82 protein-coding genes (1 of these 82 cut by a window edge) are annotated in these 51,361 nt (G+C 56.0%); 26 read left to right on the forward strand and 56 right to left on the reverse strand.

Features of this window, described 5'->3' with window-relative positions; translation table 11 throughout:
- The first annotated feature begins 466 nt into the window (after positions 1-466).
- From R2A130_RS18825 to R2A130_RS13025, 4 genes are all read left to right on the forward strand, one after another.
- Entirely contained in the window at positions 467-757 is a 291-nt protein-coding gene (locus R2A130_RS18825) for a hypothetical protein (protein ID WP_009464966.1), read from the forward strand.
- A 2-nt stretch (positions 758-759) separates the two neighbouring features.
- A complete protein-coding gene (locus R2A130_RS13010; RefSeq protein WP_009464967.1) occupies positions 760-1,149 on the forward strand; it encodes a hypothetical protein in 390 nt (129 codons plus the stop codon).
- 323 nt (positions 1,150-1,472) lie between these two features.
- Positions 1,473-1,808 (forward strand): hypothetical protein, encoded by a 336-nt coding sequence (locus R2A130_RS13015; RefSeq protein WP_156798528.1) that lies wholly within the window; start codon positions 1,473-1,475, stop codon positions 1,806-1,808.
- Positions 1,809-2,145: 337 nt separating this feature from the next.
- The gene (locus tag R2A130_RS13025; RefSeq protein ID WP_009464971.1) at positions 2,146-2,415 is read left to right on the forward strand and encodes a hypothetical protein; all 270 of its coding nucleotides are present in this window, start codon (positions 2,146-2,148) and stop codon (positions 2,413-2,415) included.
- A gap of 465 nt (positions 2,416-2,880) precedes the next feature.
- On the opposite strand, the gene R2A130_RS13030 is transcribed toward R2A130_RS13025, so the two are convergent.
- The 17 genes from R2A130_RS13030 to R2A130_RS13115 form a co-directional block, all read right to left on the reverse strand.
- The gene (locus R2A130_RS13030; RefSeq protein WP_009464972.1) at positions 2,881-3,513 is read right to left on the reverse strand and encodes a hypothetical protein; all 633 of its coding nucleotides are present in this window, start codon (positions 3,511-3,513) and stop codon (positions 2,881-2,883) included.
- Between the two features lie 138 nt (positions 3,514-3,651).
- Positions 3,652-3,906 carry a hypothetical protein gene (locus R2A130_RS13035; protein ID WP_009464974.1) on the reverse strand — a complete coding sequence of 85 codons (255 nt, stop codon included), beginning with the start codon at positions 3,904-3,906 and terminating at the stop codon, positions 3,652-3,654.
- Positions 3,903-4,826 carry a peptidoglycan-binding domain-containing protein gene (locus R2A130_RS18135; RefSeq protein WP_009464975.1) on the reverse strand — a complete coding sequence of 308 codons (924 nt, stop codon included), beginning with the start codon at positions 4,824-4,826 and terminating at the stop codon, positions 3,903-3,905. Before R2A130_RS18135 ends, R2A130_RS13035 begins: the two co-directional genes overlap by 4 nt.
- 348 nt (positions 4,827-5,174) lie before the next feature.
- Complete coding sequence (locus R2A130_RS13050) at positions 5,175-5,756, reverse strand: hypothetical protein (protein ID WP_009464977.1); 582 nt, start codon at positions 5,754-5,756, stop codon at positions 5,175-5,177.
- A gap of 2 nt (positions 5,757-5,758) precedes the next feature.
- On the reverse strand, positions 5,759-6,733 hold the full coding sequence (locus R2A130_RS13055; protein ID WP_009464978.1) for a pyocin knob domain-containing protein: 975 nt from the start codon (positions 6,731-6,733) through the stop codon (positions 5,759-5,761).
- Positions 6,734-6,745: 12 nt separating this feature from the next.
- Positions 6,746-7,507 carry a putative phage tail protein gene (locus R2A130_RS17705; protein WP_009464979.1) on the reverse strand — a complete coding sequence of 254 codons (762 nt, stop codon included), beginning with the start codon at positions 7,505-7,507 and terminating at the stop codon, positions 6,746-6,748.
- A complete protein-coding gene (locus R2A130_RS13065; RefSeq protein ID WP_009464980.1) occupies positions 7,504-8,577 on the reverse strand; it encodes a baseplate J/gp47 family protein in 1,074 nt (357 codons plus the stop codon). The genes R2A130_RS17705 and R2A130_RS13065 overlap by 4 nt, the downstream gene beginning before the upstream one ends.
- A gap of 4 nt (positions 8,578-8,581) precedes the next feature.
- Positions 8,582-9,148, reverse strand: a complete 567-nt coding sequence (locus R2A130_RS13070; RefSeq protein ID WP_009464981.1) for a phage GP46 family protein — start codon at positions 9,146-9,148, stop codon at positions 8,582-8,584.
- Between the two features lie 7 nt (positions 9,149-9,155).
- Complete coding sequence (locus tag R2A130_RS13075) at positions 9,156-9,413, reverse strand: PAAR domain-containing protein (protein ID WP_009464982.1); 258 nt, start codon at positions 9,411-9,413, stop codon at positions 9,156-9,158.
- A complete protein-coding gene (locus R2A130_RS13080) occupies positions 9,413-9,787 on the reverse strand; it encodes a phage baseplate assembly protein (RefSeq protein ID WP_009464983.1) in 375 nt (124 codons plus the stop codon). The genes R2A130_RS13075 and R2A130_RS13080 overlap by 1 nt, the downstream gene beginning before the upstream one ends.
- The gene (locus R2A130_RS13085; protein ID WP_009464984.1) at positions 9,787-10,884 is read right to left on the reverse strand and encodes a phage tail protein; all 1,098 of its coding nucleotides are present in this window, start codon (positions 10,882-10,884) and stop codon (positions 9,787-9,789) included. The genes R2A130_RS13080 and R2A130_RS13085 overlap by 1 nt, the downstream gene beginning before the upstream one ends.
- Entirely contained in the window at positions 10,881-11,546 is a 666-nt protein-coding gene (locus tag R2A130_RS13090) for a hypothetical protein (RefSeq protein WP_009464985.1), read from the reverse strand. Before R2A130_RS13090 ends, R2A130_RS13085 begins: the two co-directional genes overlap by 4 nt.
- On the reverse strand, positions 11,543-12,016 hold the full coding sequence (locus tag R2A130_RS13095) for a DNA circularization N-terminal domain-containing protein (RefSeq protein WP_009464986.1): 474 nt from the start codon (positions 12,014-12,016) through the stop codon (positions 11,543-11,545). Before R2A130_RS13095 ends, R2A130_RS13090 begins: the two co-directional genes overlap by 4 nt.
- A gap of 102 nt (positions 12,017-12,118) precedes the next feature.
- Positions 12,119-12,358: a hypothetical protein gene (locus R2A130_RS13100; RefSeq protein ID WP_156798530.1), complete on the reverse strand. Its 240-nt coding sequence runs from the start codon at positions 12,356-12,358 to the stop codon at positions 12,119-12,121.
- The gene (locus R2A130_RS17710; RefSeq protein WP_009464988.1) at positions 12,355-13,221 is read right to left on the reverse strand and encodes a phage antirepressor N-terminal domain-containing protein; all 867 of its coding nucleotides are present in this window, start codon (positions 13,219-13,221) and stop codon (positions 12,355-12,357) included. The genes R2A130_RS13100 and R2A130_RS17710 overlap by 4 nt, the downstream gene beginning before the upstream one ends.
- A 234-nt stretch (positions 13,222-13,455) precedes the next feature.
- Positions 13,456-13,839: a hypothetical protein gene (locus tag R2A130_RS13110; RefSeq protein WP_009464990.1), complete on the reverse strand. Its 384-nt coding sequence runs from the start codon at positions 13,837-13,839 to the stop codon at positions 13,456-13,458.
- Entirely contained in the window at positions 13,839-14,243 is a 405-nt protein-coding gene (locus R2A130_RS13115) for a hypothetical protein (RefSeq protein ID WP_009464991.1), read from the reverse strand. Before R2A130_RS13115 ends, R2A130_RS13110 begins: the two co-directional genes overlap by 1 nt.
- 123 nt (positions 14,244-14,366) lie before the next feature.
- Between R2A130_RS13115 and R2A130_RS18140 the strand changes: the two genes are divergently transcribed.
- The 3 genes from R2A130_RS18140 to R2A130_RS13130 all read left to right on the forward strand — a co-directional run bounded on the left by R2A130_RS18140 (position 14,367) and on the right by R2A130_RS13130 (position 15,519).
- Complete coding sequence (locus R2A130_RS18140; RefSeq protein ID WP_156798531.1) at positions 14,367-14,606, forward strand: helix-turn-helix transcriptional regulator; 240 nt, start codon at positions 14,367-14,369, stop codon at positions 14,604-14,606.
- A 41-nt stretch (positions 14,607-14,647) separates the two neighbouring features.
- A complete protein-coding gene (locus R2A130_RS13125; protein WP_009464993.1) occupies positions 14,648-14,989 on the forward strand; it encodes a hypothetical protein in 342 nt (113 codons plus the stop codon).
- 62 nt (positions 14,990-15,051) lie between these two features.
- A complete protein-coding gene (locus R2A130_RS13130; protein WP_156798532.1) occupies positions 15,052-15,519 on the forward strand; it encodes a hypothetical protein in 468 nt (155 codons plus the stop codon).
- On the opposite strand, the gene R2A130_RS13135 is transcribed toward R2A130_RS13130, so the two are convergent.
- From R2A130_RS13135 to R2A130_RS13285, 32 genes are all read right to left on the reverse strand, one after another.
- On the reverse strand, positions 15,516-17,318 hold the full coding sequence (locus R2A130_RS13135; RefSeq protein ID WP_040306024.1) for a phage tail tape measure protein: 1,803 nt from the start codon (positions 17,316-17,318) through the stop codon (positions 15,516-15,518). The two genes, R2A130_RS13130 and R2A130_RS13135, sit on opposite strands and share 4 nt — an antisense overlap.
- Positions 17,319-17,666: 348 nt before the next feature.
- Positions 17,667-18,035: a hypothetical protein gene (locus R2A130_RS13140; protein WP_009464996.1), complete on the reverse strand. Its 369-nt coding sequence runs from the start codon at positions 18,033-18,035 to the stop codon at positions 17,667-17,669.
- A 2-nt stretch (positions 18,036-18,037) separates the two neighbouring features.
- On the reverse strand, positions 18,038-18,412 hold the full coding sequence (locus tag R2A130_RS13145) for a phage tail tube protein (protein WP_009464997.1): 375 nt from the start codon (positions 18,410-18,412) through the stop codon (positions 18,038-18,040).
- A gap of 18 nt (positions 18,413-18,430) precedes the next feature.
- Complete coding sequence (locus R2A130_RS13150) at positions 18,431-19,954, reverse strand: phage tail sheath subtilisin-like domain-containing protein (RefSeq protein ID WP_009464998.1); 1,524 nt, start codon at positions 19,952-19,954, stop codon at positions 18,431-18,433.
- Entirely contained in the window at positions 19,951-20,208 is a 258-nt protein-coding gene (locus tag R2A130_RS13155; RefSeq protein WP_009464999.1) for a hypothetical protein, read from the reverse strand. Before R2A130_RS13155 ends, R2A130_RS13150 begins: the two co-directional genes overlap by 4 nt.
- 13 nt (positions 20,209-20,221) lie before the next feature.
- Complete coding sequence (locus R2A130_RS13160; protein ID WP_009465000.1) at positions 20,222-20,767, reverse strand: hypothetical protein; 546 nt, start codon at positions 20,765-20,767, stop codon at positions 20,222-20,224.
- Positions 20,764-21,180, reverse strand: a complete 417-nt coding sequence (locus R2A130_RS17715; protein ID WP_009465001.1) for a phage virion morphogenesis protein — start codon at positions 21,178-21,180, stop codon at positions 20,764-20,766. The genes R2A130_RS13160 and R2A130_RS17715 overlap by 4 nt, the downstream gene beginning before the upstream one ends.
- Positions 21,177-21,608 carry a gp436 family protein gene (locus R2A130_RS13170; protein WP_009465002.1) on the reverse strand — a complete coding sequence of 144 codons (432 nt, stop codon included), beginning with the start codon at positions 21,606-21,608 and terminating at the stop codon, positions 21,177-21,179. Before R2A130_RS13170 ends, R2A130_RS17715 begins: the two co-directional genes overlap by 4 nt.
- Before the next feature lie 39 nt (positions 21,609-21,647).
- Complete coding sequence (locus tag R2A130_RS13175; protein WP_009465003.1) at positions 21,648-22,028, reverse strand: hypothetical protein; 381 nt, start codon at positions 22,026-22,028, stop codon at positions 21,648-21,650.
- 64 nt (positions 22,029-22,092) lie between these two features.
- Positions 22,093-23,094 carry a hypothetical protein gene (locus R2A130_RS13180; protein ID WP_009465004.1) on the reverse strand — a complete coding sequence of 334 codons (1,002 nt, stop codon included), beginning with the start codon at positions 23,092-23,094 and terminating at the stop codon, positions 22,093-22,095.
- Between the two features lie 51 nt (positions 23,095-23,145).
- Positions 23,146-23,970 carry a hypothetical protein gene (locus R2A130_RS17720; RefSeq protein ID WP_009465005.1) on the reverse strand — a complete coding sequence of 275 codons (825 nt, stop codon included), beginning with the start codon at positions 23,968-23,970 and terminating at the stop codon, positions 23,146-23,148.
- A 131-nt stretch (positions 23,971-24,101) separates the two neighbouring features.
- Positions 24,102-24,299 carry a hypothetical protein gene (locus R2A130_RS18520; RefSeq protein WP_156798533.1) on the reverse strand — a complete coding sequence of 66 codons (198 nt, stop codon included), beginning with the start codon at positions 24,297-24,299 and terminating at the stop codon, positions 24,102-24,104.
- Positions 24,300-24,358: 59 nt separating this feature from the next.
- Positions 24,359-25,345, reverse strand: coding sequence for a minor capsid protein (locus R2A130_RS13190; RefSeq protein ID WP_009465007.1), 987 nt, complete (start codon positions 25,343-25,345; stop codon positions 24,359-24,361).
- A 3-nt stretch (positions 25,346-25,348) separates the two neighbouring features.
- The gene (locus R2A130_RS13195) at positions 25,349-25,564 is read right to left on the reverse strand and encodes a hypothetical protein (protein ID WP_040306027.1); all 216 of its coding nucleotides are present in this window, start codon (positions 25,562-25,564) and stop codon (positions 25,349-25,351) included.
- Positions 25,561-27,030: a DUF4055 domain-containing protein gene (locus R2A130_RS13200; RefSeq protein WP_009465009.1), complete on the reverse strand. Its 1,470-nt coding sequence runs from the start codon at positions 27,028-27,030 to the stop codon at positions 25,561-25,563. Before R2A130_RS13200 ends, R2A130_RS13195 begins: the two co-directional genes overlap by 4 nt.
- 15 nt (positions 27,031-27,045) lie before the next feature.
- A complete protein-coding gene (terL, locus tag R2A130_RS13205; RefSeq protein WP_050786159.1) occupies positions 27,046-28,356 on the reverse strand; it encodes a phage terminase large subunit in 1,311 nt (436 codons plus the stop codon).
- Between the two features lie 103 nt (positions 28,357-28,459).
- Positions 28,460-28,927: a hypothetical protein gene (locus R2A130_RS13210; RefSeq protein WP_156798534.1), complete on the reverse strand. Its 468-nt coding sequence runs from the start codon at positions 28,925-28,927 to the stop codon at positions 28,460-28,462.
- A 47-nt stretch (positions 28,928-28,974) separates the two neighbouring features.
- Complete coding sequence (locus tag R2A130_RS13215; protein ID WP_040306059.1) at positions 28,975-29,199, reverse strand: hypothetical protein; 225 nt, start codon at positions 29,197-29,199, stop codon at positions 28,975-28,977.
- A gap of 98 nt (positions 29,200-29,297) precedes the next feature.
- Entirely contained in the window at positions 29,298-29,957 is a 660-nt protein-coding gene (locus R2A130_RS13220) for a hypothetical protein (protein WP_009465013.1), read from the reverse strand.
- Positions 29,954-30,175 carry a hypothetical protein gene (locus R2A130_RS13225; RefSeq protein ID WP_156798535.1) on the reverse strand — a complete coding sequence of 74 codons (222 nt, stop codon included), beginning with the start codon at positions 30,173-30,175 and terminating at the stop codon, positions 29,954-29,956. Before R2A130_RS13225 ends, R2A130_RS13220 begins: the two co-directional genes overlap by 4 nt.
- On the reverse strand, positions 30,160-30,570 hold the full coding sequence (locus tag R2A130_RS13230; RefSeq protein ID WP_009465015.1) for a hypothetical protein: 411 nt from the start codon (positions 30,568-30,570) through the stop codon (positions 30,160-30,162). The genes R2A130_RS13225 and R2A130_RS13230 overlap by 16 nt, the downstream gene beginning before the upstream one ends.
- Positions 30,570-31,436, reverse strand: a complete 867-nt coding sequence (locus tag R2A130_RS13235) for a helix-turn-helix domain-containing protein (protein WP_009465016.1) — start codon at positions 31,434-31,436, stop codon at positions 30,570-30,572. The genes R2A130_RS13230 and R2A130_RS13235 overlap by 1 nt, the downstream gene beginning before the upstream one ends.
- Positions 31,433-31,804, reverse strand: coding sequence for a hypothetical protein (locus tag R2A130_RS13240; protein ID WP_040306034.1), 372 nt, complete (start codon positions 31,802-31,804; stop codon positions 31,433-31,435). The genes R2A130_RS13235 and R2A130_RS13240 overlap by 4 nt, the downstream gene beginning before the upstream one ends.
- Entirely contained in the window at positions 31,801-32,199 is a 399-nt protein-coding gene (locus R2A130_RS13245) for a hypothetical protein (protein WP_040306035.1), read from the reverse strand. The genes R2A130_RS13240 and R2A130_RS13245 overlap by 4 nt, the downstream gene beginning before the upstream one ends.
- Before the next feature lie 34 nt (positions 32,200-32,233).
- A complete protein-coding gene (locus R2A130_RS13250; protein ID WP_009465018.1) occupies positions 32,234-33,640 on the reverse strand; it encodes a DnaB-like helicase C-terminal domain-containing protein in 1,407 nt (468 codons plus the stop codon).
- Positions 33,640-34,716: a CHC2 zinc finger domain-containing protein gene (locus R2A130_RS17725; protein WP_009465019.1), complete on the reverse strand. Its 1,077-nt coding sequence runs from the start codon at positions 34,714-34,716 to the stop codon at positions 33,640-33,642. Before R2A130_RS17725 ends, R2A130_RS13250 begins: the two co-directional genes overlap by 1 nt.
- The gene (locus tag R2A130_RS13260) at positions 34,713-34,895 is read right to left on the reverse strand and encodes a hypothetical protein (protein ID WP_009465020.1); all 183 of its coding nucleotides are present in this window, start codon (positions 34,893-34,895) and stop codon (positions 34,713-34,715) included. The genes R2A130_RS17725 and R2A130_RS13260 overlap by 4 nt, the downstream gene beginning before the upstream one ends.
- Positions 34,892-36,058 (reverse strand): hypothetical protein, encoded by a 1,167-nt coding sequence (locus R2A130_RS13265; RefSeq protein WP_040306036.1) that lies wholly within the window; start codon positions 36,056-36,058, stop codon positions 34,892-34,894. The genes R2A130_RS13260 and R2A130_RS13265 overlap by 4 nt, the downstream gene beginning before the upstream one ends.
- Complete coding sequence (locus tag R2A130_RS13270; RefSeq protein WP_009465022.1) at positions 36,055-36,636, reverse strand: MT-A70 family methyltransferase; 582 nt, start codon at positions 36,634-36,636, stop codon at positions 36,055-36,057. Before R2A130_RS13270 ends, R2A130_RS13265 begins: the two co-directional genes overlap by 4 nt.
- A complete protein-coding gene (locus R2A130_RS13275; protein WP_009465023.1) occupies positions 36,633-37,331 on the reverse strand; it encodes a hypothetical protein in 699 nt (232 codons plus the stop codon). The genes R2A130_RS13270 and R2A130_RS13275 overlap by 4 nt, the downstream gene beginning before the upstream one ends.
- A gap of 10 nt (positions 37,332-37,341) precedes the next feature.
- A complete protein-coding gene (locus R2A130_RS13280; protein WP_009465024.1) occupies positions 37,342-37,878 on the reverse strand; it encodes a hypothetical protein in 537 nt (178 codons plus the stop codon).
- A 78-nt stretch (positions 37,879-37,956) separates the two neighbouring features.
- Positions 37,957-38,268 (reverse strand): hypothetical protein, encoded by a 312-nt coding sequence (locus R2A130_RS13285; RefSeq protein ID WP_009465025.1) that lies wholly within the window; start codon positions 38,266-38,268, stop codon positions 37,957-37,959.
- A 374-nt stretch (positions 38,269-38,642) separates the two neighbouring features.
- Between R2A130_RS13285 and R2A130_RS18525 the strand changes: the two genes are divergently transcribed.
- On the forward strand, positions 38,643-38,849 hold the full coding sequence (locus tag R2A130_RS18525; protein WP_009465026.1) for a hypothetical protein: 207 nt from the start codon (positions 38,643-38,645) through the stop codon (positions 38,847-38,849).
- Between the two features lie 89 nt (positions 38,850-38,938).
- Here R2A130_RS18525 and R2A130_RS13295 read toward each other — a convergent pair whose 3' ends face one another.
- From R2A130_RS13295 to R2A130_RS13315, 5 genes are read right to left on the reverse strand one after another with little or no spacing between them, the layout of a single operon-like run.
- Positions 38,939-39,160 carry a hypothetical protein gene (locus R2A130_RS13295; protein WP_009465028.1) on the reverse strand — a complete coding sequence of 74 codons (222 nt, stop codon included), beginning with the start codon at positions 39,158-39,160 and terminating at the stop codon, positions 38,939-38,941.
- The gene (locus R2A130_RS13300; RefSeq protein WP_040306040.1) at positions 39,160-39,354 is read right to left on the reverse strand and encodes a hypothetical protein; all 195 of its coding nucleotides are present in this window, start codon (positions 39,352-39,354) and stop codon (positions 39,160-39,162) included. The genes R2A130_RS13295 and R2A130_RS13300 overlap by 1 nt, the downstream gene beginning before the upstream one ends.
- Positions 39,351-39,755, reverse strand: a complete 405-nt coding sequence (locus tag R2A130_RS13305; protein WP_009465030.1) for a hypothetical protein — start codon at positions 39,753-39,755, stop codon at positions 39,351-39,353. Before R2A130_RS13305 ends, R2A130_RS13300 begins: the two co-directional genes overlap by 4 nt.
- A gap of 1 nt (position 39,756) precedes the next feature.
- Positions 39,757-39,996, reverse strand: a complete 240-nt coding sequence (locus tag R2A130_RS13310; protein ID WP_009465031.1) for a hypothetical protein — start codon at positions 39,994-39,996, stop codon at positions 39,757-39,759.
- Positions 39,993-40,226: a hypothetical protein gene (locus R2A130_RS13315; protein WP_009465032.1), complete on the reverse strand. Its 234-nt coding sequence runs from the start codon at positions 40,224-40,226 to the stop codon at positions 39,993-39,995. Before R2A130_RS13315 ends, R2A130_RS13310 begins: the two co-directional genes overlap by 4 nt.
- On the opposite strand from R2A130_RS13315, the gene R2A130_RS13320 reads away from it, so the two are divergent.
- Positions 40,188-40,910, forward strand: coding sequence for a S24 family peptidase (locus R2A130_RS13320; protein ID WP_211098053.1), 723 nt, complete (start codon positions 40,188-40,190; stop codon positions 40,908-40,910). The genes R2A130_RS13315 and R2A130_RS13320 overlap by 39 nt on opposite strands.
- Before the next feature lie 2 nt (positions 40,911-40,912).
- Here R2A130_RS13320 and R2A130_RS13325 read toward each other — a convergent pair whose 3' ends face one another.
- Positions 40,913-41,740 (reverse strand): helix-turn-helix domain-containing protein, encoded by an 828-nt coding sequence (locus tag R2A130_RS13325; protein WP_009465034.1) that lies wholly within the window; start codon positions 41,738-41,740, stop codon positions 40,913-40,915.
- 312 nt (positions 41,741-42,052) lie between these two features.
- Between R2A130_RS13325 and R2A130_RS13330 the strand changes: the two genes are divergently transcribed.
- The 5 genes from R2A130_RS13330 to R2A130_RS13350 all read left to right on the forward strand — a co-directional run bounded on the left by R2A130_RS13330 (position 42,053) and on the right by R2A130_RS13350 (position 43,815).
- Positions 42,053-42,340, forward strand: a complete 288-nt coding sequence (locus R2A130_RS13330; RefSeq protein ID WP_009465035.1) for a hypothetical protein — start codon at positions 42,053-42,055, stop codon at positions 42,338-42,340.
- Positions 42,340-42,561 carry a hypothetical protein gene (locus R2A130_RS18715; protein ID WP_050786161.1) on the forward strand — a complete coding sequence of 74 codons (222 nt, stop codon included), beginning with the start codon at positions 42,340-42,342 and terminating at the stop codon, positions 42,559-42,561. Before R2A130_RS13330 ends, R2A130_RS18715 begins: the two co-directional genes overlap by 1 nt.
- A 48-nt stretch (positions 42,562-42,609) precedes the next feature.
- The gene (locus R2A130_RS18535; RefSeq protein WP_009465037.1) at positions 42,610-42,828 is read left to right on the forward strand and encodes a hypothetical protein; all 219 of its coding nucleotides are present in this window, start codon (positions 42,610-42,612) and stop codon (positions 42,826-42,828) included.
- 109 nt (positions 42,829-42,937) lie between these two features.
- Positions 42,938-43,249, forward strand: coding sequence for a hypothetical protein (locus R2A130_RS13345; RefSeq protein WP_009465038.1), 312 nt, complete (start codon positions 42,938-42,940; stop codon positions 43,247-43,249).
- Entirely contained in the window at positions 43,249-43,815 is a 567-nt protein-coding gene (locus R2A130_RS13350) for a hypothetical protein (protein WP_009465039.1), read from the forward strand. The genes R2A130_RS13345 and R2A130_RS13350 overlap by 1 nt, the downstream gene beginning before the upstream one ends.
- 14 nt (positions 43,816-43,829) lie before the next feature.
- Here the strand turns inward: R2A130_RS13350 and R2A130_RS13355 are convergent, their stop codons facing one another.
- Positions 43,830-44,039 (reverse strand): hypothetical protein, encoded by a 210-nt coding sequence (locus R2A130_RS13355; RefSeq protein WP_040306041.1) that lies wholly within the window; start codon positions 44,037-44,039, stop codon positions 43,830-43,832.
- Between the two features lie 29 nt (positions 44,040-44,068).
- On the opposite strand from R2A130_RS13355, the gene R2A130_RS13360 reads away from it, so the two are divergent.
- From R2A130_RS13360 to R2A130_RS13420, 12 genes are all read left to right on the forward strand, one after another.
- Complete coding sequence (locus R2A130_RS13360) at positions 44,069-44,449, forward strand: hypothetical protein (RefSeq protein ID WP_040306042.1); 381 nt, start codon at positions 44,069-44,071, stop codon at positions 44,447-44,449.
- A gap of 100 nt (positions 44,450-44,549) precedes the next feature.
- Positions 44,550-44,888 (forward strand): hypothetical protein, encoded by a 339-nt coding sequence (locus tag R2A130_RS13365; RefSeq protein WP_009465042.1) that lies wholly within the window; start codon positions 44,550-44,552, stop codon positions 44,886-44,888.
- Positions 44,885-45,076: a hypothetical protein gene (locus tag R2A130_RS13370; RefSeq protein WP_009465043.1), complete on the forward strand. Its 192-nt coding sequence runs from the start codon at positions 44,885-44,887 to the stop codon at positions 45,074-45,076. The genes R2A130_RS13365 and R2A130_RS13370 overlap by 4 nt, the downstream gene beginning before the upstream one ends.
- 1 nt (position 45,077) lies before the next feature.
- A complete protein-coding gene (locus tag R2A130_RS13375; protein WP_009465044.1) occupies positions 45,078-46,025 on the forward strand; it encodes a PD-(D/E)XK nuclease-like domain-containing protein in 948 nt (315 codons plus the stop codon).
- 598 nt (positions 46,026-46,623) lie between these two features.
- On the forward strand, positions 46,624-47,673 hold the full coding sequence (locus tag R2A130_RS17730; protein ID WP_009465045.1) for a recombinase RecT: 1,050 nt from the start codon (positions 46,624-46,626) through the stop codon (positions 47,671-47,673).
- On the forward strand, positions 47,673-48,365 hold the full coding sequence (locus R2A130_RS13390; RefSeq protein WP_009465046.1) for an exonuclease domain-containing protein: 693 nt from the start codon (positions 47,673-47,675) through the stop codon (positions 48,363-48,365). Before R2A130_RS17730 ends, R2A130_RS13390 begins: the two co-directional genes overlap by 1 nt.
- Complete coding sequence (locus R2A130_RS13395; protein WP_009465047.1) at positions 48,365-48,577, forward strand: hypothetical protein; 213 nt, start codon at positions 48,365-48,367, stop codon at positions 48,575-48,577. Before R2A130_RS13390 ends, R2A130_RS13395 begins: the two co-directional genes overlap by 1 nt.
- The gene (locus R2A130_RS13400; protein ID WP_009465048.1) at positions 48,578-48,883 is read left to right on the forward strand and encodes a hypothetical protein; all 306 of its coding nucleotides are present in this window, start codon (positions 48,578-48,580) and stop codon (positions 48,881-48,883) included. It abuts the gene before it with no gap.
- Positions 48,884-48,888: 5 nt separating this feature from the next.
- The gene (locus R2A130_RS13405; protein ID WP_198008738.1) at positions 48,889-49,311 is read left to right on the forward strand and encodes a nuclease domain-containing protein; all 423 of its coding nucleotides are present in this window, start codon (positions 48,889-48,891) and stop codon (positions 49,309-49,311) included.
- A complete protein-coding gene (locus tag R2A130_RS13410) occupies positions 49,308-49,865 on the forward strand; it encodes a DUF1643 domain-containing protein (protein ID WP_009465050.1) in 558 nt (185 codons plus the stop codon). Before R2A130_RS13405 ends, R2A130_RS13410 begins: the two co-directional genes overlap by 4 nt.
- Positions 49,862-50,596 carry a hypothetical protein gene (locus tag R2A130_RS13415; protein ID WP_040306046.1) on the forward strand — a complete coding sequence of 245 codons (735 nt, stop codon included), beginning with the start codon at positions 49,862-49,864 and terminating at the stop codon, positions 50,594-50,596. Before R2A130_RS13410 ends, R2A130_RS13415 begins: the two co-directional genes overlap by 4 nt.
- Positions 50,597-51,361, forward strand: the 5' portion of a protein-coding gene (locus R2A130_RS13420) for a phosphoadenosine phosphosulfate reductase family protein (protein ID WP_009465051.1). Its footprint extends 33 nt past the window's final position; 765 of the gene's 798 nt are visible here — the first part of the coding sequence; its start codon is at positions 50,597-50,599; the stop codon falls past the right edge of the window.

Raw genomic sequence — 51,361 nt, forward strand, 5'->3', positions numbered from 1 at the left:
ATTGGCTAGTTTTAGCCGTTGGTCCGATCAGGTTGCAAAACCCTTAGTTTATGGGGTTTCCATGGTCAACAGACGAAACAGGCTGAATTCGAATAACGGAACAAACGGCGTCCATGTGCAGCGTTCGGAACGCAAAGTTGCACGAAAACTGCACGGGCGTTCCCCGCCTGTTCCCGCTATCTGCGAGGCGGCGTGATGGAGGGTTCTGGCTACACTGGCCCAAACAGCGATGAGAGCATCGGCGTTTGGTGCAAAGTGGGGCAAGCGTATTGCCCTGAAGAGTGTGAGCATTGCACCGGATGGCTTTCAGTTTGTGACAACTGCGAAACACACGGTCACAGCATCTCGGAAAATTGGGTCGGCGATTTCAACGGTCACAATCCACCATTGGTTTATTGCCATGACTGCGCAATTGAACTTGGGCTGACCCCTGTTCCCTCGCCTTCTACCAGAGGAGAGGCTTGAGATGGCGAAGATGAGAGCGACCATTCTTGATGAGCGGTACAGTGGCCTAGCCTTTCACGACCACTATCCTGTCGTTGTTCCAATTCGCCTGACTTTCAAATGGATACCATGGAGGGACGCAGTCTTTGCATGGGCCGTAGTCCAGCCGAAACGGGAAGTCTTTGGATCAAACGTTGATTGGGTATGGCGGCACATCGCTGTTTTTACCGAAGAGGATGACGCCCGCGATTTCCTTGAACGATTGAACTGCGGACCAGAAACGGATGCTGCAACAACTAACGAAGGAGAATGAAGATGGCCTACGCTGACACAACCAAAGTTCCGGTCGCGCAGACAAAAACCGATATTGAGAAGATCGTCAACAAGTATGGCGCGACCTCGTTTGGCGTATTGACCTCTGCCAATTCCGCACAGGTCGCGTTTGAGATGGGTGGCAGAAACATTCTGTTCCGCGTCGATGTACCTGAAAAAGTTCAGGCCGAGCGTTCCCGATGGCGAGCGCTTCTCTTAGTTATCAAAGCCAAACTGGAGAGCGTCGAAGCTGGTATTGAGACGTTTGAAAACGCCTTCCTTGCCAACGTGATGATGCCTGATGGCCGAACGGTTGGCGAGCATACGGGACCAATGATTGAGCAACACTACAGCGGGGATGCGTCAGTGCCACTGCTGCCGCATATTCACTGATGGCGGCGTTTATGTTTGTCCTCAACGCGCTTGGCACCACTTATTTGTGGTTCCTTACGATTGAGTACGCTGATCGTGGCATGAACCGAAAGGCGAAAGTTGGAACATACATGACCGCTGCGCTGGGCGGGTGTTCCTCGCTTTGTTTGGTTCTTGCACTACGTCAGCTTTCCACATGACCTCTCCCATACACCAGACAGAACGCAGAGCATGGGAGGAAGGGCTTTGTGGATATGGCACCACTGGCAATTCTGGCTGGCCCTTATAGCCTTTGTCGTGGTGTTCGGGGTGGTGGAGCGGTATGATTTGGAATGGAGAATAAGATGAAAGATAATGGCGCGATATACATGAACGGACGCGGCGTGATGGCTAAAACAGAGAAGCTGAACAGCGCCGCGTGGGGCCATGTGGGCTACGCAATCATAGGATCGTGTGGAGCCTTGCTTTCTATCCCTTTGTTTTTGGTGAACTTATATAAGTCGGTAGAGAACGGCTTCACCTCTTTGGGGGCGATATATATGGCTTGCGCGCTTGTTATATTTTTCTCCGGCATTGTGATGACGCGCCCACACTCCAAGGCCATATCTGAATTGAGGGTCCACAGAATGGCAATGGAAGCGGAGACCAAAAAAAGGGGACTAGGGTGGGCGTCAAGCTAACCCCACCCCGCCCCATATCCAGCCATGCAGACGTTATCGCGTTCATTCACGATACACTTTTGCCGAGAAGTCACCAGAAGCCAACAGGTCAGCGCTTGTGCGGTTGCTGGATGTGTTTGGGGAGAAGCCGGATGAAGGGCACTGATATGACGAAATGCGACCAATGCAATGAAGACTTCAATGAATGGCTAAACCTGCGTGTTGAAGGCGGGTCAAACACAAAATTGCGCGTCGGATACGCTTCGTTCGGGCATCCAAACAAAAGCTTTTGCAGCCAAACCTGCGCGATGCGATATGGCGCACAGAACAAACGGAAAGAATTGATCACCGTTTCACTATGAACCTACTCGCCACCCTCATCACCGAAATGCGCTCTCACAACGCCCAACAGACCGTTGATGAACTCCACCGCGTGATAGATGGCCTATTGCCCGTACCGCGCTCTGTAGTTGCGCAGGAACTATGCCAGCGGTTCACTCAGGACGTGACCGTGCTTCAGATGGCAGTCATCGGAGATGTAGACCGGCAGGACGTAGAGAACCTACGAGCAGCTGCGCTTGAGACGGCCACCAGCGTTGCGGATATGGCTCGTAAGGCCGCGCACTGAACGCCGGAAACTACATGTCAAAATTCCGGCTGATTTTTAACATGGCAGCCTAAACATGCAAAACCCGCCGCCTCCGGTGTGGAAGCGACGGGCCTGAATGTATTGGGGGCATGAGTGAAGCTGCATTTTAGCAGCCGGTGCACCATCTCAATACCACGCGACTATTTGGAGCGACCGCACGTCCACGCTTTCCCAAACTGTTTGCCCATAAGGGCGAATAAGGTGAGGGGTCCGCATTTTAACGATCTGCACGGCTTGCGTATTCGAGAAGATCAACCCGAACACCCCTAGGCCACCACCCTACCCCACAGGCAGGCAGATGTGAACCCCGATCAGCTTGTTGACCTCAACAAAGTGATGCCAGAGACCATATTGTTGGCGTCAACAAATTGGTCGCCAGAACGACAAAAAAGCCCCGCCTGCCATGACGACAGACGGGGCTAGGTATCGGCTGGGAGCGACCGATTATTCCGCAGGCAGTATCTCAAATGGCAGCGTGATCGTGCTTTCGTAAATCAGACCATCGGGATCGTCAGGGACGCAGCCCGGGTATTCAATGCGAACATAGAAACCGCCGTCTCCGGGAAGCGCACTGTTCGGCACTCGAAAAGGTGTTTCAAGCGTTTCCCAGTCTCTGCCGACTTCCACTGGCTTGAAACCCACAAACTGCGTTCTGATAGGAGCACGGGAATGGTTTTCGACATAAGGGATCGCGGAAGGAAGTCCGCAATTTAGGCCGAATTCTGTACGTCGAAGATAGAACTTCGCGATACAGACGGTGCCAATACGACACCCGCCGAGAACGCCTGAAAGTGTTTCATCGTATTCCGCAACATCCTGAGCAATGCGAAGGTCTAGAATGGCCTTTCGATTGTCCTGTATGCCTGCGCGGTTGTCTTCCGCGATGCGGCGAGTGGCCGCGCTGTCGTTAGCGATGGTGTTGACCTGATCGAATATCTCAAGAGCCGGTATTCGGACTTGAAAAACCGATGTGAGAACGTAGCCGGAAGCCGTCAAGAATGCCCCCACGCAGACGGCCACGAGCGAATTGAGGAAGGTCTTGCCTACCAGTTTGCGAAGTTCTTCCATGTAGATCAAATGCAGCCTTCGTCTTCGACGCACTGCGCCCGATTGGATGCAATACGCTCGGCACTGCGCCGGTCCAGCTTCACAACTGCACGGGCAGCCGGTGGATTGAGCGTGACCAATGTGTAGCCGGTGCCGGGAACCAGCCCGCTACGGCCTTGGCACCCCACCAGTGAGGCGGTCGATAAGGCCATCATCAGTATCATCGCGGATTTCAGCATCTCGCTTGGCTTTCTCTTTGATTGTGTTGGTGTCGTCGGCTTGGAGCCGGTCTGTGATGCGTTTCTCGCCATCCGCCCGCAGCGATGCGTCGTAGAGCGCTTTTGCGCCCCACAGGCCCGCTATGGCGGCAACAGCGATGGCAATGCGGATGGTGCGCGACCACGAGCGAAATGCGGCGATCATGCCAGCGCCTCTTGCGCTTCACGTTGGCGCTTGTCGCGGCGATACCATGTGTAGCCAAAGCATAGCGCAGCTCCAGTAAGAGCCACCGGAACGAACCAGTCAGGAACGTGCGAAGCGAACGTAGCAACTATGCCGCCAACGCTGTCAGCGCCTTCCTTTATCGAGGCCAGCGTCGTCAAAGTTCCGCCCGTTCCGCTTGCGGCTTTCTCTGTGGAGATACGGTCGAAGGCTGCTGTTTTGAAAGCAACAGCGGTGACGGCGGGACGGCGTGGCGATACAGTCTCTTCAATCACGCGCAGGTTGACCACGGTCGCTTTGTCGAACTCACCAGACTTCGGCAGACCCATGAATTCCTGATAGTCTTTGATGGCCTTGATCGTGCGCGGGCCCTTGATGCCGTCAGCTAGGCCGTGCGGATAGCCCGCAGCCGTCAGAAGACGTTGCAGATACCGATAGCGCTCATCTACATTCGGAGGCGTAGAGGTCTTCGCGACCGCGCCCGATAGATCGGCGTACTGTTCACGCGCCGGGAACGAGGGGCAGGCTTTCGCCGCATAGTCGTGGTGGCCGGAAATCAGCTTGATCGACGGGTATTCTGCCATCAGGCTGTTGATGAGGTTTAGAAGCGCCGCCTTCTGGCTGTGCGTTCTCGTATCTTTTGGCGTGCGGCCATCACGGGAAACACCGCCTACGTAGCAGATGCCAACGGTCCCGCGATTGCGACCACGGACGTGAGCGCCTGTTTTGCTCAACGGCCTGCCCTTATGAACTTTGCCGTCTAGGCCGATCACGAAGTGGTATCCTATGTCGCTCCAGCCGCGAGCCTTGTGCCACTTACGGATCGTGGCCACGGAAACTTCGCGCCCTTCCGGTGTTGCGGCGCAATGCACCACGATCTCATTAAGTTTACGATTTGTCATGCGGGATCGCGCCGCCATTGCTGACCGCGTGCCTTCAGGTTGAATTGTGGGGAGTGGGTGGGGGTTAGGCGCGGGTTCCGTAAGTCATCCAACCGAACAGCCGGACAGCCATGTAGAACAAGTGCGCCAAAACACGCGAGAATGGCCGACGCCAGCCGTTAAGCCGCTCGCTGTCGGTTATCATCGCCGTGAGGAACTTCACGTCACAGACAGCCCTTGGCGGGTCTGCGCGGCCATATCCGATATCGTGTATTTCCCAACTGGCGGTTTTAAAGAACGACGAGCCGAACTTAGTCAGCGCTTTACGTAGCCATAGGGGAAACCACGTTGGACCTATGCCGTTGCTGGTCATGCCGCCAGAGCTGCAAGAAACGCGGCTTCGCGGTCAGCTTTTGTTGCCACTAATGCGGCTTCGAAACTTTCAAGCTCTGCTACCGTCGCCATGGCAGTAACGGCGGCTTCGGCCTCGCGTTTGGCGTTGCCTGCTGCCGATGTCAGCTTGTCAGAGATTATCACTTTTTCAGCTATACGATTGGCCATGATGGTGGCAGCATTTTCGCCAGCGGCTTCCCGCTCGGCAGCGGTCAGCAACCCGACGAGAAGATCGTCATATCGATCATTTCCGGCCAGATGCGCGTCGGCCCATGCCTGTTGCCTTGGCCATGTGTCGCGATCTTCGACGGTATAGTTGCCAGTCATCCGTCGCAGTGTTTCGGCATGCTCGTCGGCGATGACGGCCAGCAGTGAAGCCCGCGTCATCGAAAGTGCAGCTTGATCCGTAGCGGTCGCGAGCAGGGCTTCAATCTGCTCCGTCATTTGCTCCGGCACCAAAAGGCCATCACCGTCGAATGCGATGCGCCTGCGATCCTCCTCCGACATACCCTGATTGACCAACGTGGCTTGAAGAGCGGTTGCTTTCAGATGCTTCATTTTCAGTCTCCTTTACGAATGACGGAAAGCTGTGCGTCTTGAATTGTTGAAGCGCCCGCCGAACCGTCGTGATCTAACCGGACATCAATCGTGTCCCCCGCAGCCAGCCGAAAGGTCTTGGTGAAGGAAACATGGCGTCCCAAGCCCGCATTGGTGTTGACGTTGGTCATGTCGCCTGCCGCACCCATATCGACGCCATTGATAAAGACGTATAGCGCGAACTTGCGATATGTCTTGGCGGAAGCCCGAACCAGCGCAGAAACGTTGAAAGCGCCGTCGGCACCGGCTGCGATAGTCATCACGTTGCCGGAAATTGTGACGCTGTCGCCGTTTGCAAAGGTCTGCACCGGCAGGTTCAAGATCGTGTAGGTTTGCTGCAGCACACTTTGCAGATTTGCCGGATCGTGAGAAACGACAACGCCGTCAGCGCCTGAGTCCCCAACCAGTTCTGATATTTCTGATGATGATTGATAAACGCGATACCAAACGCCCCAGCCCCCAGCGTTCATTTCACGACGATACGTCATCGTGTTGGTCTGGCTGTCGTCCGTAAATGCGTGGGCAGTTTGAGTAATCCATCCCTGTGAGTTTTGAACTTCAGCAGCACCCATCCAGTTAGCGATATTGCTATCTGGCGAGTTGGCTCCATTGCTGGCGGAATACCAACCGTTCGACGTTGCATCATTCCAGTCTGATATCTGGTAGGTGGCCGTGCCAAGGCTATCGCGCAGGGTGTAGGAACTGGCCCCAGCGGCGACAGCGGCTTGGATAGCCTCCCATACCAGCGTCACCGAATTAGGGTCGGGCGGCAATCCTGCTTCCTTCACCGCATACACGAGCGACCGCATTATCTGCTCATAGCCGCGCGCGTCCGGTTCTGAACCGGTGGCGTTCACACCTTGCTGGTAGTTCTCGTGAACCAGCGCTTCATCGTGGGGATCAGTTGTGACCTTCTCCCGTGGTGCCCAATATTCCATGCTTGATGATCCTTACGGGTAAACGAAATGAGGTTTGGTATCGGCAGGTGCGATGCGTCCGAAAGCGCATTCGAGATCGGTTGCCGTGAAGGGATGGCCAAAGCGTCCAACGCCGAAGCGCGATTTTCCGAATGTGAACCAATCAACGCCGAAACCGACGACCCAGACATACCAGTCGAACGTCATATCGACCTCGCCTGGTGTTTGGCCGGAGAACCTGTCTCCATTGCCAAAGCTGGACTGGCCGAAGCGAAATGGCATGGGCTCTTCGATAACCACATCGTAGCCAATGGACCGCGCGAGGCAGACGTAATCAGCTGGTGTGATGGTCGCGTTGGCCCGGATTTTCAGTCGAAGCGCGCGAATTCTAGCCTCGCGACCTTCCGGTGCCGAAATGCACGGGTCTGGCAAGCCGTAGTCAGCCTCCCAATCGGCAAGCGACAAGTCCAGCGTCCATGCCGTGCTTTCATTCGTCAATTCAAAAGCAGCGCGATATAAATCAAGAAACGGGGCTGACATGGCTTTGACCAATCGCCCCATGACGCTCGTATCTGGGTCGTTGAAGCCTTGCCCATCCGGTGTTCGCCATGCAGCCCCCATCGGCAACAACATCAGATGGCTATCCCGCAAATCGTCAAGCGCAGGGGTTGAAAGCGCATCGGCTGTAACGACCGTTGGCGTGTCGATATCACTCGTTCCACACGAAACCGTAGTGATCGGACCGGCGCGAGGCGGCGTGAAGTCCAGACCCTCTGGAATGAACCAGCGGCTCATACGAACGTCACCGTTCCGGCAATCGGAATATGTCCTGCAGGTAGCGTGATGTCAGAAGCGGGCAGTGAAAGAACGTGACGCTCTTCACCCACCGTTTGCGAAATGGCTTCTGCAATCCATGACCGGGAAAACACGAACGGTTGGTCAGCCCATGATGGTTCGGACCGTTCCACCACGACCGCAGCAATCGCTTCCGATACTCTTTGGCGTATCTCCGGCGTGTCCGGCGTGACGGAGACCGTAGTGTTGATGCCATACCCCAACGGGGCAGCAACGATGATTTCACGGCGTATCTGTCGCCTTGCATCAAGCGATGCCTGAACAACAGCAACATCACCTGCTGTGGGAATAATGCCGTTTTCGCTGTCTGTCGTGAACAGCACGCCGATAGTGCCGGGTCCGTTGAAGAACCGTCTTGCCCAAGCCCGACCCACGCCGGGAACTTCACGGGCAAAAGCTTCATAGTCATAGACCGCGCCGCCCTGTGGGGGCTTCTGTTTTCGAGCCAAACCACGGGCGCGCAGGCTGTCGTCGGTTTCGCGATCCGCGGCACCGCCCAGGCTTCCTGCATCGACAACGAAGTCATCGGAAATGCCGGGATATTCCAGCGGGCTCGCGACTTGCGCTGCTACGCCAGCGGCGCGATTAGATGCTGAGCCGATATCGATTGATCTGACGGTGAATGAAGCCGCCCCGGCCACATCTGCCGTGGTGCCCTGCGTGGATACAAATTGCAGGCCGTCGATAATGAACAGAACGCCCGCCGGATAGACCTTTAACGGTGTCGCGCTGCCGGAAATTATGCCGGTGGCGCGTGACGCTGATTTGCGAACGATGTCAAGTTCGCCGCAGTGGCGTTCAAGATGTGCGCCGGTGGCTGTGCTCATGAAAAGCTGGCGATAGAGATAGGCAAGCCGCTGGTGCATCTCATGGCCCCAAAGGCCGAGTGTTTTCGCCAACACCGTATTTGTGTTCGGGTGAATGAGCGCATCGGTGCCGGGGAGCACCTGACGCAATACGGCAGCAAAGCGCTCGCTAATGGCTTTTACGGTAGGGACGGGCTGGGTCATTTCGCTACGTCCTCAAAGGGTCTGCGTCGGATTGCGTTTGTTGCCAAAGCACCGCGTATCGCTGTTGGTCGAAAACCACGCGGCCCGCTGTGTCGTAGCCGGTGATGGAAAGGTTCAAACGGTTGCGGGCCGGTTGGCCCTCTGCGTCGATGTCGAAGCGGTTCACGACGCGCTGGTCGATAAGCGTATGCAAAGCCTCACGAGCGTAGTCTTCCGCAAGCCTTGGGGTTTCCACCAGATCGACGGTGCGCCTGCGGAGAAGCCAGAGTTTGGAGCCGATAGGGCCATCGGTATCTGTTAGGCCAACGGTGTATGCGTCACCCGGCCATCCTCTGTTTTCTTCACCCGGACGAAGTTCATCACGCGGGGCAGCGATGTCAGTTTGCAAGAGGATATGAACTGCCGTGGCGATCTGCTGTTTGGAGCGCAGCCCACCTCGGTTGTTCGTCTCATCGCTGCCTGCGATGCTGAAATCACCGACGACGGGCTCGCCAAAAGCACCTTCAAGAATGAGGTCCGGCGCGTAGATAACCTCGTCGTTGGCATCGAGCGCCATGATTTGAATGGACATAGCGAACCTACTCGAAATTGTATTTGGATTGAGACGCTACGAGGGTTGCCCCACATGCCGCTTGGTCGCCGTGGCGGGCTACGCCCTGCCCTTCGAAGTTATATTTGGCAGAGCCTTCGATGATCGGTTGATCGCCATGGATCGGACACCGCAGGATGTCCGTCTTGCGCGCAATGCGTTTGCGAAAGATTGAGTATTTCACGGCGGCTGTGACCACTTCGCCGCCATGGCTGCTGGTGTCCCCCAGCCGAATTGCAGCGGGCATCAGTCGAAGTTCGCCGTTCCGGCTATCGTCACCTGCATATCCTGACCGACCATTCGGACTTGCCGCTTTATCAGGCTGATGGCCTCGCCATGGCTGTTGTAGAGGATGGTCTCGCCCAGCGCGGCTTGGTGCTGCCCGCGAAGCTCAGAACACTCACCGCCCAAAGCCAATAGTTGATCCTGCCTACCGCCCAGCGCCAGCAATGCGCCTTGAGCGCCTGCAACAGGGTGCGTGGAAAGCCCATGGGTTTCAGGCCGGTAAACCTGTGTCGGGGTCTGGCCGGCCATTCCCTTGAGGTCGACAAGCTGCTGCCCGCCGTCGCTGTAGACCTTGCCGAATTGAAACCGGGTCAGTTGTGATGGAAAGCCCCGCATTATTCATCCACCCTGAATGTTGGTATCGTCACCTTTGGCGCGTAGGCCGCTGCGCTTTCGCCTTTTGGATCTTCGCCACCAAGAGCGCGGGGGTCGGCCAACTCCAGGGTCGCCTTGGTGCCTTCCGGATCGCCTGCCGTCTTCTGGCTGTATTCTGCGGACTTGATGACCATCAGGCCCTTGAGCCAGAGTTTTTCGTCGTCGATACCCACGAGCCAGTTGGGCGTCCAAAGCTTTCCAGCCTCATCACGCCATCCGACCACTGGAATGTTTGCTGTCGTTCCATTGCCTGCAGCGCGCCGTGCTTCGGTGTCTGCGCGTTTCTTCAAGCGTTCTGGTGTGGCCTCGCCCTCAAGCACCACCTTGCGTGGTCTGCGCCGCTTTATGCCGCCGTCTTTTTGCGAACCCACTGAACGAAACGAGGGTGTCGTCGTGCCGATGGTCGATTGCCCAACCACCTGCACCTCATCGTGCCGCCCGGTTTCCGTGAACTGCGCTGATGCGTCTTCCGAACCGCTGATATTGACGCCAATGGCCAATGCCCCGGCGTGTGTGCCTTCTGGCTTGTCCGCAATGTGGAACTTGCCTTCCGGCGTGTCGTGAATGAAGGCACCCATGGCCCGTGCCCGACGTTCCACGATGTCCCACTGGCTTTCACCAGTTATGATACGCTCGACCGGCTGCTTCACCGATTGCGCCGAACTCTCCCAGCCAATGCCGAGATCGTCGAATGTTTCGCCAAGCTGTTTCAGATCAACGTCACGGGCTTCCCCGGTTGGATGATCGACCGAACTCTCCACACCATCGGCTGTTTTCGAGATCAGACCGACATCGACAGAACGCTGCGGATCATCACCACCTCCGTGGGATGGCGCGAAGTCGCGGACTGTCCCCGTCAACCAAAGTTCGCCCTTGAAGTGAACCGTGGCCTCCATGCCGACCCATGCAGGGCTGATGCCACCGCTTTCTGGCACATGGGCGGTAAAGCTTGCCTCGCGTGAGGCTTCCTCTGCTGCTGCGCGCCCGGCGAAGTCCGACCAATAGGGCCAGACGTTTCCACCAATCGTAATCGTGACCGTCTCTAGCCGGTCGCTCACAGGTCGGGTGCCTCGGCTTCAAATAGGGTCGGCATGAACAGCGGCGTGGCATGGGCATTGCGCTCCACCAGTCGTGTAGCGCGGTCAGGATCGCCATACAGACGGTAAGCGGCCAATGTGGATGGTTGCGAAATGGATGCCACCGCTTTCACAAGCGGCCTGCGGTCTGCGCCAATTGCCGACAGTTGAGAGATGGCAGAACTCGACATGGATAGGCCAAACTCATAGGACGTCAATCCAAGTATATCGCCCGATGGCTCGATAACCGTGTCAGCAATATCGCGAAGGCTCGCCCGTGCAGCCACAGCGTCGTTTCGTGTCAGATATTCATCGCGCACATAGATGATGCACAGGGCGCAGAAGTTCGCCAACCGCTCCATTGCAGCACCGGGAAGCACAACGCCGCCCAGCGCCGCGATACGCCCCTCCAGAGTGGCCTTTATGGCCGATGGTTCCGCAGATCGAGCAATCGTGCGAACTGCATCGCAATAATTCTGTGTGAACTGGCCAGCATCCGCAAACCAGTCCGTCGATACCAGTGTCAGCAAGGCACCATCAATGGCGTCTGCGTCATCATCGGTTACACCAGCCCCGTTCGCCAGTTTTTGGGCGAAGGTGACGGCATCCAACGCGGCGTTGGCGATATTTTCCGGAGTGCTCATCGAGTCGCAATCTCTCTGACAGCAATCGCCAGTTGCAAAGCGCCGGTCTTGAACACCGCCTCAACACCGGAAAAACCCAAAGCGGGTGCGAACGGCACGCTGGGAACACCGGCAGGAACACATTCGATATCGAAACCCACATAGCCCAAGCGCCGCTTATCGACGTTGAAGCCCCATGTCAGACACCGAACCAGTTGAGCGCCCATAACAGGCATCACGATGGTTGCAGCGCCGGGGGCATCGAGCGCGCCGGATAGCGCAAGGGCAGATGCAGCAAAACGGTCGGCACCGGTGGTGTAGACGGTCAGCGAATAGTTGGGCGTCTTCCGTCCGAAGTCTTCCGTGATCGCGTTCTCACCATAGGCGATGTCGTGCACAGCAACCCTGCGACCACCTTGCGGTGCTTCGCTTTCCATGAAAAACGGAACGCCCCGAAACGATCCACGACGAAGTGAGGTTTCCCAAGTCATGCGAACCCTCCATCGGGTAGCGGCCCGACGCTAGAAACGGCAGGCGATGGTGTCGTTTGATTGTCAGATTGTTGGGACGGCCCCGAAGAGCCGTCCTATGGGTTAGGCCGTCCCTTTTGTATGGCGCAGTTCCACGGGGATTTCCCTTCGCAGAAACTCAATGCCAGACGGCGTTACTCGCACTTGGCTAGACTGCTCAAGCCTGCCATCCGGGTGTTGAAGGATGACAGGAACATTGATCATGTAACCCTTTGAAACCATTTCATCAGAAGCTATGTCGTCATATTCTTCGCCATCGCTTGAGCGGCCATCGGCGTTCACCTGAATAATCGGCATATTCACGCCACTACCTCCAATTGCTTGGAAGCAGAAACGCGACGGGTTCCGTGGCTTGGCGAGTTCCGAAGTTCAGCTGGAATTATTTTATTCAGCCAAGCGATACCGCGTGGGGTAAAATAGGTCTGCTCGTAAAGCTTTCCATCGCGCTTGCTGTAGGATGGTTCCACAAAGGCGTAACCCATTTCCCGCAGGTACACGCTCGGTGTGTTGTTGTTACCTTGGCGGGCGTAAAAATGCTTTTCTTGGCGCATGAAGCGCATGGCAAGATTGCACTTCGCCCCGATCTCTATCATCGCGGCGGATGGCAAGGTTTTCCCTTCCGCATTTAAGAAATCATCGAACGCTTCGGCTTTCGGGGTAAGGTTGATGATCTCAGCCTGTTGCTCTTTGACCTGATTGTCGAGGTGCCGCAACAGACCCACCACCAAGGAGGGGTCGGAGAAATCGACCGCAGATTGCGGCGCATCGGGTCGTACGGCAACGCCGGTAGTCCAATAGTCATGAAGAGCGATGGCCGACTGTTCCTGATAGATTTCCAGTTTGGCTCGGATATCCGCCTTCACCTTGTTCGGGTTGATGGTGTTGAGCCATAGATTCAATTTGGTGACCGGCATCGCCAGCATGTTGTAGCTTTTTCCGTCGGTTCCAGTTGTCACCATATGATTACAACTGAATTTCGGCCCGCTTTCCAAAAGCTTGCGGTGCTGCGCCTGCCAAGCCATGCCAAGGTTCTCAACAATGGGCTTCATCGCCACATGCGGCACCCCGTTGATCATCGCTGTGGATATCTCGTCACCATGGAAGTGAAACGTTTTTAAGTCCGACTTGATTTCAGAGGTCGTCGTAGTCAGATTGCCGTCAGTCATATCCGGTATCCTTTGTGCCGGTTGATGATGAGGCTCCTAGGCGGATGTGAAGTCCGCTTCGGAACCGAGACCACGGCGGAGGGGTTATTGGCGTCGAAAACCGCCCCTCCTGCCGTGTACGCGCCGAAGCGCATTCCGTATTTGACCACGAATGCCACCGCCATTCGCGCTCAATGGCACTCCTATCCACCGCTTTCGGCGGTTTAAGCAGCGCATTCTTGTTCTCGTTCCGTTTCAGGTGATACGAAGAAGGTCTTCAATGATGCTGTTGACCAAACGAATGTCCGTTGCCGGTTGACCCGTGTGAGTGGATAGGTCCACCGCTTCCCCGCTGTGACACCACGATACCGCCCTTGCCTTTACCGCAAAGCCTTGAGGCGTAGTGGGACGCAACGCTTCAATACGAGCTACAATAGCGCTGCTTGTTTGAAAAAATGCGTCAAATTCCTCGTCGGAACACATGGGGTTTGCGTCTAAAAAGTCTGTTTCTGCTTTCCAAGAGGCGTTCAACTGTCGGCCAAGGTCCAGCAGTTCTGCGTCTGCTGCGGTTGCGATACCGCCAGCAGCAATTGCAGGGGCGATGGCGGCAACGCCCTTTAGAAGTGATCTCCGGTCCATTACGCGGCCTCCCGAAGGGCTGCGATTTCCGTAGTGATGTTCGCCAGTGCGATCTTGGCGTTGTCGCGGTTACGAGCGCCACCGTCGATGGAAACAACGTTGTAAAACTTGGCTTCGCTTTCCAGTTCCGCGATCTTTGCAACAGTTGCCGGTGGCAGCGGGTCAGTTGCAGCTTCATCACGGGCCAGTTCCCAAGCGCCAGCAAGAGCCGCAGCAAAGGTTGCCGCGTAGTTTGGAATCACTGGTTCAGGGTTGCCGGTTGCAAGAGCATGAACACGCTGTGCCGACGCCGCGTTATAAGCGTAGGTGATTTCTTCACGCGCCCAGTGGTGGGCAAGCTCCATAATGGCTGCGAGGTTGAATTTCTGGGTTTCTGCGTTGTAAAGGGCGGTAGCTTTGGCCACGGGACACTCCGGGGTTTGAGTTAGGCCGGATGTGAGGTTGCACCCTCATTTCCGGCTGATATGCATATATACGCATACCTCACCCCGTTGTGTCAACACATATATGCATATATAGGCATACATATGATTACAGGTCGTCAGTCTAAAGCCGCTCGCGCGCTCATTGGTAAAAGCCAATCTGAATTGTCTCGTTTAGCAAGCGTCGGCACACGGACAGTAATGGACTTTGAGAACGGGGTTCGAACTCCGTTGCCTGCAACAGTTAGCGCTATCCAAGCCGCCCTAGAGGCCGCTGGTATTGAGTTCATCCCTGCAAACGGTGGTGGTGCTGGTGTTCGTCTTAAGTCCGAACCGGCAGGGTAATTCGACCTCGTGCCGGTTTCGGCTTACATCGGAGGGATCAAATGGCCCGTGATATACGTATAAGACGGGCTGCGGAGACAGTGGCGGTTGATCAGGGCGATCATCTTCCAGTATTTGAGATACCTCTTTCAAAAGCTTCTGAATTTGCGTTGCAGCTTGCTTCGATGGCCATGCCGGACGCGGAAGTTGATTTCGATCTGTCAATACGAACGCCCTTTTTCACTTTAGACAGCCCGCAGATTGCGCTTGAACCAACGGCAGACGGTCGTTTCGTTCTCATTCTTGGCCATGATCAATTGCCGCCAATGCGGTTCATCGTTACCCGCGAGACGCTGCAATCGATCGTTGCAAGTTCAACTGCCCCATCGTCCGAGCAAAACTAACAGATTGACCGCTTTGTAATGAGCGTGTTGGGTTCGGCTTTTATGTGATCCGAGCTACGCCCATGCGCCATCTTCCGACAATTTTATTACTCATATCGATTGTCGCGGCATCGTCTGCAGCAGCAAACACGCTGCCCGAAAAGACCAAGCACATGTTCGCAAAGGCCTCTAACGAGGTCGCAGAAGTCACCGGCTACGAAAAGAAGCCATTGACCGGAACAAAAGATGGCTGTCGAGATGACGGGTTCTGCGAGGCGTATTTCGGCAACCTTCATCTGCGCGTATACGGCAGGGGAATAGCTATGCTGTTTTCAACCAGCCTAGAGACCACGGAGACCTATTTCGCGGCATGTGTAGCGGTATTGGAAGCCATCTCTGGTGCTTCGAATGCAGCTTCGCGGCAAGTAATGCTAAGGGCGGCGCAAGCGATAGGTTCAGGCCCGGTGAAATTTGATGCACTGAATGTGCAAGTTGAGTTACGAATTGATAGGTCCAACCACCGCCCAGAATGTCAGTTCTTCGCCTACTAACCAGGTGTTCCCGCCTGCCCAGCGTTCGGTGTCGATTTGCTGGGTGCGCCGGTGGTCAACCGGCCCTTACCGCCTACCTTCACTGCGACCCCGGCACCTTGCGCCCTTCGTTTTGCGTCAGCCAGCGCGGCGTCAAAGGCGCTTGTGTCGGCTGTGATCGGCACCACCACCGGTGCGGAAGCTTGGCTGTGGATGCCGCTAATAGCCGTGGCCGCTTCGCGGGTATCTACATTCATCACAGCTTGTATGCGATTTGCGAGGCTGGCCGCACCAGCCCCCATATTTGCAGCGAAATTGTCGCTTGCTGCTGCCCGTCTTGCTGCCGGTGAAGTGCCATCACCATACTCGGCGTAGTTGTCTGCAAGATCGGTGCCGACGCCATTGTCAGCGTTAGTTGTTATATCCTTCAATCCATCAGGAACACGCACACCAGCTCCTGATATGTCTCCGCGCGCAGTTGGCGTGGTGACTTCGACCACAGGCAACGGAGCACCAGTTCCAGTGCCCGGATGATGGCCGGTCGGTCCGGGTTCATAGGGGTTTGCAACACGCGCGTCTTTCGCCGTAGCAGCGTCCTTTGAAGCGTAGTAGGCAGCAACTGGGTCGCCCTTGTAGCCGCCCGTTGCCCAAGCCTTCATAATTTCAGCGATGATCGCCTGCCGCTTGTAGAGGCGGTCGAAGACGCTGTAGTCGCCGCGCTGTGTCCGCTCTTTATCGACACGCGCCGCCAGATCGTCTTCACCATAACGGGTGACGTATTCGCTGCGAGCATCATCTACGGTGGACTTAGAAGCAATTTCGTCCGCTAGCTGGTTATTGAATTCGGTCAGCATATCGAGACCCGTGCCCAACGGATTGATGAAAAGCTCGCCTATGCTCTCCCCGATGTTGCCAAAGGATGTTTGAAGCCTCGAAACCTGCGTTTCCCACAAGTCCATTTGCCGTTCAGTGGCTTCGGCGATTGAACCCACATAGTTCGATTTATCCTTGCTGAAAGCCAAAGCAGCCAAGACTTTTTCGAAGCCTTTACCAATCCGAGCGGCTTCATCGTCAAACCCTTCGCCCAGAAATGCTCCGAGAAAACTGGCTTGCTGCTGACCGCTCAATTTGTTCAGCTCCTTGAAAAAAGTTATAGCCCGCTCACCGCCCTGAATTTTTGAAAATTCTTTAAGGTCGCCGACAATATTCTGCAAACCACTCGCAGCCTTATCCGATAAATTTTCCGGGGCCAGTAGCTTACCTGTGATGGTATCCATCGCCCGTGCGGCAATTTCTGCTGGCATTTTTAAGTCGATCAGAGCCGAGCCCCAAGCTGCAATTTCTTGTGGCGTCATGCCGAAGTTAGTGAGACCTGCTCCTGCGCGATCGACAAATGCCGCGATATCCACCTCATCTGAAATGCCCGCATCGGCCAACCCGTTGATCAGATCTGCATACTCTTCTTGCTCGGTGCGTTTCAGGCCCAAACCAGATTCAAAGCCAGCGAAGAAGTTTCCGACTTTTTCAGCCGATGTATCCCAAGATGCAGCAACGGAAGTGGATAGCTTCGCAAACTCGCGCAACTCGCCTAACGGAATACCAGATGCGGCTCCGCGCTCGTAAGCGGCTAGAATTTCGCCCATGGAAGCAGGAACTTCACCGGCAAGCGCTTTCACCTCCTCACGAATGTTCGCCATTTCCTCAGTCGTCGCACCAGATTTCTTCCGAATGCCCTCTAGTGCGGTTTCCATGGTGCTAGCAGCGTTGATGGTGGCAGCAGCAGCAGCGCCCAAAGCTACTGGCCCAGCGAAGCGCGCCAAGTCGCCAATTGATGTTCGTATAAGACCAGATGACCGTGACGCTGACGCACCGACCCTGTTAATGTCATTGCGCGCTCGTGCCGTTCCACTTGATATGGTGCCGACGTTACGATTGATGGACGCCGTATTGCGTCGAACAGAACGCGCGTCACGAGACATCAGCCCCAAGCCGCTGCCACCCCCCCGCAAATCTTTGAGGGACTGGCCAACACGCCGGATTTGACGACTTGCATCGTCCTTAGCCTTCAGACGGAGCTGAACCTCCATAGAACTCATGTTATTTGATCCCGCCGTATTGCGTATCGAAAGCCTGCTCAGCCATCAATTCTTTTTCAATTTCGGAAGCCGTCAATTGGAGCGTCTCGGATCGGCTCCAGCCATATCTTCGGCAGAGAGCTCGAGCGGCGTTGTCGGCGTGACGCCATCTCCCTTGGAAAAAAAATCGAAGAGCGCTTTCTCTACAAGTTTCGCGTCTGGAACAGAGATAGCACCGATTTTAGCAAAACCCGGCTCGACAATGAGCTCACGCAAATAGTCATCGACCACTGCATGAAGCACTTGGAAGAATATGGTTCCGTCTTCCAACCGCATATGCGCGAAGGGATCGCCGTGCTGGGCATACAGCGCCCGCCACGGAGCTTTGATCTCTATCTCGTCAAATGTGGTGCCGCCCTCTTCGTAAAGGCGTGACAGCGGCACTGTGATCGTTTCAGCCATGCTTACAGCCCGTCACGAACACGGTAGGACGGCGATGCGAAGGTCAGGCCGGAAACCTCACCGTTTGCCCGGTCAATGGATGGCTCGCCTTCAAAGTGAGCGCCGGTCCACGAATGGACAACGCCGGTGTATTCTTCCGCCAGCGTGGCTTCCAGATTGACCTCACGAACAAGCCGGTTCCAATCGGTGCCGGGTGTATCTTTGAACGTCACTTCCGCTTTGAAGGGTTTCAGTTCGCCCACCTTGTCCACCGAACCATCCTGGTTGGTGACACTTTCAGATGTGAAGTTGCTGGGCATGTTGGTGAACGCGCCGCGCAGGGTCAGCTTGGAGCCGTCACCCATGCGAAAGTCCATTTCTCCGCCGAATTTATCCATCGGAATTTCCTTTCTGCCTTACGCCGCAGCGACGTTGGCTTCGTTGATCTGTGAGTAAAGACGGGCGTTCGACGCGATCACGTCGAGAGGATTGCTCCTATCCAACGGCGCGAAGACATCCACGCGATTGGGATTGTCCGCATTCCGGCGAACCACCAATCGCTTGGCGAACAGTTCGGGGTTTTCCATCAGCCCCTGCAAGCCGCATTTCTCATAGGCACGCACCAGCGTTCCAGCGATTGTGCGGGTGGTCGATACCTTGAGCAGCCCGCCGGGGTTGGCGTCTGCAATGACGTGCCTGCCATGTTCGATGGCGAACATCTGGCGAGCCAGCCGTAGGAAGTAGATCGTCGGGTAATACCACTGGATATCGCGGAAGGTCGTGTCCACCTGCCCCAGCGGGTCACGCTGGTATGTGGTGATCAGCTTATCGATGGCGACCTTGCCATCACCGGTCACGCTCCATGTGGAAATGCCCGACCGGTTCAACGTGTTGCGGGTTGGATAGGCCGGATGCAAAGCACGGGATCGGGGCGCGGTTATGCCCTGCATGACGATGCCGGTCTGGTTTGCTGCAGCCCCGGCGGTTACGCCATCGGATGCCTGCGTAATCACAGACGACATGGCAGCAGCAGCCCAAGCCCACGCCGGTTCTGCATTACCAGCAGCAGAAAAGCGCGGCACGATTGTTTCGTGACGGCTGTTGCGACCAAGGCCCGTGGTGGTGAGCGCTGAAATCGTGTCCGTCGCCACCGTCAGCACATGGCCGTAGGATTGGCGAGCGTAGGAAAACCGGCCTGACACGTCACCGAACGTCGCATCGTAGCGGGCAAGGTTTGCCGTATCGGAGAATGGCGAGGTCACGAAGTCGAACGGCTCGTCACCAAGTGCAGCAAGACCCGTGGAAAGGTCAGGCACACCGGTTGGCGTCACGCTGTTTGCTTTCGTAATAACGCCGGTGAAGGCGTTCTTGGTGTAGCGGGCAACAAGTTCAGGGATGTAGAAATCGTAATCGATGAAGATTTGACCGGCATGGCGTGCGGTGCATGTCACCACAGCGGCATTTGCAGCAGCAGTCACTTCCGGCGTTTCGCCTGTGATGTCGTTGTATGCCGCGTTGATCGCCACAGCGAGGTTCGCTGCCACATCGGCTGCGGTATCACCGGACACGATGTCAACCGAAACGGGAATACCGCCCACCAGCATGAAACCTTGTCCCGGCTGCGGATTGGCCACGGTGAGCGTCCACTCGCCAGCGGTTCCTGTTGCAGGAACGGCCATAATCCACGTTTCCTGCACAGGCGCGTTGCGGAAGGCCGTAGAACCCATGCGGTCCAGCATCGATCCGACACCGGCCATATTGCGAATTTCCTCACGAGACGTAACGACAATTGGTTCGTTCGTGGCAATGGCAGCGCCTGCGTTGGCATGGCCAATGATCAGATGACGGGCATTGCTTTCGAACTGGCCACCAGACGTGACCTCGAACGAAATGAGAGGCGCGACAAGGCCGCTGCCTGGAATGTTTTCGAAGCCGATCATTTTGTATCATCCTTTGCTTTGCGCGCCTTTGGGGCAGCGTCGGGCTTGTCATCTTCGGGTTTGGGGTTTTCGGTATCCGCGCCGTTGTCTTCCGGCTCGTCACCTTCGACGATGCAGCCCTGCAGGATCAGCGCAGCGATGAACGGGTCTTCCGGGTTCACCCGTTCCCCGCGTTCGCTCCACATCCGGTTGGTTCCGGGCAAAGGCAGTCGTTCGCCCGATTTTGCCAATCGGTAGCGTTTCAATTTCGACATGGTGTCGGCCTCGTCAGGTTTGGGGTGTTGTTAAATTCGCGTCGGCCTGTCCGTCAGTGTGGATGGCCATATCTGCGCCAGCGAGATCATCGCCGGTCGGTTCGGTGTCGGGTTTGTAGAGATTATCCGTCGCTTCCAGAAACACGGTCTGCGTGAATAGAACGCCCAGCATCGTGACGCCCTTCTTCACCAAGGAGTCGTCGCTGTATGGAACGATAGAAAGATCGGACTGCTGGATGGTTTCGGCTATGCCAAGGTCGTTGCTGGTGATGGCTGATGCCACCTTCATACCGGCGTTGTAGGCATTTTCCGCACGGTCATGGCCTTTTGCCAGTATCACCACAGCCATCTTCAACGATGCTTCAAACGAGAATTGTGTGGCCGGTGTCAGTCCGTCCGTGCCGACAAAGCAGATAATGGCTGCGGTCTGCCCTGCAATCGAATAGGTGTTGATGTCGGAAGGCGAGAACTTGGCGTCGTCGTGTATCTGCACAGACAGCCCGTCGATCGGTTTGATCGCTGCTTCTACCGCTTCCCTAAATTTCGGAATGGTGGTCATGCTGCAAGCCTCCGCACGACGCTTTCGAACACGCGGCGCACTTCCTGCTCGTCGGACGCTGATATGCCGATGAAGGGGCGAGCTGGCATTTTCTTGGTGCCGCCCTGCAAATAGCCTGCGTATGCGAGGTTCGTGCCTACTATGGCGATGTCACCACCCACGGTGCGTTGGATGGAGCCAGCCAAGCCGCCGGTGTCAACCAGAATGTTGTCGGTGCCTTTGCTGGCAACAGTGCTATCGGCCAATGGCGACCATTTGGACCCATCAGGTGCCGTCTTGGTGGCAACGATGCGTTTCACCGTCTGGTTCTCGACCGCAGCCGCTGCAGCGTTCAGGGCAGGTTCTTTCCAGCCCAGCACCGCAGACATGGATTTGATGGCAGCATCAAGACCGACCAGCTCAATCGTAATCATATGCGAGCGACCGTGCCAAAGGATGGCTGGGAAAGAATGCGCCCGTCCGGCGATGCGCCGCCACCTGAGCCGTTGGAAAGCGTTGCACTGGGGATCGTCGCGCGGCCCGTAGCCACGTCTTTCACCCACCGGATTGCGTCTTCGTAGCGCTGGCGAATGTCTTCGGTCAGGCTCATGGCGCTGTTGGCCAGTCGGTAGAACGCTATCTCCACGGTGGCATTTCGCAACGCAGGCGGCGTTGGTACCAGAAGGATCAACCCGTCGATGTCGTAGCGAACAGCCAGATAGCCATCCAACTCTGCGGATGCGTCTTCCAGCGCCCGTTCGATGGCGGCATTGTCCACGTCAGGGCCTTCGCGACGTGCGACAGCCTCCAATGCCGGATAACCGTGAAGCGTGATCAGATCATCGCGTGTAGCGTAAGCCATTATCGCGCCTCACGGTTGGTTTCGGGGCAGTCAGACAGCTTACTTGCCGCCCTTCTGCTGTTTGATCTTATCAGCCACAACCTTCGCCTCAGCGTCCGAAAGGTCTTCGGATGGCTTCGGTTCGGAGTTGGAATTGACCACGCCAATACCGCCGACTTGGGCTTGCTCGGCAGACTTGGCAAACTCGCCGTTGCTGTCAGAAAGCAGGTTCGTCATGCCGGAGAGATCGCGTTCGCCGGGCTTGCGGTTGTCTTCTGCGGCTTTGGATGAAGCGTTGGCCTCCTCCAAGGCTTTCTTGGCAGCGTCAGCGATAGCGCCTTTGCCGTCTGTCGCGGATGCGCGACCAGCCAAAAGCTGTGCCTTGGCGTCGTCACGACGCGCGATGGCGTCCATGGTGTCTGCGTTCAGTTTATCGGCCATGTTGACCTCCTGTGTCATGAAAATGGGGGCGGAAGCAGGAGCGCGAAGCCCCTGCCCCGTAGGATCAGCCGTTGGTGACGACAGCGACCATGCGCACGAACCGTGGGTCGAAGACGCGGGTCCAGTTGGCACCGTTCGCCAATTCGGCGTTGGTTGGTGCAGAACCAGCGATGGTGCCGTCGAACTTCACACCACGCGGGTGCATCACGAAGTGGCGACGATACCAGACGGTCTGAACACCTTCACCGTTACCGGCGGCAGGGGCGCTGTCGAACTCGACTGGCAGCACAGGGCCACCAGCACCGGTCGCCTCAGCGTAGCCGATACCGCCCGAACCGAAGAGGTAGGACGTGTATTTCAGGCCGGACGTGGAGCCCGCAACCTTCGGGCACTTGTCGGACATCACAATGCGACGACCGTTGTAAGTGGCGAACTGCAAGCCGGTCACAGGGTCCTGCTCGTAGACCAACGCTCGCTGGGCTTCGAGATTGTAGTAAACGCGGCTGTGGACCATCATCGCAGTCAGGTCGGAACCGTATTCACCCAACAGCGAGTAGGCGGAGGTCGCTACATCGATGTCGAATTTCACCGGTGCGCCGATACCGTCTTCGGTTGCCACGTCCAGCACGTTACCGGCCATCTGTGGGTCGGCGAAAACACCGGTCATGGTGGAGAGCAAAGCTTCCTGCTCACGACGATCCCAGTAATCGGCGATCATATCCGCAATCACGGACATCGGGTCAGTGGCGGTCAGTGCACCAACGAGGTTGGCGACCTGAATACCGTAGTTACGGCGCAGTTTGCGTCCCTGATCGGCACCCATGGTCAGCTTGCCGGGAACGGCAGACTGGGCGGGGTCGTCGGTGGACACGTTGTCAGCGCCATCGATATCGTTCCAGAACGGCATCTCGACGATATTGCCGGGGCCGTTGGCGAATGCCTGAATTTCAGCATCAGCCGAAGCCATGCCGGAATTGCGCAGCATGGATTTCTCCGCGATGCGCTGGCGGGTGTAGGGAAGGAAGACCGTATCGAACAATACGTCGGTCAGGCGGGTGGTAGCCATGTGTAGCTCCTATTGCTGTTATGACACCGCCCGACCGGACGTTGCCTTGGCTTACTCAGCGCCGAGAAATGGCGAGAGATCGAAGTTCGCGGCAGCAGCTTGTGCTTTTGCACGCGCGGGATTGTCTTTCAGGGCTTGGCCGATCAACGTCATGTTCGGACGCTGGCCGTCTTTCACCACGAAGGGATTTGGACCGCCGCCGCCTTTGGCCGGGTTGTTCCCTGTGCCGCCGCCGCCGGATTTCGGATCGGCCTTGAAGGCGAAACCGTAGGTTTCCTCGGCACGCAGCTTTTCAGCGAATGCCTTGGCCCCCATGGGCTTGCCGTCACTGCCGTAGACAGGCTCACCATCGTCTCCGATGGCCTGCACGATCTGCTTTCCGTCCTCTTCAACGATACGCAGGCGCTCCCGAAGGATCGGGCGCAGCGCTTCCGGTACGGCATTGGTGGCAGTGATGGCTTCGGAAACCTGTCGCCCCATCAGCTCGTCATTGAGACGGGTGGTGGCTTTCGACAGGCTTTCATCCTTGGCAGCCAGTTCACGGGCATGCTTCTCATTGACCTCTGCAAGGCGCTTGGCGACGATCTCGTCAGCGTTTGCGCCTTTGGTGGCCTGTTCTTCCAGTTCGGTAATGCGGGCCGTCACGGCGTCCACATTCTCAAAACCAGCCGCCTTCAATGCTCCATTGGTGGCTTTCGCCTCGTCGCGTTCCTTGCGGACAGCGGCAACCGTGCGGTTGAGGGTGGCACGATCATTGACCAGCCCAGCAATGGACGGGTCGAGCGTGAAGTCGCCCTCATCCCCTTCGCGGGAATAGAGCGCGTGAAATTGTTCCGGTACCTCAGCGAGGTCCGGGCGGGCGAGAAGCCAATCCATGATAATGTTCCGTTGGGTGTCCGGTGCATCACGCATCCGGGATGTGTGCAGGCATCACGCCGTGCGGTGTGCGAAGGCATCACGCCGTTCGCGACCAGCCCCCGCTATGGGGAGCCGATGGTGTCCGTTGCCTATTCAGGCACGGTGAAAAATGGTGTCAGACACTTGGCGCAGCAAAGTTTCTTGTCCTGCGGCACAAGTTCGCCGGTGTGGTCGTCGATAAACGGCGCGATATATGCCTCAATCAGCACAGAGCAGCCACAGGGGCGGCATGTGTGCATCGTGCGGGCAATCGGGCGTCCGGTAAGCTCTACGCCCTCGTAGGACACTGTTTCGGGCTTGGGCTCTACGTTGGATGAAACGACAGACAGGCGATGTGGCGGTTTACTCAGATCCCCGCCCTCTCAAATGCCTTGGCGTTGCGTTTCTTCAAATCGTCCAGCGTCAGTTGGTTACCGCTTCGGTCAACAAACCGATCAAGCTTCACTTCACCACGCTTCCACAGCTTACGCCGGGTTGGGCCGAGAATGTCGTTCTGCGTTTCCGCGCTCTGGCCTTCAAGCCATGAACCGTAATCCAGTTCCGGCGCTTCGTCCATTCCTTCGGCAAGGTTCAAAATACGCGACCTGCACCTGTAGTGCGCAGGTGGCACCGGACCTTTGCCGGTTTCGTATATCTTACCCGCCCGCGCACGACAAACCGGCGATGTGCGGCTGTCCAGCGTGGAAACCCACTGATAGCGGGGAAAAAGCGAGAGGTTCTGCTCCGCGTGTATCCTCGTGGCCTGCACGTTCAAATGCGTGACGCCGGTGCGAACCACCAGATCAGCCCCGCGCTTCGAAATCTCCACTGTGTTACGCAACCGCCGCTGGATAGCCTGCGATGGCTCACCCTGCATGTAGCCCGTGACTATTTGTGCCCGTGTTCTGTTGCGCCAGTTTGCCCCCAGCTCAGAGGCGTAGTCTTTCAGCAGCTTGCCCTCGAAAGGGTTGCGCGTTGCCGCTGCGATCAGTTGCGCTTCTGACACACCTGCCATATTGGCGCTTGCCTGCACCGAACCGGCACCCAAACGATTGACGAATGCAGCCTCATCGCTTGCAGCCGTCACGATTCCCGTCACAATCACATCGGTCAGCGCTGCGTTGGCAGAAACCTGCAACGTGTTGATTTGCTCAAGCACCCCGCGCAATCGCAGGCTGTCGGCAGATCGAAGATTGTCCTGATCGGGATATGACCCGTTCAGCCGTGCCTCGATATCGGTCTGCGTGGTTTCCAGTATGGATACGACTTCGCGCACCACAGTCTTGCCGTAGCGCTCCAGGTCGATGCCATGCAGAACGATAAGGCCGTAGGCTTCCTCAGCTGTGAGAGGCACGGTTCAATCGCCCGCGTCTAACAGTGCAGCCTTGCATTTCTCCATGAGCCACAGAACTTCACCACCATCGGCAATCGATGATGCGAAATACAGTACGCCATCATCATCGAACCCCATGACCACGACACCATCAGAGCAAGTGCCCTTGGCATTTTCCAGAACGCGGTCAGTGGGTATATCAAGCGATGTCACATTGCCCAGCGGGATCACATTGCTCACAGCGCCTCACCACCAGCCAGCAGCCCTCTATCCTGCAGGGTCTTGATTTCCCGCGCCTTGTCGAATTGCGGCCCCAGCTTCCCACGGCGCATCATCTCGTCGAAATAGGTTTCCAGCGTGATGTAGCCGAGCGATACGGCGCTCAAAATGTCCTGCGGATCGCTGTCGAACAGCATTTCCGTGGCGAAGTCGGTGTTGACGTAGACCTCGACAGCGCTGTCATTGCGGCCTTCCCACATTTCAAACAGAACGAACATCTGTTCCAAGGCGTCCTTGAGACGGATGGCCCACGATTGCAGCACTGAATGGGCGCGGCTTGCGTTCACCGCCGAAGTGGTGGCAGCCATGTTCTGCATGCCCTTCGACGGCATGGAAGGTTGCAGCGCCATTGTTCGGATCGTCTGTTCAATAGTGGCCAAATAATCTAGCGCCTTGTCTACGATGGTGCCTGTCGGCTCCACATAGGACCATTTTCCTGCCTTGGCGTCACCGGCGGCTGCGCCCGTAAACAGCACAGCACGCGGCCCAACAGGAACGGCGGCAGGTATCTTGCCCCCATCGGGACCATCAGCCGTCGGCGCGTCCATCCCCTCACCCTGAAGCATCGGGAAACCGGCCATTTCGAAGATCGAAGTAATGCGACCGCCGTGCTGGTAGTGCTCCACTTGCGCGTGCGCCACGTCCAGCATGGTCGGGCGGGCAGCATAACGCCCTTTATCGGAACGCCCTAGAATGAACGGCAGGATTGGAACCTGCGGAATTGTCAAAACAGCCGATAGATCGGTGTTTTCCGACCATTCCTTGCCGTCGCTCTCATACACCGTCAGCGTAACCGTGCCGTCCTCCTGTCGCTCCATATGGCGAACACGGGGCACGACAGTTTCATCAAAACCGTCCTGCACGATTTCATCATCACGCCAGCGGGCAGATGTTATCCGCCTCACGCCACCAATGCTTTCATCATGCACGGCCAGCATCGCATCTATCGGGATCAACCGGGCGAAGGGCCGTGCTCCAGTAGCCCGCTGGTCGGCGACGGTTGTCACCGTCTCGCCTGCCTGCGGATAATCCACCAGAATAAATACGCCGCCCAGATGGACAGCTTCGTCAAACGCGCTCTCCGCAAACACGTGCAAATTGTTGCCGGCCAGATCGACATCTTCCGCCCACGCTTTCGCATCGGCGGATAGATCGACCTCGCCTTCCTGCTGGCCTTGCAGCGTGACCTCTTTGGAGAACGGCTTGCCAACTATAGCGCGGCAGGCATCCTCGTAATGCGCGGTGAACGGCGTTTGCGACACCCGAACCTTGTAGGCGGCATCGCTCTCATCGATGAATTTCGGCAGGTAAAGTTCACCCGCTGACCGCATGCCTGTTGTTCCCGACCGCACATCGCGGATCAACTGCCAATCAGGCAGCATTTCCAGCGTGGAAAGGGACGGCGTGTCAGGTTTGGCTTCTGCCATTTGAAGCCTCCTGGCCTATCCGTATCCGTATCTGCCAAAGCTTGGGCCGGATGAAACCGGAGCCAGCAATTCGTTGAAGGCCCGCGTTGCCGCGTCCACCTGATCCTTGAACGTCCCGTTGGGGAAGTTGCACATCTCGTCCAGAAACTCTTCGTTCCATTGGCCTTCGATCAGCATTACGTTTCCGGCTTCGGCCTGTGCCGATAGCGGCTCCGCACGCGCTTCCTTCTTCGGCCCCTCTGGTGAGGTTCTGACATTGAACCCAGCCAACTGCCGGACGTAATATTGCGCCTGCATCTTCCCTGCTTGACCGGGGTCTTGCGGGATTGAAATGCGAACATCCGTTCCATCTTGGGTTGCCGTGCCGGTAATCAGCATTTCAGCACCGTTGGCCGATAGCTGACCTCTGGTGCTGTCTGCGATGTAAAACCGCCCGTCTGGTGCCCGACCAATCTTCACACCAGCCGTGTATGCGCTTTTCTCGCCGGTCGATGCGGCCAAGTCCCACCCACGTATCCACACGGTGCCAGCAGGCGCAGCGCGGACGATCTTGAACCATTCCCGCTTGAACATCCCACCATCACGCGGTGCCGGACGCTGCTGGAACTGACCAGCAACCGAATATGAGCCCATTGTGGACTTGTCCCGCTCCACCACCTCGCATGGGAAGCGTTCTGGAAACAGCAGTTCCCCATTTTCAGTGCGCGGGTCTGTAAAGCCGATTGATGTAGTGCAGCGTCTTTCAGGCTCGAATTCCATCGGGAGCATCAGGTGCTCGTAACCGAAGTCTTTCGCCAAGATCATGCCGGACACATCGTTCTCGTGCAGTCTCTGCATAATCACGACGATGGCTGATGTTTCGGGATCGTTCAGTCGAGTGGTGACACTCTCACGAAAGGTGCTGTTCACACTGGCGCGAACCGTATCAGACCCTGCATCATCCACTGACAAAGGGTCATCCACGATCACCCGGTGCCCACGCGAGCCGGTCAGGCTGGTGAAAGGCATGGCCTCGCGAAAGCCCGTGGCTGTGTTTTCGAACTTGGTCTTGGCCCGCTGATCACCGGTGAGGCGAACATTCCAGCGTTCCGAGTACCATTCGCTTTCAATCAGACGCTTACATTTCAGGTTGTCACGAACAGCCAACGGGCCAGAATGTGACGTTCCCAAAAACCGGTGGTGAGCAAGACCTTGTGGACCCCACTCCCATGCTGGCCAGAAAACCCCGTGCAACAATGACTTCGACATGCCGGGCGGCACGTTGGTCAGCAGGCGCAGAATTTCACCTCGCGTGACCGCTTCGAGATGCTCGCAGATGGCGTCCATGGCCCATCCCCATTTCAAGGGCGTTCCCGGCTCCACCACATGCCATGCAGCTTTTACGAATGAGGCGAGTGAAGCGCCGTCGTTCTGGACGGCATCATCGAACTCAGCTTGCCTCTGTCTCCTCTGCTTCTCCGCTTGGATGGCCGAGCGAAAGGCCGATTGTGTCAGCGGCACGTTCAAGGGCGGACAACTCCTCGTCGGGTAAGTCTTGAAGCTTGGCTGGATCGAAGAACGCCAACTGCACTGGCCCACCGTCTTTGCCTGTTACGGCTTGAGCGGGTTTCCCATCGGTTCGGTCGGCAACAAATTGAATGGCCTGCATATCGCCACCAATGGCCTTCTCAATCGCCACGTCAGCAATTTCTCGAAGTTTGGTTAGGTCACCATTCTCATCCTTTAGCTGAGCCATCAGCATGTCTTTGAAAGGATTGTTGCGTGTCCCCTTTGGTCTTCCCGGTCCTGCTTGCATGAAAACGTTTTTTAAATCCCAAGCTGTTGATAAGAAAACGCAATAAATTCGGTTCACGTTATCAAAAAATGGTACTTTTCGGCCTATCGGGCGGTTACTCACCCATGGGAAAGTCTCATTAATTGATATTTTGCGGATGGTTTTGAGGGTCAGCCCTCGTATTCACCGTTCAGCAGGTTGCTCTTGAACTTCTCGATCAGCCAGAGAATGTCTCCACCGTCTGCCAAGGCAGAAGAACTGCGAACATCCATCTCGCCGTCTTTATCCCAACCAATGACGAACACGTCCTGATACTGGCCTATGGCCTGTTCGAGCACGTTGTCTGGGTTGTCGGATGCGTTGGCTGGATAGAGCTTTTCTACGTTGTCAGCCAATGCACGATCCTCTTGATTTGAATTTTCCCCGCAACGGTGGCATATGGCGATTGCAACATCATCCATTGCCATGAAGCCTACGGCCCCTTGCGGTAGGTTCACCGGCCTTCGGCTACGGCTTCCCTATCTTTTTCCCGCATATGCTCATCTCGGCGCTGTCTCGCTTCTGCGATCAGGGCTTCACGGCTTGCGGTCTTTTCTTCGGTTGTTCTGGTGTCACCGGTGAGTGCGCTCTCGTAGAGATTATATGTTCGCTCAACCTGTGCCGATGATGACGTTTTAGCACCGGAATGCTGGGTGATTGCAACCGCTGATTTAGACGGCAGCAAACCTACAACCGTTGACTGCTGGGCAAGTGTTTGGAATGTAGCTTGCAAGACGCGGTTATAATTCCCGTGATTTGTCCCTGTTGAACGGCAATATCCTGCTACTGAGCGGCCTTTCTTGGTCCTCAAGTCGCCATGCATGTAGATTGCTTTGCGATCGCGCTCGGATGGGAGTGAGTTCACTAGGTCGATGAAGCGCTCCATATCGGCAATGTCTTGAGGTGATGGCGGGGGTCTGCGGACCTTGGGGGTGGTGTCTGCCGAATAGCCGGACCAGCCCACTTTCATTCCACGCCATACGAAATGGTCATCAGGAAAGGCAGGCCATGCGGTTGATGGTTGTGCCGGTCCCTTGGGTTTTGGCATCCGTTCAGCTGTTTTGGCCGATTGGAGGCACCATTCGCGCATTGTTTCCCATGTCGGTGTCGTCATGCTGGAATTCCTATTTTCTGAACATAGTTCCGTTTGGCCTTAACTTTAGAATGGCGCACAATCTTTGCGGCCCTTCTCGTCAAAGCGGCAATCCGCTCGCGGGATGCCAGCGTTGTCCCAATTTCACCTTTCCCAACCATGCCTGCTATCTGCTCCAGTTCTTTTGCCAATTGCGCTCTGGAAATTTGTGACACCGGGCCAATCATGCGACCATCCATTCCTGTTGGTTCTGTAAAAGTTGGGTGAGCCTGTCGGCCATGCGCAGTGGTTGTTCCGGATAGGAGCACGCCCTGACCTGCTCTCGTAGGCTGCTTAGGTAGATCGTGGACATGAGGCCTTTGATGACCTGCGTGTCCCGCTCGTCATATCCGCCGTCTAAGAGCCAAAGAGAGATTGCGCGTATGGTTACGCCATAAAGCTGCGTTTCGTTCTGTGTGGCGCTTATAATGGACGTGAGGACGAAAACGATGTGGTCCTCTCCATGTAAACCGGCAATCGTCTTGATGGTGCCTCTGGAATAGGTCTGTTTTGGATCAAGCGAAGATGGATGGTTGGCCTTCTTCGGCATGATCGTGATGCCGCATGTCTCGGCTATGCGACGTAGATCAGCCATCAGTACGCCTGATCGGAAGGTTTCATGCCATCGGGAAGCGGCTTGCCGGAATAGCTGCAATAGCGCCGCATTAACTCGACGCAGTAGCTTGCACTCGTGATGCATGTGTGTCGGTCAATCCATTTGCTGGAAGCACCGAACTCTATTCGAGCGCGATAGACCATTTCGCCACGTAGAATTGCCCGCTCTGCGCGTGTTGCGCTTTCACCGATGCAGAAGATAGCGGCCTTGGTGAAGATCGACTTCGCGGCAACTTCGTTGATGATGGCTTCGACGCCGACCAACGCCTTAGCATGATTGAACTGCACAGTTGCTTTTGCATCCGTTTTGGCTCTTGCTCCGGCAATTCGCGCCTTCATCTTGGCTGTAACGGCACCGGATAGAACAGGAAGGTCATTCAACATGGCGTGTTTACGAATGCCATGAAGCACGCTTGTGTGGTCCCGTCCCACCCATCTGCCTATTTGCGGCTGGCTGGCCCCTAGCTCATCTGTGGCGCGGTAATAAAATTCCTGTCTGGCCCTCGCGATTTCGACAAATCTGCGGGGGCCAAGCATGTCATCAACCGTCAGTTCATGCTTATCAGCAACCTTCGCTAAAAGACGTTGCCATCTCAGCCCCGACGCAAAGTTCCGGTTGGATGCTTCTTTTTGGCGTTGGATTTCACGCTGGGCCTGCTTCGCCGCCAGTTCCCTACGTTGGGTTTCTTGCTGTTCCTTCATTCGCTTAAGCCGGAGTTGTCTGGCAACCTGTTCAGCTAGACGGTCGCTGTGACGGCGCTTGATATAATCGAGACCATACCCTGCCGGAATAGCGTTGAAGCCTTCCTTCGGATGGATGCTCTTTGTCGCTACTGCTGTGCTCATCTGGTGGTTTCCTTCCGTCTTTTACGAACAACCGGAACAGATTTGCCCGGCTTGTGATAAACGCGCTCTGCATCTTCGGTGCTGAATACGCGGCTTAATTCTTGGAGTGGGCTGGGGCGCTTGAGGCCGAGACCGTCGATGGCGTCACGATGCGAAACGATGTCCTGCTGGACCTTCATCAAGAGCACATCCATTGCCCCACGAAGCGCTCTGGCCTCGCTTGGGAATAGAACGTCCACACCGCCCTTACGGACCGGCTCCATGTCGTCTGTTGCCATTCCACCTATGTAGGCGTGCCAGCCACCAGAACGGGGTGTTACGGCGTAGCGGTAGCGGCGGTCGTGTTGCTGATCTTGATTGGTATTCATGCCAGACAGAACCAGGCTGAGATTTTCTGCTCGCCATTGGTGCACCCCATGCTTGCAGCATGAGAAACCGCCGTTTCGCGAGTGAACGGCAAATGATCCGGGGCTAGAAAATACTTAAAATTTTCCAGAAATTCATCGACGGTCGGCGGGCATTTTTCACAACTGATCTCAGCACTTAACATCCCCACAGGGTGCGGGTAATAAGCATCCCCAGACACGATAAATCTATCGCAATTACTGCAGTATTCGTGGGGTATATCCCGCAGTCGTTGTTCCCATTTCTCTTCATCCGGAACGAATGACAACCGTGCATCTTCAAAGACGGATGACATAGCCCAATAGTATTCCGCCAACCGAGCTGCAGGTTTGCGAGCGTCTATTCCATTGTCATTCATTGGATTTCCTTTCTTGTATGCTGCTGTGGAGCGCTCAAAACATGTGCTCCTGATCAGCAGTGGTGGCCTCGGAGACGTATCGAGTGAACGGAGCATCGAACGTGAGGCTTGAACGCCTGCTTTCCTGCCCAAACCGGTTCTTGATCACACCAAGTTCGGCCTTCCCCTTTACAGCTTCGGCGCTGCCAAAAATGCGGGTTAGTTTCTCTTCATCGTTAGCTGCCGATGATATGGATGAACGCTCGTTGCGGTACTTCTCGCGGCGATACAGATAGATGATGCAATCGAAATCAGCTTTGGCACCTTCGCCACCAAACAGGTCTTGCGAGATCGGCCGCGGATTATCCCGTCGCATCCCGAAACCGTTGCGTTGCTGCAGAACTAGCCCGGCCGCGTTGTTGGTCCGCATGAAGGCTTTCAACTCGCGGGCGATCTCCCCTGCCCTTGAACCGGCGTCCTGATCCTTCTTGCTGTCTGTTTGGATTTTGCCGATGTGGTCGAAGGCGAACAACGTGGGCTTAGACACCCCATAGCGCCGCTGAAATGCCCCACACATGCGAACCAGTTGGCCTACCGTCTCTCTGCCGCACTGGACCACATGGAAACGGCTGGCGCTGTACCAATCGGTAAACTCTTTAACCTGATCCCATTCCTTTATTCCAAGATCACCGGCCTCTTGGCGGATGGTGGTGATGCCGTATTTCTGCGCGATCATCTGATGCACGCATTCTTTCTCGGATTGGTCGTAGCTGAACAGACAGACCGGATGCCCTGCCTCCGCAGCAGCCAACAGGATTTGCATGGTGAGCGAGGTTTTCCCCTCACCCGATGATGAAAGCAGCCCGTTCAACCGACCAGCAGGAACGGATTTGACCGACATCACATCTTCCATTTCCTTCAACGGAAGCGGAATGCCTTCTTTCACACCCTCCTGATGGGCCTTCGCCATGGCGTCGAAGATTGCAGCGCCTGGATTATCCGACCGTGCGATAGGTGACGCCCCACCAACAGCCATGATCTCATCCAACTGGCCCTGCATGGCCCCAATTATCTCATCGGCTGGCTTGGCCTTGGCGCGTAGCTCTTTCCCGCTTTCCTCAACCGCTTTCACCAGTTCACGGCGTTGATATGCGTCGATCATCTGTTTCGCGTATTGAGCTAATGGAGGCGCATCTGCTTGCGATGAAGCTGCATGAATGCTGGCAGACACAACCGCTTCAGCTTTCTCGCCGTCATAGTCATCTGTCGCCTGGAACAGGACAGCAGCTTTGGTCACTTCCATGCCACGATAGGCAAGGTCACAAATGCAGCCGTAGAGATCACCGAACACATGGCTGGTGAACATGCGGGGCAGAAGGCGATCTTGTACGGTGTCAAGCTGTGACGGTTTCAGCAGGATGGCACCGACTATCAGGCGTTCGATTTCGGGGTGCGAAGCCATTATGCTACGTCCTTTGTTGTCATCCAGATCGACGCCCAATCGCTTCCTTCAGGCGGCAGATGCACCTTCGCCAACAGACCGGCTGCTAGTGCTTTGTCCCGCAATGAATTGGCTGCGACCTCACCGGGTGCTCCAACGATCTTGTCTTGATTGGGGTGGAAGCGGTGTGGATCACCATCGGCCCAAATTTCTACGCCTTGTAGCTTTGCCGGTGCTTCAACTTCTGGGAAAACCAGTCCCGTCATGCCGGAAGTGGAGAGCGTTGCGCCCCATCCCCAATCCCCATCAGGATCGGTTATCCGCATGGCAGCGATTGTGCTTTCGAGACCTTCCCCAACGTTGAGGACAGAACCGGGCTTGGACAGGCGAACCATTCCACCAGATGCAGGGCCGAGACCCATCTTGATTTTGCGACCATCGTCACCGGTAAGAGCGCTGCCTGAACCGTTGAGAAATATTCTCCAGATAGCGATAGGCTTCCGGTCCGCAGCCTGCACGAGAGCAATCAAAGCCGGTGCCTTGCTGTTTATCGGAGCGCACCATGTGGCCGGATGATACCGCAGCGTTGGCATATCGCGGTCAAAGCCTAGCCCACGGCCTCGCAGGTATGCGGAGGCTTCGGTTTGCGCCAGTTTGAGCGCCTCACCCCAAACACCCATAGCGTTCGCTGTAGAGGCTTGTTGCTCTTGCTGGTGTGTTTGGGCGGCTTCGGCCTGTTTGGCCTCCTGTGCGGCTTTCTGCTTGGCCCACGCACGTTTTTCGTCGTCTGTTAGCTCGCGGTCAGGGTCTGCGCCCAATTCCTTTGCAGCATCCATGAACGATAAGCCCAAATGCTCTTGCAGGAACGTGATCGCATCGCCCTTCGCGCCGCACGAAAAGCAGTGAAAGAAGTTTTTGCCCTGATCAACTACGTGAAGTGATGGGCTTTTCTCACCGTGAAATACGCAATTTGCCCAAAAATCACCCTTCGCAGGTTGAGACTTCTTTGGGCAGAAATTGACATGCCTGCCGATGATTTCGGAGATCGGCGTGTCAGCTTTCAGGCGGGCGAGTTCGTGGGCGTCTATGCGGCTCACTTACCTTGCTCCCGCGCATAGCGCCAAAGCAACACACGCGCCTCGTCAGCAGCACGAACAGTTTCCGTAGATGTAAGTCCGCCATTTCCGCCTTTTCCCATCACGCCGTTTACGTCGAAAGAAACGCAGTCAATCAGCTTTTGTAGGGCTTTAGCCATGTCGTCTGGTGATGCGCTCATCGTGAAACCTCGAATGAAATTGCGTTGGGTTTGCCTTCCGGCAGCGTGGCAGTGACGCCTTTGGTGCCATCGCTTCCGTCCAGCATCATTGCCGATGCGCGAAGCGATGCGTCCGTAGTTCTCATGGCAGTGCAGATAGCCAGAACGTCGAAAGAGAATGTGCTTTTGCCGGTGCGCTCGTGGTATTTGATGACGCGTTCGCGAAGCTGCGCCATCACTGCCGGATTGCCGTTCGCTGCTGACACAACGATTGCGCTTTCCTTCATCAGCGATGCTGACTTCTCGCGTTCCTTGCGGGGTTTGATGGGCGCGGGTGCTGTGGGCTGTTCCGATCTTACAGGCTGCTGCACTGGCTTTGACGGGTTCGCCTTCGCCTTCATTTCGGCGTTCAGCTTGTCAAAATCCGGCTCTGGCAGATCGGGGTTTGTCGTGAACCAGTTGCCGCGTGATAGGCCGGACATTGAACGCGCCTTGCGGATGCTGTTCGCCCGCTCTGCCGTTGATATGATTTCGGCAAGGTGCGGTTGCAATACGTCCAGCTTCGCGCACAACTCGCCATAGGTTTTCTTCACCCACTTGTCTGCGCCGCCCCATTCATCAACGGCGTCTGCAATCTGTTTCGTGCGATCACCGTAACCGTGGACAGGCTCGCGTTCTTTGCGCTCCGGCGTGCTTATATGGGTGGTGCTCTTAACGACCTTTTCAGGCTCGGAAGCCATTTTCGTTATGGGTTTTGAGGTGGTGACGTCCAGTACGGGCTTGGTGGCCATTGGGGTGGCCGGTTTTGGCTCAATTTCCTGTTCGGAAGCCTTGTCTTCTATGGGCTTTTGGGGTGCCGGTTGCTGGCCATCAGCCTCGTCGTACGCCTCGTGGAGATTTGGTGTCCATTTGGCCGGACGTGCAACCGTCGGCGCAGCGGCTTTCGTGCAGGCTTTTTCGTACAGATGCTCTGGCAACTTGGCCGCGTCTTCTTCGCGCTGCCCCGTGTAAGCAAAGTCTTTAATGTACTTCCAACGATAGGCGCATTCCTCAAGTTCGACCAAAGCGTTCGCCAAGATCAAAACTTTCTCACGCATCTCACCGTAGTCGCCCGTTTCCATAGCCAATGCAGCCATAGCCTCGCGCAGGTGTTCTTCCGAAGATGGCTGTTCACGCTTGCTCAAGCTGCCACCTCATCAAATTTTGCGGATTGGTCGCCCCACGTTTGCCAACCATCACGGCTCTGCCTGCTGAATAGTTCCAGCCTGCGGGCGTTTGGCATAAGCGATTCCGCCACGGAAAATGCCTCGTCTGGTTTACGGCTGTGCTCTCGCACTGGCGCTTCGATAACAGAACGGGTGCTGCGGGTTGTTTTCGGTTCGCCGCGTGTCCCGATCAGGATCGGCTCGCTTGCGCTGCGGAAGATGTAGCCGGTCCCGAAAGCCGTCTTTCCGTGAACGGTTTTCTTGTGCCAGACGCCGCTGGTTTTGAAAGTGAAGCCCCATGCCGCCATAACGTCCAATGCCTGCGGTATCATCGGGTTTGTAGCCCAAAGCCAAAGCAGGCAGTTCTCGGATGCGAGATCCATCACCGGCAAAGCGGAGATGTCCGCCAAAGACATGCACTGGTAGTGGGCTTTTGCGTTCTTGCCTTCGCCAGCCTCAGAGAAGTTCTCGAAAGCCCATGGCGGATCGGCCACGATAAGATCAAAAGACTGCGGGGACAGTTCGCCGAACGGCCAATCGAAGAGAGGCCCGCTCACGCTGCCATCCTCTGCGTTTCCATCATGCGGAAGGCTTGGGTTTTGGAAGCTGCGACGGCTATGCAGACAGCATCAGCTTCGTCATCGTTCTTGATTTCGACATTCTCGTCGCGGCAAAAATCTTTAGCGCGGCGCTTCCACTCTTGCCGCCACCACGCGCTCCATGCATCCTTTGTCTTTTTGTCGTTGCCAGACATCTGGTCCAACTTCGGAACGCCAATGGATGCGTTATCAATATCCACATTCATTCCACGAGCCGCCTTGTGGATCATCTTGATTTGAATATCATTTAGACGTTTGCGACCTGCCTCAGAGCCCAACAAACGCTCGTACAAGTACCGGCGGCTACTGCTTTCGAACAATGCCACCCGCCACGACTGTGGGGCTAGAACAGCGTCATTCACGCCAAACATGGGGCATTGACCCATAAGTGAACCAAATATCTGGTTGGCGATAATGAGGCTATTAACACCGCCTAAATTTTGAAGGATCGGTTGTTCGATGCACATGAAGTCTGGCTTCCCGTGCTTCCTGAAGAGCCGATACATGTTTTTAGAAATCGACTTGGGTAGATCGCCAAGCAGCCCGCCCTCTATCTTCAACGTCTCTACGCGAATAGCCGAACGGGGCTTGTCCGTGTCGAAGATGGCAACGCCAGTCGATTTGCTGGGGTCAACGCCGTAGATCAATGCCATCGCCCTGCCCTCAGACGCTCAAAGGCGCGTCGAAGTCGCCCGTGTCGGATGGAATGATCTCGTTGTCGGCTTCCTGCGCCTCTGGCGATGCCGCCTCACGCTTCTTGAAAGCAGATGCACGAAGATCACGACCGGCCATCCAGCCAGTCAATTTTCGCTGTTCATCGGCACCGGGCGCATCTCTGCCGGCCAATGCGTCAGCAAAGCCCTCGTCATACTGGCGCTCTGCTGCATCCCGACGCTCTGCGAATAGATCGGCTTGGCCCTTCGGCAACACCGACATGCCCTGCAGGATGTTGACGCGGTTCTGCGTGCTGGCAACCTGAACGCTCTGATCTTCGGAGGTCAGCGTTTTGTAAGCGAAGTCCAACTGCTCCATCGTGAAGCCGTCTGCCTTGGCGATAGCGCGGTCTGATTTCCGCTCGTCTTTGATGACGTCCAATCGCTCTTGGAATTTCACCTCTTTGCGGGCGTAATCCATTAGAAGTGCGTGCTGCTCGTCTGGGCTCATTTCTAGGCTGTTGTGGCCTGATGTGGCTTCGGTCATCGTTTCGATCCTTCTGGGTTGATCCAATCTGAAAGGGCAATCAGCGCTTCACCGCACCAAAGGGGACCGAATGACGCCTTAACCAGCAGTGCTGCTGCCCATACTCGCAAGTCGTGTTTCAGCCCCGCGCCGGAGCGCTTGAATACGTCTGTCTGCTTCATCTCTGTCCCGTTCTCGCTGTTTGATCGCCGCCGCTCGCAGCGCGTCCATTTCCCATGCGTCGATGCGTCGAGCGCTACCTTTCCAGATGCACTCCGCTCTACCGACAGTGTTCAAACCAAGCTTGCGGGCGGCAACGAACCAACTGTTCACCGCCTTCCCGTGCTTGGTGACCGGAAACGCCTCACGAATGAGGCTCCGGCTTTCATCAATGTCTGCTGTTGCCGACATATTTCTCTCTCCTGCCTCTCCTGAATTGGTAGAGGTCTTGCTACGTTTGGTAGGCACATTGCCCTCCGTCTCTGGTTCAATCGGTCTTGCAACAGACCCAAACGAAACCTTGATGGAGTGACTGAAATGCCGACCCGAAAACTACCTCCCCCCAAGACACCAGCGACCGTTACTGACCTGACCGCTGATGCCGTGGGGAGGAAGGATGCGCGAAGACCAGAAGGCCTTCGACACGTCCGCCATGCTGCCGATGGGGTCGTGATCGACCTCCAGGCGGAGCGGCGGAAAATGAATGCGTTCCTGACCAGCGGTCGTCATGACCGTGGTAAGAAATGAGCCGGACTGGGCACGACCCAAACACGCTAGAAAGGTGCGTGAGCGGCGGGGATGTCGTCTGGTCCTTGAAGGCGCGGCACTACACGGTGAACTGGGTAGTCGTACTTGCCTCTGTGCGCCCGTCCGGCTCATCCAGCAGGATGAAAGACGCACTGCGGGGTAAACGCGAACACGACTGGCACTTACGCGAGGGTTGCCCCGCAATGCCGAACGCGAACGCCCTGCTGGAAACTGATGTTTCGTGATGGAAAGGGCAGTCATGATCGCAGCACCGTTGCTGAGAGCAGAACGGCAATCACGAGAATGAAAAACGCCCCGATAATTGGTTCGCTCATCACGCAGCACCCCGCATTGGATACCGCAGCAGCCCAAACTTCCACGCCTGCGTAGTCAGATTGGCAAGACGAACATGATCGGAAAACGAAGGGCTAGTGATGTTCAAAGCCCAGAACAATGCGGGCTTCGTCACAACGCCAGTGCTGTCAGCAATCTCGTTGTAGACCTTGGCGAATGCTTTGATCTTGGCCTCAGAAAGACCGTTCAGGAGGTTTTGCATCACGCATGCCCCCACTGTTCGGAAACCTGCCCGCCAAACTCACCGCAACATGCCCAAGACACCAACGAGCGGGCCTCTACAGCCTCACGCGCTTGCTCTTTCGTCAGACCAGCTTCCAGAACCAGACAAGCCGTCTCATCGACAACCATCCAGCTTCCGTCTGTGTCTATGCGGGCCGTGATGATCTGGGTCATGCCGAACCTGCAACTGGACCGGTCGTCCAGCTTGTGGTCGGCTCTTCACCCACGGAATCGAACCGCTCGGAAACCCAATGAACGACAATGGAAGCGACGACATCATCATCCCGATCATCCGATGGACGGCGGACAACTATGAACGAACCCATGCCCTGTTTGACGATGATATGCCGGACACCTTCGCCGACTGGCAGAAGCTTCTTGATGCAATGCTCAACAGCGCCCCTGTCGGAGCCAAGATTGAGTTCATTGACCTTGAACCGGAAGATGTCGCCGAATGGTGCAGACGAGAGCGCGGTAAAGTCACAACCGAAGATCGGGCTGTCTTTGCCGTCGAGTGGTGGAAAAGCCGCAACGGTCACTAAGGACGCTGGCTCGTGGGCCGTGATGATCTGCATGCTAGGACAAGCCCCCGTTCAACGGGTCAGCCATAGCCTTGCGGTTCATGCGCTCTGCTTCGGACCATGCTTGCGAGTTGGTCAGGCCATGACGATCACCGACAGACCACGAGCCGTCAGCGGCTTGCACTGGCGAAGCTTTGGCAAGATGGCCGAACTCTGCCTCACGACGCAGCTTGCGCTTCTGGCCTTCGGTCTGCGCGAGCTTCATCGCGTCTTTGACGGAACGGAAGCGCTTCATGCTGCAGCCTTTGATTTGGCTTTGCGAAGGCCGGTCAACCACTCAAAGGTTACACCCTCGATACCCTTCGCCTCGGCCACCTCGACCAGCTTCGGCCAGTGGTTCGGTGCTGCGGAGTTACGGACACGCATTGCGCGAGCCGTGACGTACGGAAGACCCATATCGTGCTGGAACTCCACGATGGTGTCCCATTGATCGATCAGGTCTCGAATGTTGGAAATATTGCTCATGACGGGAATTCGTACAGGCTGTACGACAACCTATCAACCCCAAATCGTACAAACGGCACGAAATTTATCGACTACACTGAAGCGATGGAACCTAAAGACCGATTACAGCGGGCTAGAATTGATGGCGGCTTCCCGAAAGCAGCCGATGCTGCGCGTGCTCACCGAACGATCAACCAGCACACACTAACCAGCAACGAGAATGGCAATCGAGAAATCTCTAAGAAGATGGCTGAGGTGTACGGCCAAGCCTTCGGAGTTTCCGCCGCCTGGATACTGTACGGGGACACCAAGAACTCGTTGCAAGGTGAGGTGCCCTTACGAGGGAAGGTTGGAGCCGGGTCCGAGGTATATGTCTTCGATGATGACCATCCCATGGACTACGTGGAAGCTCCTCCGCACGCGACGGCGAACACAAGCGCTCTCGAAGTGGACGGCGACAGCATGTTTCCCGTCTATGAAGATCGCGCGATAATCTATTACTCAGACAATGTGACCGACCCATCCGTAATGCTGAACAAGCGATGCGTGGTGAAGCTGGCGAACGGTCGCATTCTCGTAAAGAAACTCAGACGAGGCACGACAGACGAACTGTGGAACCTAGACAGCTTCAATCCCGCTTTTCCAACGATGGAAGATCAGATCGTGGAATGGGTTGCGAAAATTGATTGGGTTAAAGAGCGGTAGCTTCACTGCCGTCCGCGCAATTTGCTTGCAGCATCCATGATAAAAACGTCCACCTGATCAGCCGTCCAATTTTCAGCTTCGGCCATTTCGCATATCTGCTTGCAACGAGCCGCGAGCGGAAAAATCACAGTACCCCATTCCCTGAGAACCGTTTCAATACGGGCTTTGACGTGATGCGGGATGTTTACCCTAGTGCCACGAACAACGTCATCACCCTTATCAAGGCCTATTTGATACATAGAACCACTATCGTCATCCTCCGATGTTCCCTCCGATGTTCTACTCCGATGTTGTGGGGGGCATGGTTGTCCCCTCAGAGGGGACACTGGTGCCCCCCCTAGAGGGGACATTTCTGTCCACTTGGCATGTGACAGCTTAGCGGTTTTGAGCTTATCTGAGCGGCGTTCGACGGCATCACCGCGAGCTTTTTTTAAACGAGTTTTGAGTTTTTCGGACGCCTCACCAACAGGGATCATGCGAAGGCGGTAGACAGTCGCGTCACGACCGACACCCTTTGATACGATCTCAAGATACCCAACCTTCACTGCTGCTTGAATATGCCTGCGAACGGTCTTCACGCATGAAACGCCAAGACATGCCTGCAAAGTTGGCTGCGAAGGCCATGCCGTTTCAGAACCGGAGTTGACGTAGCGTAGGGCAATCAACGAGACGAGCGCCCTAGCACCAACCGGCAAGCGGTCATCGGTCAGGGCAATCTCTGCCACTTTGAACCGCCATGATGCGTCGTCGCCGGTTCGTTTCTCTCTGTATTGCTCTAGTGCCACGATGTTCGTGGCGGTGTCTTGCGTCTCAACTGGGTCGGTCATCATTGTCCTTGTCTGTTCAAGTGGCGCGATTGGTTGGCGCGGTTCATCACTTGGAAATTCAGACGAGGTGAGGTACAAATACGCTCACTGGACGCCGTGCAAAGCATTTCCAGATGAAGGCTTCATTCGAGGAATCGGGTGGAGCCTTCTCCGCTTCTAGGCTCGAAAATCCATCGCTTCAATCTTTTTCGTACAAATTGCACGAATTCCCTTGCGCCCTAATCGTACAGCCTGTACGACATCCCTCACCAGCCCACCGAAGACGCAGAGCAACCCGCTCTACAGATCGTGGGTCCAGCAAGAGGATTATCCCCAATGTCGAAAACGCCTGTCATCGTCTGCACCGCCCATCGTGGCGTCGTGTTTGGCGACACGAAGAACCCGAAGAAAAACCCGATCAAGCTCAAGAACGCTCGCATGTGCCTCTACTGGCCCTCCGAAATCGGCGGTGTGTTTGGCTTGGGTGATGTTGGCCCAAACGCCGATACCAAGATAAGCGCCACGCTTTCCAAGATCGAATTGCGCGATGTGACGGCTGTTTTTGCTGTGTCTTCCGAAGCTGTAAAAGCATGGAAGAAAGCGCCGGTTCAGGGTCGTTCGTAATGGCGGACCTTATCACAGGTGAAGCCGATAGCTGGATGAAATCCGGCAACGGGTACGGCAACGGCAACGGGTACGGCAACGGCAACGGCTCCGGGTACGGCTACGGCTACGGCTACGGCGACGGCTACGGCGACGGCTACGGCTACGGCTACGGCGACGGCTCCGGCTACGGCTACGGCTCCGGCTACGGCTACGGCTCCGGCGAAGACATCGCCGCCTAACCCCAACAACACCAGCCTACAGATCGTGGGCCAGAGAGGATGAGACAGATGACCGAGTGCCCTTACTGCGGATGTGACCCTTACGAATACGTCGATGTCGGCGTCGGCAGCGCCCCTGTTGCAGTCACTTGCTGCGAGTTGGGTATCGAAGTTTTCAGCCGAAATCCTTCTGATGAGGTCACGATTAGCCGAGGGCAGTTTGATGCTTTCACTAATGTTTTCGTCGCCCTTCGCACCTTGGGCATGACGCCTGAGATGCCCGCCTAACCCACCCTCACCCCCATCATCGGGCCAAGCAGGCCCAGCAGGGAGCCACGGCATTAGTCGGGCGATGAACTGCGGACCGATAACCGGATGCTTCAGGGAGATACCCGAAATGACCGAATGGAAATCGATAGAAACTGCGCCAACCGATGGCACAATCATTGAAGTCACCAATGGGGCCATGGGTGATGAAGATTACCGCATCGTTTCGTGGGGCGATTATCAAGCTGAAATTATGCCGGGTGAAGTCTCGTCCGGCAACGGCTGGAATATCGTCTCAGACCCTGAAGGCGACATGCTTCGTGGCGTTTTGGCAATCGCAGGAATGCCCTTTTCTGCCCCGTCGGGCTTGCCGGTTTACGCAACTAAATGGCGTCCGCACCAAAACCAGAAATCGCAGAGACTTGAAGCGGAGCAATCCTAATGACCGGCAACATCATTCAATTCGACGCCACCACAGGCGAAGCAATCCCCGCGATGAAGCATCCGGCTTTCATCCCAAGCCTAAATCCAGTTGCCCGCTACAACGCCATAGACGCCCTAGAAGGCGGTATTGGCTACGAGACGCAGTATCTTGCACAGCGCCTTGATACGCCGCTGGATGGAGCATTCTCGGCAATGTTCGATAAGCTGGAAGCGGCGACCGAGTTTGCCACCAAACAAGCGACGGACGGTGATAGGTTTCAGATTATCGCCATGCACGAAGACGGCACTTATGAGCGCGTCGGGTTCGATGCTGTTGCGCCGTTTCACTTCGGCATTCGCGGTTCTGTTGGCGATCAATACCGCGATGATGGCCGTTGGTTTACGAACGATCATGCCGTGATGGCGGCAGAACAAGCAGCGGATGAACGTTGCCCTTGGAGTGGTGGGCCGGTTGCGACTGTTCGTGAGGTTTCCCGCGCTACAGCCAAACGCAGATCACCTAACTTTGGTGACGCTGGCTCCGGTTCCGGTCGCCTTGAGCGTAGCTTGGGAGCGCGGTCATGAGCGATTGGCAATTCTTAGGCGGAGTAGAGCCTGCCGATGAAGAAACAGCGCTTCTTGTTTGCATGGTGGCGAACCAACAGAGGTTTGCGAACTTTCAGAGCATCATTGATGCGCGTCGGCACGAATGCCCAGAGTGCGGGTGCGGGGGCTTCAACTCCGGTATGGGTGCTGTGGTTTTCATTTGTGGTGGTGAGGCAATCGGCGATGATTTTTTCGGTTGCCAAAGCCCGCAAACCCTTGCCGAGGCCCAGTCATGACCCCTCTTATCACCCATGTGGGGCAGGTAATGGTGACGCGGCACGGCAAGCAAGCCATTGCAGTAGACGGCCCTGGTGAGAACGGAGTGTGGACGTTTTTCCACGTTTGGGAATACGAAACTAAAGACTGCCTCTCCGATGGAAGGTGCGCTGAAAGCAATATCTTCGACATCATCGGCCCATGGGTAGAGCCGGAGACGGTGGACCTGTGGGTGAACCTAGATGGCGATGGCGCTTCATCCAGCGAAAGCAGCCGTGATCGGGCAGAGGCAATTGCCGCCGACGACCGCACCCACCTCTACCACATCACCGGCCCTGCCGATGCACCTGACTTCAAGGTCGTATGGACTGCGGAAGGGGGTGAGCAGGATGGATAAGCCAGAGCACAGCGCAGACACGTTCGAGACGACGATAACATGGCGGCCAGCTAGTTCCGCTCCGAAGGGAGCACCTGTCTTGGTGCGAGGCGGCATAGCAATGAAACGAACGGGCGGCGAATGGTTCACCGGCATGGATGACGAGCCATTCACTCGCAAGATCGAATGGGAAGTGACCCATTGGGCCTGCATTCCGCAGAACTTCGATCCATCCGCCGTCAACACCCTTCCCAAGCTGGAAGCGGATAACGCGAGGCTGCGGGAAGCGCTGGAACCGTTCGCAGCTTTTGCCAGATTGAGTGGCGTTGCGCGGCTGCCTAATGACTTTCCGCTTACGTCCGGCAGCAGGATTGCAGTCAAACAACTGACGGTTGGCGACGTGCGGTATGCTCTCGCCGTCCTATCCGCCACCACCCCACCAGAGGAGACCAGCCCGTGAGCACTCCGATCACCATCACGCTTTCCGACCTTGAAGAACTCCCACCCGGCACCCGTGTGTCGTCTGTAGTTGAGGCCATGCGCAAGAAATCCATGACTGAAAGCCTTGGTGCTTACGCAGCCAAGCAACGGCACCAACTGCGTGTTGAGCACATGGCGCGGGCCGACAAGATTTTGATGAGAGGCTAATATGACCGTATTTGATCGCCCATGGGACGGGCTAAACATCACTGCCGGTGGCATGGTGCGAAACCTGCCGATGGCGCAATACCATTCCAATCCGTACCTGTTTGATGACGTATCGGTGTCCAAGTCTTCACTGGCGAATATCGTGCCGGAGAAGGGCAACCCGAAAGCGTTCTGGGCGCAGTGGCTTGCGAACCCAAACCGGATCGAAGGCAAGACATCTGACGCTCTGGACTTCGGAAAGAGTGTCCACACCGTAGTTCTGAATGACGGTGACTTCGGCTCTGAATATGCGGTCCGTCCTGATGAATGGGCTGACTGGAAGACGCAGGCATCGCGTGATTGGAGGGTCCAGCAGCAGAAGGCTAGTAAGACCGTTCTTGAGCCTAAGCAGATCCCGCAAATCATGCGGATGTATGACGATGCCAGAACGCATCCAGCCATTCAGCAAGGCATTCTAAACGGCAAGGTAGAGCGCACGGTGGTGTCCAAGGACGCTACAACAGGAATATGGCTCAAAAGCCGCCCAGACGTGATCTCTGAGGCCGTGCCGGGCATGTATGTGGATCTGAAAACGGTCGGCAAGATGGAGCAACGCTTCATCAGCAATTCGATTTGTGACTTCGGATACTACCTGCAAGCCGGACTGCTGAAACTGCAATGCGCCGCTCTCGATATCCCGTTTGAAAGCTTCACGTTTGTGTTCGTTTCGACCGGCGATGTTGCTGACACCCAAGTGGTCGATCTTACCGATGAAGACATCCTTCGCGGTGAGATGGTGGCCCGCGCCGCTCTCGACACAATTGCCCGCTGCCGAGACGCCATGGACTGGCCCGGTGCGGAGATTTCCTACGCCAATGATGGCCGAGTGAGCATGAATTTGTACTCGGCGCAGAGGCTCGACGCATGGGTTGAGACCAGCCGCAGCGACAACCTTAGCGAGGCAGCATGACATATTTTCCAACTGTAAATGCTTCCGATGGGTTGACCAGAAATCAGCGAGCGGCATTGCAGATTATACCGACATCATGGTCGCTTCCCACCCATCGTGGATTTCGAAATTTGACGGGTTTGAAGTTTACTAGCCTTGCCGTTTTGCGGTTTGCCTTTGAGAAGTCGGCATCAGGTGGTCGTCGCTTTTATTGGTCGTGCTTGTGCGATTGCGGGCAATGGGCGGTAGCGGAGACCTATGCGCTAACATCAGGGAAGACCCGATCGTGCGGCTGCCGACTTTCGAAAGTGACAGCGGCTCGCAATGTTAGTTCATCAACCCATGGCGAGTCCCGATATACGACCGAGTATCTAGCTTGGACCGCCATGAAGTCCCGATGTTCCCCAAAAAACAAACTGAAGCGCCACATCTATTTTGATCGTGGAATTTCAGTCTGCGACCGATGGGCGAACAGCTACCAAGCTTTCCTCCACGACATGGGAAGGCGTCCTCCAGGGAAATCTTCGATTGACAGGATCGATGGGACCAAGGGCTACAAGCCCGGCAATTGCCGATGGGCTGATATTTACGAGCAAAACCAAAACAGGGACTTTTCACGATGAACGCTATTGCACGACTTGAAAGCGGCATTGACCGCAGTATCTCCAACGAAATCGCCGTTGGATCATCAGGCCTCACGTTTCAAAACGCGGGCCAGATTATGGAATACGCGAAGATGATGGCCGTTTCGGGCTCCGCAGTTCCAAAGCATCTGCGCGGTAACGCAGGAGCGTGCCTCGGCATTGTAGACGACGCTCTACGCTTTCAGATGTCGCCTTACGCACTGGCCAGAAAAAGCTATTTCGTCAACGACAACCTTGGGTACGAAGCTCAGGTTTTGGCGGCGATTGTCATTTCTAGATCACCACTGCGAGAGCGTCCGAACGTCAACTTTGAAGGCGAAGGGCAAGATCGGGTCTGCATTGTCTCTGCAACATTTAACGATGGCGCAGAGCGAGAGGTTCGCTCCCCTGCTTTCAAGGCGATTACCCCAAAAAACAGCCCATTATGGAAATCGGACCCTGACCAGCAGCATTCCTACTATACGCTACGCGCTTTTGCGCGGCGGCATTGCCCAGATGTCTTGCTCGGCATGTACGACCCAGAAGAACTTTCATCGATGGCCGCCCGCGACGTCACCCCACCCCGCGCACCAACCGCCCAAGAGCGCCTAAAATCCATAGCCGCAGAGAAGCCCGCAGAACCCGTTCTGCACAATGAGGGGTTTGGCACCGGAAACATGCTGGAAGACGCCCCTGCGAGCGCTGTGTCCGAACCAGAGCAATCACAAGCCGACACTGGCGAGATAGTTGACCAGCAGGAGCAGGAGCCAGCCCCTGCCGTTGAAACTCGTATTGAGCCAGAGCGCACCACCCTCAACCAAGACGACAAGGACGTGCTTACCGATTTCATCATTCCGTTCTGGAAAGCCGAGAGTGAAGAAGCCCGCAAGATGGTTCGGATGAAGCACGATCCAATGATTGAAGCACGGGGCAAGCTGGCAACTACGGCAGCACGAAAGATGGTTGAGGCGGTGATTGCCGGAAAGCCTGCTGAGGCCGGTGAGGTTATCGGGCTGACGATGCAGGACATGGAGGAACTATCTTAGTGACTTATCCAACAACAATTCGCGTAATCGACACCGAAACAACGGGCTTTCTGCCAGACGCTTCCATGGTCGAAATTGCATGGACCGACTTGCTGGTTGGAGATGATGGTTTTGCCGAAATTGGAGAAACCATATCACACCTGTTGAAGCCCAAGCACCCAATCGGGCTTGAGGCAATGGCAGTTCACCACATCACCGAAGCCATGGTTGCTGATGCACCTATGCTGGGCCAGTTGGACCCGCAGCCATCGATTGGTTCGGACTATCTGGCCGCTCACAATGCTGACTTCGACAAAGGCTTTTACCCTGTTGATCGCGAGTGGATATGCACCCTCAAGTGCAGCCGTCGCCTTTGGGAAGACGCCCCATCGCACAAGAATGGTGTCTTGCGGTATTGGCTCAATCTCGATGCTGACATGGACTATGACCGCACCCTTCCCGCTCACCGTGCAGGGCCAGACAGCTACGTCACCGCCTATCTGCTGGAACGGATGCTGCGCGAAGTTTCGCTGGAACAACTGGTCCAGTGGAGCCGTGAGCCTAGCATGCTGCCCCGCGTAAATTTCGGGAAGCATCGCGGCATGAAGTTCGCAGACGTGCCGTCCGACTATCTCGAATGGCTGGTGAGCGACAAGTGCTCAATGGGCGCTGATGTGAAGGCAACGGCCCGCTTCCATTTGGGAGCGAAGTGATGCGCGTCCGAGCAATCATCATCCTGATATTCCCTTTCATCATGGCGTGGGCCTTCCTTCACCGCCTTTGGATCGAGGTGAAAGACATTCCGTTTTTCATCAAGTGCGACATGCGGATGGAGTGGAAAGGCTTTGTCCTATCATGGAAGGCCAAGTCATTCACAGACCCCGCCCGCACAGGGAATAACCATACAGATAGGGAGGCGGCTTAGATGAAAACGCCAACGATTGAAGACCTAAAGCGTATTGTCGTTCCCGCACCCAAGCCGATGAACTGGGTGGATTACTTCACCGACTGCATAAGCTGGAAGCGCAAGGTCAAGCCTTTGGGTAAGCCTTGTCACGATTGTGCTGTTGAATGTGGATTTTACGCCCCATACGCAGATGAACTCGCAAAGATGGAGCCGGATTTGATCGAGGCTTACCTCGACACTTGGTTCTGCCATGTCCATCCAGATCGCGGCTGCGCTGGCGCTCGCGAACGAGTTGCCAATCTGCTCTCAGAGGCCTCTGAATAATGGGCATGGTAATCCCAAAGCTGCGCGATGCTGCTCGTGGGCAGGTCTGCACACTGCGCCTGAACGTCTGCAATCACGATACTGGCACAACAGTGCTGGCTCACGCTCCATCGAATGTAAGCGGTATGGGCAACAAGAGCCACGACTTCTGGGGTGCTCACGCGTGTTCTGCCTGCCATGACGCGATCGATCACCACAACCTAGCACCCGACGAAGAGGCTGCTGTGTGGTTCCGCGCAATACCGGCGACGATGGAGAACCTGATCGCTCGCGGAATGATGGTCTTGCCACCTGAGAAACAGAACCGTCCCGCGCCAGAAAAGCGCTGCGCTGCCCCTCGCAAGCTCAAGAGCAGCATTCAATCCGCAGGCTTCCAGAAGGGTCATCGCCCGATGCAGAGCCGCAATACATTTGGAACAAAAAAATGACCGATATGATGATGAGCAAGGGCGCGATCTTCTCGCCGTGCGAAAAATACCGCTATCTGCTTTGGCGTATCTGGGACCAATCAAAACCGTTGTTGATGATGGTTATGATGAACCCATCAACTGCCGATGCAGAAGCCAATGACCCAACTGTCGAGCGTTGCCAGCGAAGAGCATCGCAGAACGGTTATGGCGGTCTCGTGGTTTTAAATTCCATGGCCTATCGGTCCACCGATCCGAGTGTTCTCGATGATATGCCATCCGGTGAGCGCTTTGGTCCTGACAATGCCGATTACCTGACACGCGCACTCGACCTTGCGGCAGCGGGTGCTGCTGATGTGGTTTGCGGCTGGGGAGAACCGGGCCATCGACTGGCACCTTACGCATGGTTTTCAACGCAAGCATCACGTCGGAAGGTGACACTCTGGTGCTTGGGCAAGAACCGCAGTGGAGCACCGAAACATCCGCTCTACGTGCCATATTCCAAGGCGCTTGAATGGCTGGCCGGGACGAACAAATGGGAAGCCGGTGAGCCCGTAGCGAGAGCAAAGACATGACCGACATATCAGAGGAACGCGCCGAAACTGTCGCAAAGGCGATCTGGGAGGCCACAACCGAAGGGCTTCCATGGAACGAGTTGAGCGATGTTGAGCGACAACGGTATCGCGACAGCGCTCGTGTGGTTCTCATGCCAGTGACCTCCCCTACACCTCAAGAAGAGATAGCAGCGCTGCGGGAAGCGCCAAGCTGCGATTGCATCAGCTACAACATGCAGGAGGCGGGAGAGACCGGAACGCCCGAAGTGGTGCTAGATCCCCGATTATATCTGCCTAACACCACTAAAACCGTTTGTGTTGATGCCTGCATTGCAGGTGTCATTGAAAGCCTATGGAAGGCTGGCATTGAAACGCGGTCTTCCTGCTGCGGTCATGTAGGGCGCTACCCAAACGGAGTTCATTACCAAGGGCCGATGGTGGCGATAGACGCCCCTGAAATGGTTCCTGCTGCGGCTACCATTCTTCGGGCAGACGGTCGTGATTGGCGAATATTCACAGACCCGAAATTTTCTAACCCATCCCCTGCTCTAGCCGATGACCGCAGGCGAGTGCGGGAGGAAGAGCGGGAACGCTGTGCGCTGATTGCGGATGAACGCGCAGACGGTAGTGAAAAAAGGGCCAGAAAGTATCGGAGCGGGTCTGACCTTTGGGCAGAGTGCCACGCTTTCGCGAATGCTCACCGGAGCACCGCCGCCGCCATCCGCTCTCTTTCCGATCAGGAGGGCGAGTAGATGACCGACACCTTAGCAATCGCGCCTCGCTTTGTGATTTTTTCGAGTTACGGCAATGATAGCGTTGCGCTTATTCAGTGGGCGCACGAGCAAAACCTTGAGGATGTAGCGGTCGTTTTCACCGACACCGGATGGGCTGCGGACGGCTGGATGGGGCGAGTTGAAAAGGCCGAAGAGTGGGCAAAATCTTTGGGCTTCGTATGCCATCGAACGTCATCAATCGGCTTTCGCCAGTTAGCGCGTAAGAAGAAGGGGTTCCCCACACAACGTTATCAATGGTGTTCATACGTCTTGAAGATCGAACCAGGCCTTCGATGGCTTGAAGAAAATGACCCGAACACTCGTGCAGTGTGCCTAATCGGTGTTCGCCGCCAAGAAAGCCAAGCACGAGAATCTGCACCAGAATGGCTTCCTCGGAGCGAAAACCATGGTGGACGAGTCATGCTCTCCCCCTTCGCTGACTGGGTGGAAGAGGACCGCAACGTCCTTATTAAGCACGCAGGATTTGAGGTGCTGCCTCATAGATCGCGAGAGTGTCGCTGCATCAACGCTAACAAAAGCGATATGCGCGGGTTTTCGGAAAATGACTGGAAAGCGGTCGAGAAAATTGAAGAAGAGATTGGTCGCCCAATGTACCGACCGCACCGACACTTAGGTGCGAAGGGCGCAAAAGAAATGCGGAAGTGGGCCAACAGCTCTCGCGGTAAATACGTGGCACCCAATCCAAGCGACGCCGAAGCGCCAGACGATTTTCCTGATGAGGAT

The sequence above is a fragment of the Ahrensia sp. R2A130 genome (assembly GCF_000179775.1).
Classification (GTDB): domain Bacteria; phylum Pseudomonadota; class Alphaproteobacteria; order Rhizobiales; family Rhizobiaceae; genus Pseudahrensia.

What these genes read in the sequence shown, in the direction of transcription:
- R2A130_RS13125 (WP_009464993.1), top strand. Translation starts at nt 14,648, where the DNA reads ATGGCCCGTGATATACGTATAAGACGGGCTGCGGAGACAGTGGCGGTT.
- R2A130_RS13310 (WP_009465031.1), bottom strand. Translation starts at nt 39,996, where the DNA reads ATGAAGCGCTTCCGTTCCGTCAAAGACGCGATGAAGCTCGCGCAGACC.
- R2A130_RS13220 (WP_009465013.1), bottom strand. Translation starts at nt 29,957, where the DNA reads ATGACGACACCGACATGGGAAACAATGCGCGAATGGTGCCTCCAATCG.
- R2A130_RS13200 (WP_009465009.1), bottom strand. Translation starts at nt 27,030, where the DNA reads ATGGCAGAAGCCAAACCTGACACGCCGTCCCTTTCCACGCTGGAAATG.
- R2A130_RS13360 (WP_040306042.1), top strand. Translation starts at nt 44,069, where the DNA reads ATGACCCCTCTTATCACCCATGTGGGGCAGGTAATGGTGACGCGGCAC.
- R2A130_RS17705 (WP_009464979.1), bottom strand. Translation starts at nt 7,507, where the DNA reads ATGAGCCGCTGGTTCATTCCAGAGGGTCTGGACTTCACGCCGCCTCGC.
- R2A130_RS13010 (WP_009464967.1), top strand. Translation starts at nt 760, where the DNA reads ATGGCCTACGCTGACACAACCAAAGTTCCGGTCGCGCAGACAAAAACC.
- R2A130_RS13410 (WP_009465050.1), top strand. Translation starts at nt 49,308, where the DNA reads ATGACCGATATGATGATGAGCAAGGGCGCGATCTTCTCGCCGTGCGAA.
- R2A130_RS13415 (WP_040306046.1), top strand. Translation starts at nt 49,862, where the DNA reads ATGACCGACATATCAGAGGAACGCGCCGAAACTGTCGCAAAGGCGATC.
- R2A130_RS13245 (WP_040306035.1), bottom strand. Translation starts at nt 32,199, where the DNA reads ATGAATGACAATGGAATAGACGCTCGCAAACCTGCAGCTCGGTTGGCG.
- R2A130_RS13140 (WP_009464996.1), bottom strand. Translation starts at nt 18,035, where the DNA reads ATGGCTGAAACGATCACAGTGCCGCTGTCACGCCTTTACGAAGAGGGC.
- R2A130_RS13280 (WP_009465024.1), bottom strand. Translation starts at nt 37,878, where the DNA reads ATGACCGAAGCCACATCAGGCCACAACAGCCTAGAAATGAGCCCAGAC.
- R2A130_RS13110 (WP_009464990.1), bottom strand. Translation starts at nt 13,839, where the DNA reads ATGGACCGGAGATCACTTCTAAAGGGCGTTGCCGCCATCGCCCCTGCA.
- R2A130_RS18135 (WP_009464975.1), bottom strand. Translation starts at nt 4,826, where the DNA reads ATGACAAATCGTAAACTTAATGAGATCGTGGTGCATTGCGCCGCAACA.
- R2A130_RS13175 (WP_009465003.1), bottom strand. Translation starts at nt 22,028, where the DNA reads ATGGCCGATAAACTGAACGCAGACACCATGGACGCCATCGCGCGTCGT.
- R2A130_RS13160 (WP_009465000.1), bottom strand. Translation starts at nt 20,767, where the DNA reads ATGACCACCATTCCGAAATTTAGGGAAGCGGTAGAAGCAGCGATCAAA.
- R2A130_RS13250 (WP_009465018.1), bottom strand. Translation starts at nt 33,640, where the DNA reads ATGGCTTCGCACCCCGAAATCGAACGCCTGATAGTCGGTGCCATCCTG.
- R2A130_RS13180 (WP_009465004.1), bottom strand. Translation starts at nt 23,094, where the DNA reads ATGGCTACCACCCGCCTGACCGACGTATTGTTCGATACGGTCTTCCTT.
- R2A130_RS13150 (WP_009464998.1), bottom strand. Translation starts at nt 19,954, where the DNA reads ATGATCGGCTTCGAAAACATTCCAGGCAGCGGCCTTGTCGCGCCTCTC.
- R2A130_RS18140 (WP_156798531.1), top strand. Translation starts at nt 14,367, where the DNA reads ATGATTACAGGTCGTCAGTCTAAAGCCGCTCGCGCGCTCATTGGTAAA.
- R2A130_RS13350 (WP_009465039.1), top strand. Translation starts at nt 43,249, where the DNA reads ATGACCGGCAACATCATTCAATTCGACGCCACCACAGGCGAAGCAATC.
- R2A130_RS13400 (WP_009465048.1), top strand. Translation starts at nt 48,578, where the DNA reads ATGAAAACGCCAACGATTGAAGACCTAAAGCGTATTGTCGTTCCCGCA.
- R2A130_RS13300 (WP_040306040.1), bottom strand. Translation starts at nt 39,354, where the DNA reads ATGACCCAGATCATCACGGCCCGCATAGACACAGACGGAAGCTGGATG.
- R2A130_RS13080 (WP_009464983.1), bottom strand. Translation starts at nt 9,787, where the DNA reads ATGCGGGGCTTTCCATCACAACTGACCCGGTTTCAATTCGGCAAGGTC.
- R2A130_RS13375 (WP_009465044.1), top strand. Translation starts at nt 45,078, where the DNA reads ATGACCGTATTTGATCGCCCATGGGACGGGCTAAACATCACTGCCGGT.
- R2A130_RS17715 (WP_009465001.1), bottom strand. Translation starts at nt 21,180, where the DNA reads ATGATTACGATTGAGCTGGTCGGTCTTGATGCTGCCATCAAATCCATG.
- R2A130_RS13025 (WP_009464971.1), top strand. Translation starts at nt 2,146, where the DNA reads ATGAACCTACTCGCCACCCTCATCACCGAAATGCGCTCTCACAACGCC.
- R2A130_RS13015 (WP_156798528.1), top strand. Translation starts at nt 1,473, where the DNA reads ATGAAAGATAATGGCGCGATATACATGAACGGACGCGGCGTGATGGCT.
- R2A130_RS13065 (WP_009464980.1), bottom strand. Translation starts at nt 8,577, where the DNA reads ATGACCCAGCCCGTCCCTACCGTAAAAGCCATTAGCGAGCGCTTTGCT.
- R2A130_RS13365 (WP_009465042.1), top strand. Translation starts at nt 44,550, where the DNA reads ATGAAACGAACGGGCGGCGAATGGTTCACCGGCATGGATGACGAGCCA.
- R2A130_RS13305 (WP_009465030.1), bottom strand. Translation starts at nt 39,755, where the DNA reads ATGCAGATCATCACGGCCCACGAGCCAGCGTCCTTAGTGACCGTTGCG.
- R2A130_RS13260 (WP_009465020.1), bottom strand. Translation starts at nt 34,895, where the DNA reads ATGAGCGCATCACCAGACGACATGGCTAAAGCCCTACAAAAGCTGATT.
- R2A130_RS13405 (WP_198008738.1), top strand. Translation starts at nt 48,889, where the DNA reads ATGGTAATCCCAAAGCTGCGCGATGCTGCTCGTGGGCAGGTCTGCACA.
- R2A130_RS13155 (WP_009464999.1), bottom strand. Translation starts at nt 20,208, where the DNA reads ATGTCGAAATTGAAACGCTACCGATTGGCAAAATCGGGCGAACGACTG.
- R2A130_RS13235 (WP_009465016.1), bottom strand. Translation starts at nt 31,436, where the DNA reads ATGAGCACAGCAGTAGCGACAAAGAGCATCCATCCGAAGGAAGGCTTC.
- R2A130_RS13395 (WP_009465047.1), top strand. Translation starts at nt 48,365, where the DNA reads ATGCGCGTCCGAGCAATCATCATCCTGATATTCCCTTTCATCATGGCG.
- R2A130_RS13295 (WP_009465028.1), bottom strand. Translation starts at nt 39,160, where the DNA reads ATGCAAAACCTCCTGAACGGTCTTTCTGAGGCCAAGATCAAAGCATTC.
- R2A130_RS13070 (WP_009464981.1), bottom strand. Translation starts at nt 9,148, where the DNA reads ATGTCCATTCAAATCATGGCGCTCGATGCCAACGACGAGGTTATCTAC.
- R2A130_RS13145 (WP_009464997.1), bottom strand. Translation starts at nt 18,412, where the DNA reads ATGGATAAATTCGGCGGAGAAATGGACTTTCGCATGGGTGACGGCTCC.
- R2A130_RS17710 (WP_009464988.1), bottom strand. Translation starts at nt 13,221, where the DNA reads ATGACTGACGGCAATCTGACTACGACGACCTCTGAAATCAAGTCGGAC.
- R2A130_RS13050 (WP_009464977.1), bottom strand. Translation starts at nt 5,756, where the DNA reads ATGAAGCATCTGAAAGCAACCGCTCTTCAAGCCACGTTGGTCAATCAG.
- R2A130_RS13130 (WP_156798532.1), top strand. Translation starts at nt 15,052, where the DNA reads ATGCGCCATCTTCCGACAATTTTATTACTCATATCGATTGTCGCGGCA.
- R2A130_RS13225 (WP_156798535.1), bottom strand. Translation starts at nt 30,175, where the DNA reads ATGGATGGTCGCATGATTGGCCCGGTGTCACAAATTTCCAGAGCGCAA.
- R2A130_RS18715 (WP_050786161.1), top strand. Translation starts at nt 42,340, where the DNA reads ATGGCGGACCTTATCACAGGTGAAGCCGATAGCTGGATGAAATCCGGC.
- R2A130_RS17730 (WP_009465045.1), top strand. Translation starts at nt 46,624, where the DNA reads ATGAACGCTATTGCACGACTTGAAAGCGGCATTGACCGCAGTATCTCC.
- R2A130_RS13055 (WP_009464978.1), bottom strand. Translation starts at nt 6,733, where the DNA reads ATGGAATATTGGGCACCACGGGAGAAGGTCACAACTGATCCCCACGAT.
- R2A130_RS13230 (WP_009465015.1), bottom strand. Translation starts at nt 30,570, where the DNA reads ATGGCTGATCTACGTCGCATAGCCGAGACATGCGGCATCACGATCATG.
- R2A130_RS13285 (WP_009465025.1), bottom strand. Translation starts at nt 38,268, where the DNA reads ATGTCGGCAACAGCAGACATTGATGAAAGCCGGAGCCTCATTCGTGAG.
- R2A130_RS17720 (WP_009465005.1), bottom strand. Translation starts at nt 23,970, where the DNA reads ATGGATTGGCTTCTCGCCCGCCCGGACCTCGCTGAGGTACCGGAACAA.
- R2A130_RS13240 (WP_040306034.1), bottom strand. Translation starts at nt 31,804, where the DNA reads ATGAATACCAATCAAGATCAGCAACACGACCGCCGCTACCGCTACGCC.
- R2A130_RS13170 (WP_009465002.1), bottom strand. Translation starts at nt 21,608, where the DNA reads ATGGCTTACGCTACACGCGATGATCTGATCACGCTTCACGGTTATCCG.
- R2A130_RS18535 (WP_009465037.1), top strand. Translation starts at nt 42,610, where the DNA reads ATGACCGAGTGCCCTTACTGCGGATGTGACCCTTACGAATACGTCGAT.
- R2A130_RS13345 (WP_009465038.1), top strand. Translation starts at nt 42,938, where the DNA reads ATGACCGAATGGAAATCGATAGAAACTGCGCCAACCGATGGCACAATC.
- R2A130_RS13325 (WP_009465034.1), bottom strand. Translation starts at nt 41,740, where the DNA reads ATGATGACCGACCCAGTTGAGACGCAAGACACCGCCACGAACATCGTG.
- R2A130_RS13095 (WP_009464986.1), bottom strand. Translation starts at nt 12,016, where the DNA reads ATGACTTGGGAAACCTCACTTCGTCGTGGATCGTTTCGGGGCGTTCCG.
- R2A130_RS13315 (WP_009465032.1), bottom strand. Translation starts at nt 40,226, where the DNA reads ATGAGCAATATTTCCAACATTCGAGACCTGATCGATCAATGGGACACC.
- R2A130_RS18825 (WP_009464966.1), top strand. Translation starts at nt 467, where the DNA reads ATGGCGAAGATGAGAGCGACCATTCTTGATGAGCGGTACAGTGGCCTA.
- terL (WP_050786159.1), bottom strand. Translation starts at nt 28,356, where the DNA reads ATGGACGCCATCTGCGAGCATCTCGAAGCGGTCACGCGAGGTGAAATT.
- R2A130_RS13035 (WP_009464974.1), bottom strand. Translation starts at nt 3,906, where the DNA reads ATGATCGCCGCATTTCGCTCGTGGTCGCGCACCATCCGCATTGCCATC.
- R2A130_RS13090 (WP_009464985.1), bottom strand. Translation starts at nt 11,546, where the DNA reads ATGAGCACTCCGGAAAATATCGCCAACGCCGCGTTGGATGCCGTCACC.
- R2A130_RS13075 (WP_009464982.1), bottom strand. Translation starts at nt 9,413, where the DNA reads ATGCCCGCTGCAATTCGGCTGGGGGACACCAGCAGCCATGGCGGCGAA.
- R2A130_RS13275 (WP_009465023.1), bottom strand. Translation starts at nt 37,331, where the DNA reads ATGGCATTGATCTACGGCGTTGACCCCAGCAAATCGACTGGCGTTGCC.
- R2A130_RS13330 (WP_009465035.1), top strand. Translation starts at nt 42,053, where the DNA reads ATGTCGAAAACGCCTGTCATCGTCTGCACCGCCCATCGTGGCGTCGTG.